Here is a 56,418-nt window from a genome sequence, read left to right on the forward strand (position 1 = left end):
CAGTAAACGCCCGGTAGGGTGGGCACCCCGTGCCCACGTGACGCCGGCAAAACGCAAACGTCACGCGTGGGCACGTTGTGCCCACCCTACATCGCGCGTTTCGGCTTTTGTACGGTGTAATTGCCCGCATCCTGCGGCGGCGGCACCAGCTTGACGATCGCCATCGTGCAGTTGCCGCCCTTGCCCTGAGAACGTTCGGCGGCCTTGTTGATGAGCATCTCGGAGGCCTGGCGCGGCGTCGCCCGCGCCGTGGCGGTGCCCAGTTCGGCGTCGGTGAAGAAGTGCCACAGCCCGTCCGAGGCGAGCAGGAACACGTCGCCCGCGGCCAGGCCCGTGTGGTGGCCGACGTTCACGTACGGGTCCTTGCGGCCGTTGCCCAGCACGTTGACCAGCAGCTTGGACTTGCGGTGATTCTTCGCCGCTTCAGGCGGCAGGCGGTCGCTCGACACCAGGTGCTCGACATAGCCGGCGTCGCTGGTGCGCGCCAGGCAGGCGCCGTCGCGGAAGTGGTAGAGGCGCGAGTCGCCCACGTGCGCCCACACCGCCTCGCCATGCGGCGACAGCAGCAGGCCGACGAAGCTGGCATACGCTTCGGACTGGGTGGTGACGGCGTTCATCTTGATCACCAGGTGGGTCTCGTGCACGATATCGCGCAGCAGCTGTTCCAGGCGTTCCACGCTAGGGGCGTCGGCGGGCTTGAACACGTCGAACACCTGCTTGGCCGTGTGCAGCACCTGCTCCGATGCCGCGGCGCCGGCGATGCCGTCGGACAGGATCGCCAGCACGTATCCGGGAGCGCGCGCGCCCGACATCAGGGCGACGCGATCGTTCTGTTGCGGGCGGTTGCCGATGTGCTGCGCGGTTCCCGCTTCTAACTTGTAAAGACTCATAAACGTGGCTTTCCGATGCCCGCGTGCCGAACTTTGTTGGCGGCAACCTCGGCGTAGATTAAACTATGCACTGGTTTGCACTGCAGTGGCAAGCCGTAACGATGAATCGCATCCTCCCACCCCAGCCTCAGCCTTAAAGTTCGGAAAAGCCCAACATGATCGACGTCCAGGAGATTCAGCGCCGTATTATTGAACTCGACGTGGAACACCGCGACCTCGACGCCGTCATCGACATGCTCACCCGTGACGGCCATTCCGACCAGTTACAATTACGCCGCCTGAAGAAGCGCAAGCTGCAGCTGAAGGACCACATCACTTTGTTGAAAATGCAGTTGGTGCCGGACGTACCGGCGTAAGCTATCAGCTTTCCACCCGGCCGGCGCGGGCGTGGCCGGCGTGACCGGTCCGTTCCCATGCCAGGGCGCCAGCCCTGCCTCCAAGAATTCCAGAAGCCACGACCTTGACCGATCACCTGCCCATGCCCGGCCCCGACGCCGAAGCCATCCCTTCCGACACCGGCGCGCCCGCGTCCGCCGAGCCTTCCGAGTCCGGCGCGTCCGCCGCACCCGGTAAATACGATGCCGAGGTCGACCGCATCTTCGGCGCCGGCGGCCCGCTCGCGCCGGCCGTCGGCAGCTTCAAGCCGCGCCAGTCGCAGACCGAGATGGCGAAGGCGATCGCCGACGCGATCGGCAAGCAGGGCACGCTCATCGCCGAGGCCGGCACGGGAACGGGCAAGACCTTCGCCTACCTGGTACCGGCGCTGCTGTGGGGCGGCAAGACCATCATCTCGACCGGCACCAAGAACCTGCAGGATCAGCTGTTCTCGCGCGACATCCCGAACGTGCGCGCGGCCCTGCGCGCGCCGGTCTCGGTGGCCCTGCTGAAAGGCCGCGCCAACTACGTCTGCCACTACAACCTCGAGCGCACGCTGCAGAACGGACGCCTGACCTCGCGCGACGACGTCGGCCACCTGCGCGAAATCTCGCGCTTCATCAAGATGAGCAGTTCGGGCGACAAGTCGGAACTCGCGAAAGTTCCCGAAACCGCATCGATCTGGAACCTCGTCACCTCGACGCGCGAAAACTGCGTCGGCCAGGAATGCCAGTACTACCAGGACTGCTTCGTGATGAAGGCGCGCCGCGAAGCCCAGCAGGCCGACGTGGTCGTGGTCAACCACCACCTGTTCTTCGCCGACGTCGCCCTGAAGGAGGGCGGCATGGCCGAGCTGCTGCCGTCCGCCAATACCATCGTGTTCGACGAGGCGCACCAGCTGCCGGAAGTCGCGACCTTGTTCTTCGGCACCACGGTCTCGACCTCGCAGGTGCTGGAACTGTGCCGCGACGTGCTGGCCGAGGGCCTGGCGCACGCGCGCGGCGGTCCGGACTGGGCCAAGGTGGTGATGGTGGTCGAGAAGGCGGCGCGCGACCTGCGCCTGACCTTCCCGGAAGGCGGCACCCGCCTGTCCTTGCCGCAGATCCCGCCGAGCTCGGAATTCTTCCCGGCCTTGGAAAAGCTGAAGGAAGAGCTGGAGGGCATGGTCGACGTGCTCGAGGAAAACGCCGAGCGTGCCGAGACCCTGGAGCAGTGCCGCGTGCGCGCGGTGGAACTGCTGGAAAACTTCAAGGACTGGAAGCCGGCCCCGGTCAAGAAAGATCCCAAGGAAAAGGATTACAGCGAATTCGGCGGCGCCGACGCCGTGCTGTGGGTCGAGGCCTTCTCCTCCTCGCTGCAGCTGCACAAGACGCCGCTGTCGATCGCGCCGATCTTCGCGGGCCAGCGCGCCGGCACGCCGCGCAGCTGGATCTTCACCTCGGCCACCTTGGCGGTGAAGAGCGACTTCAAGCACTTCACCTCGCAGATGGGCATGACCGGCGAGCCGGCGCGCACCTGGCCCAGCCCCTTCAATTACCAGGAGCAGGGCATCCTGTACGTGCCGACCGGCCTGCCGGAACCGAACACGATGGGCTATACCGACGCCGTGGTCGACATGGCGCTGCCCGTCATCGAAGCCGCCGGCGGCCGTTGCTTCTTCCTGTGCACGACGATCCGCGCCGTGAACCGCGTGGCCGAGCGCCTGCGCGAGGAGTTCGCCGCGCGCGGCCTGGAGTTCCCCCTGTTCGTGCAGGGCGAGCGCGGACGCACCGAGCTGCTGGATTCCTTCCGCAACGCCGGCAACGCGGTACTGGTCGGCAGCCAGAGCTTCTGGGAAGGCGTGGACGTGCGCGGCGAGGCGCTGTCATTGGTCATCATCGACAAGCTGCCGTTCGCCCCGCCGGACGATCCGGTGCTGGCGGCACGCATCGAGGTCATGGAAAAGAAGGGCATGAACGGCTTCGTGCACCATACCCTGCCGGAAGCGATCATCAACCTGAAGCAGGGCGCCGGACGCCTGATCCGCGACGTCGACGACCGCGGCGTGCTGATGCTGTGCGATCCGCGCGTGATCAGCAAGCCCTATGGCCGCCGCGTCTGGCAAAGCCTGCCGCCGTTCCGGCGCACGCGGGTGCAGGCCGAGGTGATCGACTTCTTCAAACAGCCGAAACCGGACGCGTAATGTGTAGGGTGGGGTTTTGAGGCCGGGGGCCTCAAAACGGACGTGCCCACGCGTGACGCGTGCGGGCCCGGATCAGAACAAAGAGCCCGTTTCCGGCACCACGACTTTCTTCGCTTTCGGCGCCGCCGGCGCCGCCCATGCCTTCATCCGCCCGGCCGGATAATGCCGCAGGAAGCTGCGCGCCAGCTCCGGATCGCGGCAGCTTAGCCAGGCGTCGACATCGCCAGGGGGCAGCACCACCAACGAGCGCTTCTCGTCGCCCGGCTTGTGGAAGCGCTTCATCAGCGGATGCTCGTCGGCGTTGATGGTGATCTGGGTAAACGAGGTCGCCACAGCACCGTCGGCTTCGCGCCACTCGCGCCACAATCCCGCCACGAAGAACGGTGCATCGTCGTCCATGCCGATGCCGAAGCGCTCGGCTTTCCCGCTTTCGTAATTCGGCTCGAAGAAGCAGTTCATCGGCACCGCGCACAGTTGCGTGCGGTGCCAGGCCGGGGCGAACGAGCGCCGCTCGCCGATCGATTCGGCGCGCGCGTTCATCGTATCGAAGACTTTCACGCCGGCCGGGATGTGGCGGCGCGGGACCATGCCATAGCTGGCCAGGCTCAGCATGCGCCGCTTGTGCGCGTCCGCCCGCACGATCGGCGCCAGGTAGTCCTTCCAGGTCTCGGTCGGCCAGTCCCAGTCGCGATAAAGGTCCACCAGGGTGCCGAGCACCATGTCCAGCTGTTCGGGAAGGGGAGGGCGGTAATTGACGCACATGGCGCCATCATAGCAGGCCGCGTGGGCAGCGGAAGTGCGTCACATGCGCGGGATGACGCGGCTGATGATGGAAGGGAAAAGCTCCGGCCAGGGCGTGTCCTCGTTCCAGGCGCCGGCGGCGTCGCCGCGATCACCGTCGGCGGCCCCGGCGCCGTGTTCTGGATGTGGGCGGCCGCCTTCCCGGGCGCCAGCTCTTCAGCTCGGCCTTCGGCGCGATGCTCGGCATGGCGCCGGCCGACTGAGCGGATTCAGGGCTTGAGGGAGCGGACCTGGGCCAGCACCTCGTCCGCGCGGCCTTCGCCCACCAGTTCCGCCGGCGTCCTGCCATCGAGCGCGGGAAGCGGGGCTTCCATCCAGGCGCCGGCCGCATCGTCGGAACCCAGCACCGCGCGCACCGCGTGCATGACGGTGTAATAGGCCTGGGCCTTGCGCGACTGCTGTTCGAAGCGGGCGCGCAGCGCGGCCAGGCCGTCCGGGTTCAGTTGTTCGTCCTGGCTCATGCCGCTTCTCCCGGTACGATCACGACCTTGCCGGTCACCTTGCGCTCGGCCATGTCATTCAGGGCCTGCGCCGTCTCGCTCAATGCATAGCGGCGCGACACCAGCGGGCGCAGTTTCCCCTCCGCCATCCAGCCCAGCATCTGGCGCATCGCCGCCAGGTTGGCCTGCGGCTCGCGGCGCACGAAGTCGCCCCAGAACACGCCGACCACCGAGGCGCCCTTCAGCAGCATGAGGTTCCACGGCAGCTTCGGGATCTCGCCGTTGGCGAAGCCCACCACCAGGTGGCGCCCGCGCCAGGCGATCGAGCGCAGTGCCGGTTCGCTGTAGGCGCCGCCCACCGGATCGTAGATCACGTCCGGGCCCTTGCCTCCGGTGGCCGCCTTGAGCGCCTCGCGCAGGTCTTCCTTCGTGTAGTCGATTAGAACGTCGGCGCCGTGCGCCTTGCACACGGCCAGTTTTTCGGGGCTGGAGGCGGCCGCGATCACGCGCGCGCCGAGCGCCTTGCCGATCTCGATCGCCGCCAGGCCGACCCCGCCCGCCGCACCCAGCACCAGCATGGTCTCGCCGGGCTGCAGGGCGCCGCGGTCGACGATCGCGTGGTGCGAGGTGCCGTAGGTCAGGGTGATGGCGGCCGCCACCCCGAAGTCCATCCCGGGCGGCATCGGCATCAGCATGTCGCTCGGCGCCAGGGCCTGCTCGGCGAAGGCGCCGGTGCGGATGAAGCCGATCACACGGTCGCCCGGCTTGTACGCGGAGACGCCATCGCCCACGGCACGCACGATGCCGGCGAATTCGTTACCCGGGGTGAAGGGCAGCTCGGGCCGCACCTGGTACTTGCCCTGGACGGTCAGCACGTCCGGGAAATTCACGCCGGCCGCCTTCACGTCGATCATCACCTGGCCCGCGCCGGGGACCGGGCTTGCCACGTCTTCCACCACCAGGCTGTCCGCTGGTCCCCATGCTTTGCATACGACGGCTTTCATGTTTTCTCCTGTTTTCGATGCTGGGTACAAAGTCTGGATTATGCCGCATGGCAGCTCGGCCGAGGCTGGCAAGGCGCTTGTGCTTCCACAACATGCGCCATGCATGGCTTGCTAGAGTCTGCAGGTCCGCTGCCGGTGGCAGTGATCCAACGTTGCCGGTCGCAACGACTGAGCGCTGCCGGTGGCAGCGGTGAAGGGGGGAGCAATGGCGATCCGTTACGGCTGTTTCTTCAGCTATGCCCATGGGCGGCATGAGCTCATGCAGCGCTTCAAGGCCACCCTGGCCGATGCCCTGCGCTGCTACCTGGAGCCGTACTTCGACAATGAAGACGAACTGTTCGTCGATACCGAACAGCTCGTCGGCGGTGACGACCTCGACCGCAAGATCGCGCGCGCGATGTGCGAGAGCGTCTGCATGATCCTGATCTACACGCCGAAGTACGAATCCCACGCCTACACGCGGCGCGAATACGCGGCCATGCGCCAGCTCGAGATCGAGCGCAGCCGGTGGTACGCGCTGCCCAGCCACCTGATCATCCCCGTGATCATGACCCAGCATCCGGAGCAGTTGCCGGAACAAATCACCGAATCCAGTTTCTACGTCGATTTCTCCCGCTTCACGATGGCGACCGGAGACCTGAAATCGAATCCCGATTTCCTGCCCGACATCGACAAGATGGTGCGACGCATCGTCACCCATTACCAGTGCCTGAAAAAATACACGCCGCCGGGGCATGACTGCAACCAATTCGTGCTCCCCGATGTCCCACCCCCGTGGCGCGAGATAACGGATACCACCTTCCCCAAAAAATGAGGAGCAATATGGATACCAACCGCATCACCGCTGCGCCGGCCCTTGCCGGCGAGGTGACGACGTTTTACGCGTACGATGGCGCGGGCGCGCGTAGTCGCGCGCTTGCTCATGCCGCATGGCTATTGTCTGGACGTACGCCAGGTAAAACCCCGGTGCTGATGATCGACTGGGACCTCGAAGGCCCCGGCCTGCACCATTATTTTTCCGGCGGCCAGCCGGATGGGGAGCGTCGGGGCGTGCTCGAACTGTTCGAAGACTGCCGCGAGCGCCTGCACGTGCTCGGACGCGCGCCGGCCGACGAAACCCGGGAACTGGCCGAGCGGGTGCTCGACGAGCTCGACTGGGAATGCTACATCGAGCGCGTCGACGACAGCCGCCCGCTGTACCTGATGCGCGCCGGCCGTTTCGACGACAGCTACGGCGAACGGGTCGACCGGCTCGACTGGGATGCGCTGTTCTGTGCCTGCCCGGCGCTGTTCCGCAGCTTCGCCGCGCACCTGACGCGGCGCTTCGCCCATGTGCTGGTCGACTGCCGCAGCGGCCGCTCGGCCGCCACCAGCGTCTGCACCGCGCTGCTGCCGGACAAGATGGTCGGCCTGTTCACGCCGGAACCGCGTAGCCTGGAAGGCTTGGACGGCGTCGTGCGGCGCGCGCTCGACTACCGCTGCAGCCACGAGGACGAGCAGCGGCCGCTGCTGGTCTATCCGCTGCCCAGCCCGCCGGACGGCGCGGCCGAGGCGCGCCTGGGCTGGCGCCGCGGCGATCCCCGCCACGGCCAGCCCGGTTACCAGGCGGCCCTTGAAAAGCTGCTGGGGGAGTGCTACGGCCTGGCCGGCGTGGCCCTCGACAGCTATCTCGACGAAGTCCAGTTGCCCCAGGCTGCCCTGGGCGAGGCGATGGCTCCCTGCACCCGCGGCGCCGAGCGCGACCGGCTGGGGCCGGTGCGCAGCGTCGAGACCCTGCTCGAGTGGATGGAACCGGGGCATTTCCCGTGGCGGCCGCTGGCCGAGGTGCGCCTGGTGCAGGCGGTCGCGGCGCTGCGCGAGCGCGCCGGCGATACCCAGGCGCCGCCGCTGGCGCGCGAGCTGGCGCGCCTGGGCCAGCTCTACCTGGGCCAGCAGGGCGACGAGCTGGAAGTCGCGCGCCGGCTGGAGCAGCACGTGATCGCCCTGGAAGAGGGATTGCATGCGATGGAGGAGGGCAGGCACACGGTTCGCAACTGAGGCAAGCGGGGCGGCCCCAGGGGGCGGGGTGTGGCGGATGCGCGACGGCAGCCCGCGCCGCCGCCGGTCGCGGACGGACACGGATCGTCCCGATGAGCAATAAATGTGCAGCCGAAGGCGTCGATCTGGCCGTTGCTTCAGGTAAAATCGCACGCATGCGAATCCTTATCAGTAACGACGACGGCTATCTCGCTCCTGGTATCCAGGCGCTGGCTGACGCGCTTGCCGCGGTCGCCGACATCGTGGTGGTCGCTCCCGACAGCAATCGCTCGGGCGCGTCCAACTCCTTGTCGCTGGACCGGCCGCTGTCGGTGTCGAAAGCTGCGAACGGTTTCTATTTCGTCAACGGCACCCCGACCGACTGCGTGCACATCGCCCTCACCGGGATGCTCGACACGCGTCCCGACCTGGTCGTGTCCGGAATCAACAATGGCCAGAACATGGGGGATGACACCCTGTACTCGGGCACCGTGGCGGCCGCGACCGAGGCTTACCTGTTCGGCATCCCGGCGATCGCCTTTTCCCAGGTCCGCTCCGGCTGGTCCGAGGTCGAGTCGGCCGCGCGCGTGGCCCGCGACATCGTGCTGCGCCGCTTCGAGGCGCTGGAGTCGCCGTTCCTGCTGAACGTGAATATCCCGAACCTGCCCTATGAACAGATGGGGCCGCTGACCGCGACCCGGCTGGGGCGCCGCCACCAGGCCGAGCCCGTGATCCGCGCCCAGGATCCGCGCGGCCGCGAGATCTTCTGGATCGGCGCGCCGGGCGCCTGCCGCGATGCCGGCGAGGGCACCGATTTCTACGCCACCAGCCAGGGGCGGGTGTCGATCACGCCGCTGCAGGTCGACCTGACCCACCGCGAACAGCTGGCCTCGCTGCGAGGGTGGCTGGAATGAGCGAAAAGCGCAGCAATTTCCCGTTGCCGCTGTCGTCCGTGACGGGCGGCAGCGTCCGAAAACCTGCTGCGCCGGCGCCGGTGGCGACCCCGCAGACCGCCACCCAAAACGCGCGCACCAGCCAGGCCCAGCAGCCTCCTGGCCCGCGTCCCGCCACCCCGGGCGCGCCCCAGCCGAGCCAGCCCCAGCAGACGCTGGCGCGCTCCGACCTGGCCGCCACCGAGGCGCCGCGGCGCGCGATGGCGGCCTACGTCGCCCGCCAAGGCGTCAAGGATCCGCAGGTGCTGGCCGCCCTGGAAACCGTGCCGCGCCATATGTTCATCGAGCCGGCCTTGTCGAGCCAGGCCTATGCCGACGTCTCCTTGCCGATCGGTCATAATCAAACGATTTCCCAGCCTTACATCGTGGCCCGCATGATCGAGCTGCTCAAGGGCAGCGGCCAGCCGCTGCGCCGCGTGCTCGAGATCGGCACCGGCTGCGGCTACCAGGCGACGGTGCTGTCCTGCATCGCCCAGGAAGTCTATTCGATCGAGCGCATCAAGCCGCTGCACGAGCTGGCCAAGGCCAATCTGCGGCCGTTGCGCATCCCTAATCTGCGCTTGCACTATGGAGATGGTATGCTAGGGCTGCCGCAGGTGGCTCCCTTCGATGGCATCGTCCTGGCGGCGGCCGGTCTCGAGGTGCCGCGCGCACTGCTCGAGCAGCTGGCCATTGGCGCCCGGCTGGTCGCGCCCGTCGGCGCCCAGGTCCAGCATCTGCAGCGCATCACCCGCACCGGCAAATCGGAATGGACCAGCGAGACGCTGGAAGCCTGCCATTTTGTCCCGCTGCGGCCAGGCATCGTCTGAGAATGCCAGAAAGTCGTAACAGAATTAGATGAGAATGAAACCAACACCCCGCTTAGCCCTGTTGACCTTCAGTATTGTGCTGAGCGCCTGCAGTACCGCAACCCGCCAGGCGCCCGTGATCGACCGTCCGGCCCCGGTGGCCGCCAACAAGATGCCGCGCCCCCAGCATCCCGCGACGCCGGCCCCGGCCTCCGAGGACAGCAAAGCCGACGCGCGCGGCACCTATACCGTGCGCAAGGGCGATACCCTGCTGCGGATCGCGCTGGACGTCGGCCAGAACTACCGCGACCTGGTGGCCTGGAACAACCTGGCCGATCCGGACGACATCAAGGTCGGCCAGGTACTGCGCGTGGCGCCGCCGGACCGTAACGGCAGCGCCGTTGCCGGCACCAATCCGATCGTCATGCCGGGCGCCGACAAGGCGGCTGCGCCGCCGAAGAAGACCATGCCGCGCGGCGACAAGAAGGCCTACACCGACGCGAACCTGGCCGATGCCCAGAAGGACGACAATCCGACCGTGAACCCGAAGGCGACCGAGCGCCCGGGCCTGGCCGCAGGCAGCACGGTCACCGCCAATGACGACGAGAAGCTGAGCTGGATGTGGCCGTCCGACGGCAGGATCATCGCCACCTTCGACGAAGGCAAGAACAAGGGCATCGATATCGCCGGCAAACTCGGCCAGCAAGTAATGGCCGCCGGTTCCGGTAAGGTAATGTACGCGGGCAGCGGCATCCGCGGATATGGTAATCTCGTGATTGTTAAGCACAGCAACAGCCTGCTGTCGGCATATGCGCACAACCGCGCGATCGTGGTCAAGGAAGGTCAGAGCGTGACCAAGGGCCAGGTGATCGCCGAGATGGGCGATTCCGATGCCGACACGGTCAAACTGCATTTCGAGATACGCCAGCAGGGCAAGCCGGTCGACCCGTCGAAGTTCCTGCCCAGTCGTTAGCGAGGACCAATGACGCTGCCGCCCGACCCGCTGGACCAGGAAACACCGGACGATGGGCCGGAAGAGGTGCCGGAGGAAGCGCTGGGCGACCGCGACTTCGGCACCGAGGGCGACGGGCGCGCGGAACTGCCGGTCGAAGGGCCGGCGCCGGCCGATACCGCGGACGAACTCAAGAGCGTCCTGCAGGCCGAGCTCTCCACCGACACCACCCAGCACTACCTGAACCGGATCGGCAGCAAGCCCCTGCTCGGCCACGAGCAGGAGGTGCATTACGCGACCTTGGCCAAGGCTGGAGATTTTGCCGCCCGGCAAAAAATGATCGAGCATAACCTGCGCCTGGTCGTCTCGATCGCCAAGCACTACATCAACCGCGGCGTGGTCCTGCTCGACCTGATCGAGGAGGGCAACATCGGCCTGATGCGGGCGATCGACAAGTTCGAGCCGGAGCGCGGTTTCCGCTTTTCCACCTACGCGACCTGGTGGATCCGCCAGAGCATCGAGCGCGCCATCATGAACCAGGCCCGCACGGTGCGCCTGCCGGTGCACATGGTGCGCGAGCTGAACCAGGTGCTGCGCGCCAAGTACCACCTCGAAGCCCAGCACCACGACGGCAAGGAAGCCACTGCCGAGGACATCGCCAGCCTGGTCGGGCGCCCGGTGGAAGAGGTGCAGGACATCCTGGCGCTGTCCGAGCACGCGACCTCGCTCGATGCCCCGCTCGACAACGACCCGCAGACCAGCCTGATGGACATGCTGCCGGACGAGGGCGACGTCAGCCCCGACATCCGCGCCGAGCACCACGAGATGACGCTGCTGGTGCGCGACTGGCTGCAGAAGCTGCCGGACAAGCAGCGCGTGGTCGTGATGCGCCGTTTCGGCCTCGACAACGACGACCCGGCGACCCTGGAGACCCTGGCAGAAGAGATGGGCGTGACGCGCGAGCGGGTGCGCCAGATCCAGCAGGAAGCCCTCGTCAAGCTGAAGCGGGCCATGGCTGCCCGTGGCGTCGTGCGCGATTCCTTGCTATGATGTTCGGCTGACCTGCCGTCGTTCCCGCGCAGGCGGGAACCCAAGTTTCCCGGAGCAGTACTAACTCTTCCCTCTGCTATGCGCCGAACTTGGGTCCCCGCCTTCGCGGGAACGACGTGTTTGCACACGTGTCCTAGTTCCCATCTTCCTTAGACCATGCAAGAAACCTTCATCAACATCAAATCCCTCGACATGGACGCGCGCGGCGTCGGCCACCTGGAAAACGAAGACGGCACGCCGGGCAAGGTGATCTTCGTCGAAGGCGCGCTGCCGGGAGAGCGGGTCAGCTTCGAAACCCTGCGCAAGAAGAAGAACTGGGAATCGGGCCGCATGCTCACCCTGCAGAAGGCCTCGTCGATGCGGGTCGAGCCGAAGTGCGAGCACTTCGGGCACTGCGGCGGCTGCTCGATGCAGCACCTGGAGCCGTCGGCCCAGGTCGCGATGAAGCAGCGCGTGCTGGAAGATAACCTCTGGCACATCGGCAAAACCAAGGCCGAGCACATCATGCGTCCGATGTACGGCCCGACCTGGGGCTACCGCTACCGCGCGCGCCTGTCGGTGCGCCATGTGCCCAAGAAGGGCGGCATGCTGGTCGGCTTCCACGAGCGCCATTCGTCCTACGTGGCCGACATGAGCAACTGTTATATCGTCCCGCCGCACGTGGCAAAGATGCTGGTGCCGCTGCGCGAGCTGGTCGCTGCGCTGTCGATCTACCAGCAGATGCCGCAGATCGAGCTGGCGGTGGGCGAGGAAAGCACCGTGCTGGTGCTGCGCATCATGGCGCCGCTGAGCGCCAACGACGAGAAGCTGGTCAAGGCCTTCGCCGACCAGTGGAATATCGAATGGTGGCTGCAGCCCAAGGGCCCGGACAGCGCCTATCCGTACTACCCGAATAAGAAAGAGCTGTACTACACGCTGCCGGAATTCGGCATCCGCATGCCGTTCAAGCCGACCGATTTCACCCAGGTGAACCACCAGATCAATCGCCTGCTGGTGCACAAGGCGCTCGGCCTGCTGCAGGTGGAACCGGGCGAGCGCGTGGCCGACCTGTTCTGCGGCCTCGGCAACTTCACGCTGCCGCTGGCGACCCAGGCGAGGGAGGTGGTCGGCATCGAGGGCAGCACCGCGCTGACCACCCGCGCGCTCGAAAACGCGCGCGCCAACGGCCTGGACGCCAAGACCAGCTTCTCGACGCGCAACCTGTTCGAAGTGAGCAAGGACGACCTGGTCGCGCTGGGCAAGTTCGACCGCATGCTGATCGACCCGCCGCGCGACGGCGCGGTGGCGCTGGCGGTCAGCCTGGCCGAGCTGCGCCTGACGCACCCGGAACTGATGCCGAAGCGGATCGTGTACGTGTCGTGCAGCCCGTCGACGCTGGCGCGCGACGCCGGCATCCTGACCCACCGCGCCGGCTACAAGATGAGCAAGGCGGGCGTGGCCAACATGTTCCCGCATACCTCGCACGTGGAATCGATCGGGGTGTTCGACCTGGTCGAGGATTTCGTGCCGCGCGAGTTCCAGGTGAGCGAGCAGCAGGCGCAGCCGCAGTCGCAGTCGCAGCAGGAAGCGTAACCGTAGGGTGGGGTGATTCAAGCCGGGGGCTTGATCACGTGCCCACCTCCCGGTCAATGCCTGGCGGTCACCGCCGCCAGAGCACTCGTAAGTTCCTCCGCATCCACCGGCTTGACGAAATAACGATCGAAGCCGGCCTCCTCGGCATCGATCCGGTCCGACTGCTGGCCGTAGCCGGAAATCGCCATCAGCACCGCGCCTCCGGTGCCCGGCAGCTTGCGCAGGCGGCGCGCCAGTTCCACGCCGCTCATGCCGGGCAGCCCGATGTCGAGCAAGAACACATCGAAGCGTTCGGAGGCGGCGCGCGCCAGCGCGTCGACCGGGTCGTGCACCACCGCCACCGCGTGGCCGCTGGCCTCGAGCAGCAGGCCCAGGGTCATGGCGGCATCCTCGTTGTCGTCCACCAGCAGCAGCTTCAGGCCCTGCGCAGCCTCGGCGACGGCGGCGGGTGGCGCCTCCGGTGCGCCGGCGGCCGGCGCCAGCGCCTGCAGGCGCGGCAGCCGCACCGTGAACTCGGTGCCCATGTTGCGTCCGTCGCTGGCGGCCGTCACCATCCCGCCGTGCAGTTCGACCAGGCTCTTCACCAGGGCCAGCCCCAGGCCCAGGCCGCCCTGCGATCGGTCCGGGGTGCGCTCGGCCTGCGAGAACAGGTCGAACACGGTCGGCAGCAGGTCGGCGGGAATGCCGATGCCGTCGTCCTTCACGCTGACCAGCAGGTGATCGGCGGTGGCGCCCATCCACACGGCCAGCTTGCCGCCTTCCGGGGTGTACTTGGCGGCGTTGTTGAGCAGGTTGGCCAGCACCTGCACCAGGCGCTTGTAGTCGCCTTCGACGATCGCCGGGCCGGTCTCCGGCGCCAGCTCGAGGGCCAGCTGGTGGCGGCGCGACTCGATCAGCGGGCGCACCTGCTCGACCGCGTCGTCGAGCACGCGCCGCAGGTCGACCTCGTCGCGCGCCAGCACCACCAGGCCGCGGGTCACGCGCGAGACGTCCAGCAGGTCGTCGATCAGGCCGGTCATGTGCGCCACCTGGCGCGCGATGATGGCGCTGGTGCGTTGCACGCGGCCGCTGTCGGGCGGACCCATGTTCAGCAGCTGGGCGGCGGCCGAGATCGGCGCCAGCGGATTGCGCAGCTCGTGCGCCAGCATTGCCAGGAACTCGTCCTTGCGGCGGTCGGCCAGGCGCAGCGCTTCCTCGGCGCGCACGCGCTCCAGCGCGCTCCAGGAGCGCTCGGCCACGTCCTCGATCAGGCGCACGATGTCGGCACTCCAGACCCGCGGCAGGTTGTCGTTGATGAACAGGCAGGTGGTCAGGGCGCCGTTGTGGTGCACCGGCACCACCACGCAGGAACGGACCTGCAGCGCGGCGAAGGTCGGCCAGGTGTCCGGGCCGCCGGTGCGCGGGTCGCGCTGGACGTCGCTCGCCACGCAGCTGGCGCCCTGGGCCAGCGCCACGAAGTTGGGGGCGCCGAACAGGGCGGCCGGGAAGGTGCCGTTCAACTCCGTCACCATGCCGTCGGTGTAGTTCGAATGGAAGGTGACCAGCTGGCGGTCGGCGTCGTAGTCGCCGTACAGCACCCGGCTGACTTGCAGGAAGCGGCCCAGCATGGCGCTGGTCTGGACGAAGATCTGGGCCGGGTCGTCGAGGCGGCGCAGCAGGTCGGCCAGCTCGAGGCGGAATTCGTTCATGTCGAGCAGCGTGGTCTGGCGCGCCACGGCGTTGCGCAGGGCCTGCTCGGCCGTGATGCGGTCCAGCGCCTCCCAGCTGCGCTCGGCGATGTCGGCGGCCAGCTTGCATTCTTCCTCGTCCCAGCCGCGCGGGCTGGCGGCGTAACCGACCAGGGCCGCCTGCAGCTGGCCGCGGCGCAGGCGCGGCAGCGCCAGGATCGCGCGCGCGCCGGCCGCCGCGTAGCGTTCGCCGCGCTCGGGCAGGCGCGCGTCGCTGGTGGTGTCGCGGATCGCCAGCGGTGCCCCGGTGCGCAGCAGGGACAGCGCCGCCGGACCGAAATCCTTGATGCGCGCGCGCCGCCCGGCCAGCGCGGAGCTGCCGTCGCGCGCCCAGTCGTGCACGACCTCGAAGCCGGCCCCGGTGCCGTCGCCCTCGACGTAGCAGGCGTGGTCGAGCTCGAGGTGCTTGCCGAGCATCGCGCAGGCGCACTCGACGATGTCGGCTGGGTGGTGCAGGCGGCGCAGGCTGTCGACCACCTGCAGCTGCACCGCGTGGCGGCGTTCCAGCTGCACGCGCGGGGTGGTCTCGCTGATCACGCACAGGAAGCCGCGCACCGCGCCGCTGCCGTCGCGCACGGGCGAGTAGGCGAGCGTGAACCAGCCATGGTAGGGCTTGCCGGCGCGCCGGATCGTGCGCGGAACGTCTTCGCCGTAGGTGGAGTGGCCGCCCAGGGCGCGCTCGGCCAGGGCCTTGGTGCCAGGCCACTGGTCAGGCCAGACCTCGGTCAGCGAGGAGCCGAGCGAGGACGGATGGCGGCCGTCGAGCAGGGAGATGTAGGCGGCGTTGTACAGCAGGATCAGCCGCGGCCCCCATGCGATGTACATCGGGAATTCCGACTCGAGGATCAGGCTGACGGCGTTGCGCAGCGCTGGATCCCATTGGTCGGGCGGGCCGAGCGGCGAGCCCGACCAGTCATGGAGGTGGTATCCGGCGCGCACGGCGCCGGAAGTGTCGAGGAGATGAAAGTCGCGCGTAGCCGCTTCCATGCTGATCGCCTTCGAGTCCGAAAGTGGTCATTCTATGCGCAAATACACAAGCTGGATCGCGGCTGAGAAAAAATAGATTTTCCGGCAAAAAAGCGACGATTCTTTTCCGAATTCCACAATTTCCGTGTGGAACTTCGCTTAAAACTTGGCGCGCACGCCGAACACCAGGTTGCGGCCCGGCAGCGGCGAAATGTCCTTCAGCAGCGAAGTCGACAGGCGGATGTCCTGGTTCAGCAGGTTCTTCGCCAGCAGGAACCAGGTCAGGTCGGTCTTCGCCAGCTTCTGGGTGTACGAGAAGTTGGCGTCGACCAGGTTGTAGGCCGGCGTCGGCGTGTTCTCGAAGGCGGCCAGGCGGTCCTGGCCGCGCGCATGGGTCCACGACAGCCCGGCGCGCCAGTCGGCCTGGCGGTAGCCGATGCTGGCGCCGATGCGGTCGGCCGGTTGCAGCGGCAGGTTGTCGCCGCTGTCGAGCTTGCCACGCGAACCGTCGGCGAACAGGCGGCCGTTCCAGCCCATGCCCGTCTGGTTCCAGGTCAGTTCGGCTTCCGCACCCTGGATGTGGGCCGGGGCCTGCTGGAACAGGCGCTGGCGGAACCCGCCACCGGCATTGCCTTCCTCGTCGAGGCTGAGGCCGGTGATGTGGCCGTAGATGAAGTCGGACACATTGTTGCGGAACAGGTTCGCCTTCCAGCGCAGCAGGCCGGTGTCCTTCTGCAGCGAGAGTTCGATGTTGCGCGAGACTTCTTTCTTGAGCCTGGCGTCGCCGACGTCGAAGGTCTGGGTGGCGTCGTGCGGGCCGCCCGAGTACAGCTCGTCGGTGGACGGCGCGCGCTGGGCGTACGACACCGTGGCGCCGGCGCTGTAGCCCTTCATGAACGGCCACAGCGCGCCGACCGAGCCGGAGCCCAGGTTGAAGCTGCGCTCGATATTGCCGACCGGTTCGCGGCGCACGTTCTCGTAGCGCGCGCCGGCGTTCAGGCGCACCGGGCCGATGCTGGTTTCCTCGACCAGGAAGGCCGCGCTCGAGGTCGAGTGCGTGACCGGGACCGTGTCCGGACCGCCCGCCGCCGAGAGCGCCGAGAAGTGCGTGTTCTCGGTCTGCACGCCGAAGGTGCCGTGCAGGTTATGCAGGCCGCTGAGGGGCTTGTGGGTCAGCTCCAGGCGCGATTCGAAGGAGCGGTTGGTGAAGATCACTTCGGGTGCCAGGTCTTCGCCCAGCTCGGCATGGCGGTAGTCGGTGAAGCCGGCCTTGAAACGCGCCGATTCGAAACCGGTGAAGGGTTCGTGCACCAGGCTGTCGAGGTCGTAGCGGTTCTGGTGCTGGTCGATGCGCGAGCCTTGCGCGCTCGGGATGCCGTAGTTGTTCGACAGGTGGTTCGCCGAGAGGCCCACGTAGCCCCAGTCGCGGATGTAGGAGGCGCCGGCGCCGATGCTGCGCTCGCGGGTGTCGCTGTCCGGCAGGCGGCCGCTCGCGCTGGACGGGTCGCCCAGCACGCGGTTGCCGGGAATCTTGTAGTCGTTGGTGTCGCGCCAGTTGCCGTCGATGTGCATGCCGACGTGGCCGACCGCGCCATCCATCGTGCCGGACAGGTTGCGGCCGTTGTCGACGCTGCTGTAGCGGGTTTCGACCTGGCCGGTGGGCTTGTCTTCGAGCGCGGTCGGGATGCGTTCGTTGACGACGTTGACCAGGCCGCCGATCGCGCCGGAGCCATAGAGCAGGGCGGCGGGGCCGCGCAGGATCTCGATCTGGCGCGCCACCGCGCCTTCGGAGGCGACCGCGTGGTCGTTCGACAAGCCGGACACGTCCGAGGTCGCCATGCCGTTTTCCAGCATCTTGACGCGTGAACCTTCCATGCCGCGGATGATCGGGCGCGAGGCGCCGGCGCCGAAGGCCGAGGCCGACACGCCGAGTTCGTTCTGCAGGGTCTCGCCGAGCGAGCTGCCGACCTTGTCGCGCAGTTCGTCGCCGGCCAGCACCTTGGCCGGGGTCAGGATCTGGTCGCCTTCGGCGTTGCGCAGCGGGTTGGCGGTCACGATGACCTGCTGGACCTTGCCTTCACTGACAACCTGGCCGCCGTCGGGGGTGCTTTGCGCCTGCGCAAAGGCTGGGGAATAGGCGAGCAGGATCGCGCTGGCGACCAGCGTCGGTTGAATCTTTTTCATTGTTGAAAACCTCGAGCAAATGGATAACGGTTCGCGCCGCCGCGGCGGATGCCGGGCAGGGCGGGTCAAGCGATGCGGCGTTATCAGGCTCGGGGCGGGCCGCGCTGCTGGAACGGGCAGGCCGTCAGCAGGCAGATGCCGGGTGTCGGTGCGAGGCTGGGAACTGCGTACGCGAGCTCGGCGGGAATGAATTGACGGAGCGTCGCCGGCAGCGCGAAGGCGACCTGGGCGCTGGCGGCGCACTGGCCGCACTGCTCGTGCAGGCCCGGCTTGGATTGCTTGCCGCCGGGGCTGTTTGCAGTCTGCCGGGTCAGCGATTCCCGGGCATCGGTCCAGTGCGAGTAGGCATGGCCGAGCGACAGCTGCTGGGAAACGAGCAGCAGCAGCGACAGTAAAACATGGACCAGGCTACGTGACATTTCGCTATTGTACAAAAAAAACCGGCCCGCAGGCCGGTTCTTGGACGACAGGAGCGCCTTGCTCAGTCGCGGTTGCCGAAGCCGATGCCCAGCAACTGCAGCAGGGCGGTGAAGATGTTGTACAGGTCCAGGTAGATCGACAGGGTGGCGCTGATGTAGTTGGTTTCGCCGCCGTTGATGACGCGCTGGACGTCATAGATCAGCCAGGCCGAGAAGATACCCATCGCCAGCACCAGCACGACCAGCTGCAGCGCCGCCAGGTGCAGGAAGATGTTGGCCACCGAGGCCAGGATCAGCACGATGGTGCCGGCGAACAGCCAGCTGCCCATGCCCGAGAAGTCGCGCTTGGACACGGTCGCCACGGTCGCCATTGCGGCGAACACGGCCGCCGTGCCGCCGAAGGCGCCCATGATCAGGGCGCCGCCGTTGGCGAAGCCCAGCGTGTAGCGCAGCAGCGGGGTCAGCATCAGGCCCATGAAGAAGGTGAAGCCGAGCAGCACCGGCACGCCGGCCGCCGAGTTCTTGGTCTTCTCGATCGCGAAGATGAAGCCGAAGGCGACCGCGAAGAACAGCAGGAAACCGAGGCCGCCACTCATGATCGGCAGGCGCGCCTGGATGCCGATGAAGGCGCCCAGCACGGTCGGGATCATCGACAGCGCGAGCAGCCAGTAGGTGTTGCGCAGCACGCGATGGCGCACGGCCCGGCTGGCCGAGACGTCATAAGTTTTCTGCAGGTTGGGAATCATATTGCCTCCGGTGATGAACTTCGAGTCGTATCCGATATGGGGACATTCCCCGTCCGTTAAAGGTCCGTTAAGACCCCGTTAAGGCTCCGTCAAGGCGCGGGAATGGACGAGTATTTATGTCCGACACTGTATCACCTGCGATGGCGGCCTCGCAATATCGGCCGGCCTGCGGATGTATGGTAAAATCGAAGGTTGATTGAGTTCTGAAGTTCTCGATTTAAACCTTTCTTTTTATTGGAGTTTTTACATGGCAATCGAACGCACCCTGTCGATCATCAAGCCCGATGCAGTTGCAAAAAACGTGATCGGCCAAATCTATAGCCGTTTCGAAGGCGCTGGCCTGAAGATCGTCGCTGCGCGCATGACCCAGCTGTCGCAAGCCGAAGCCGAAGGCTTCTACGCCGTGCACGCTGCACGTCCTTTCTTCAAGGACCTGGTCAACTTCATGATCTCGGGTCCGGTCATGATCCAGGTGCTGGAAGGCGAGAACGCGATTGCCAAACACCGTGACCTGATGGGCGCGACCGATCCGAAGAAGGCCGAGAAGGGCACCATCCGCGCCGACTTCGCCGATTCGATCGACGCCAACGCCGTGCACGGTTCGGACGCTGCCGAAACCGCTGCCGTCGAAATCGCCTACTTCTTCCCGGCGCTGAACGTCTACTCGCGTTGATCAAGGCCGCGAATCACGGCCGCGGCCCCCGCGCAGGCGGGGGTCCAAGTTGTAATGATGCGAAATTTTTTCTCGCTTAGCGGGTCTGCTGCGTTAAGCTGCAAACCTGCCGCAATACCCCGCTCGCCCATGCTCCCGGAGCCCGGCGGGCGGAACTTATTTTAAAGATACAGGATTCAACGATGGCAACTCTCACCAACCTGCTGGACTTCGATCCCGCGCAGCTCGTCGCCTACTGTGCCGAGTTGGGGGAGAAGCCGTTCCGCGCCAAGCAGCTGCAGCGCTGGATCCACCAGTTCGGCGTGTCGAATTTCGACGACATGACCGACCTTGCCAAGTCGCTGCGCGAAAAGCTCAGGACCCGGGCCGAAGTCCGCGCGCCCGCCATCATCAGCGACCATACGTCGAGCGACGGCACCCGCAAGTGGCTGGTCGACGTCGGCAACGGCAACGCGGTCGAGACCGTGTTCATCCCGGAAGAGACGCGCGGCACCCTGTGCATCAGCACCCAGGCCGGCTGCGCCGTCAACTGCCGCTTCTGCTCGACCGGCAAGCAGGGCTTCAACCGCAACCTGAGCGTGGCCGAGATCATCGGCCAGCTGTGGATGGCCGAGTTCGAGCTGCGCAAGACGAAAGGCATCGAAGGCGGCCCGAAGGGCGAGCGCCAGATCACCAACGTGGTGATGATGGGCATGGGCGAGCCGCTGCTGAACTTCGAGCCGACCGTCACCGCGCTCAAGCTGATGCTGGACGATAACGCCTACGGCCTGTCGCGCCGCCGCGTGACCGTCTCGACCTCGGGCGTGGTGCCGAACATGGACAAGCTGAGCCAGGAGTGCCCGGTGGCCCTGGCCGTCTCGCTGCACGGCTCGAACGACCCGCTGCGCGACATGCTGGTCCCGCTGAACAAGAAATACCCGCTGCGCGAGCTGATGGCCGCGTGCAGGCGCTACCTGGAGTTCGCGCCGCGCGACTTCATCACCTTCGAATACTGCATGCTCGACGGCGTCAACGACACCGACGAGCACGCGCGCGAACTGGTCGCCCTGGTCAACGACCCGGTCGTGGGCGTCTCGTGCAAGTTCAACCTGATTCCGTTCAACCCGTTCCCGGAATCCGGCCTGGTGCGCTCCAAGAACCCGCGCATCAAGGCCTTCGCCCAGGTCCTGATGGATGCCGGCCTCGTCACCACGATTCGCAAGACCCGCGGCGACGACATCGACGCCGCCTGCGGCCAGCTGGCCGGCGAGGTCAAGGACCGGACCCGCGTCAACGAGCGGATGAGCAAGATGGCCGAATACCAGCAGAAGTTCGGCCCGAATTTCGGCAAGATCGTGGAGATCCCTTCTTGAAGCCGGTCCTGGCCGGATTTGCCGGCGCTTGTGCCGCTGCGTGTGCATCGATCCTGCTGGCCGGCTGCGCCGGTGCGGGCCGGGATGCGCCGCGCGAACTCAAGACGGCTTCCGACCAGACCCCCACCGAAAAGCGCGCCCAGATCCGCCTGCAGCTGGCGGTCGGCTACTACCAGGACCGTAAGTACGAGATCGCGCTGGACGAGGTCAAGCAGGCGATCGCCGCCGCGCCCGACTATGCCGACGCCTACGGCTTCCGCGCCCTGATCTACAGCGCGATGGGCGAGAACGAACTGGCCGACGAGAACTACCGGCATGCGCTGCGCCTGGCGCCGCACAATCCCGACCTGGCCAACAACTACGGGATGTTCCTGTGCGATGCCGGCGGCAAGCCGGTCCAGGCGATGGGCTATTTCGAGGCGGCGCTGAAGAACCCGCAGTACGGTTCGCCGGCCAAGGCCCTCACGAATGCCGGCAACTGCAGCCTGAAACTGAAGAATGTCGACGCGGCCGAGCGCTACCTGCTCCAGGCCCTGCGTTACGAACCCGAGCTGCCGGCCATCCAGGCCGGTCTGGCGCGGGTCTATTTCGAGCGGCGCGACTACCCCCGCGCCGGGTTTTTCATCAACCGCCTGACGGAGGCAGCGAAACGCGATGCGCTGTCGGCCGACGTGCTGTGGCTGGCCATCCGGGTCAAGCACATGCTGAGCGACCGGACCACGGAAGCGACCCTCGCGGCACAGCTGCGCAAGCGCTTCCCCGGCTCGCCCGAATACGCGGCGTTCGAGCGCGGTGCATTTAACGAGTGAGATGACGACGATGAGTTCCGAGCGTGCAGAAGAGCCGATGACGCCGGCCAGCCAGCATGAGATCCCGGGCAAGGTGCTGGCCGCCCAGCGCGAAGTGATGGGCTGGACGGTGGAGCAGGTGGCCGACCAGCTGAAACTGGCGGTGCGCCAGGTGGTGGCGCTGGAGGCGGGCGACTATGCATCCCTGCCGAGTCCGGCCGTGACGCGTGGTTTCGTGCGCGCCTATGCCAAGCTGATGAAACTCGATCCGGCGCCGCTGGTGGCCCGGATCGCGATCGACACGCCGGGGGCGGCCGAAGCCGCGGCCACCACGGTGCGCCGCCCGAGCCCGGCCTCGTTCTCGCAGGCGAAATTCCCCTCGCACGGCAAGCGCTCCTCGCTGCCGCTGGGCTGGATCGCCGCCGCCGTGGTGGTCGTTGCCGCCGCCGGCGCGGCCTGGAAATTCGGCGTGCTGCCGGGCAGCCATGGCGAATCGACCGCGGCGGCCCCGGCCGCCTCGAACGGCGCCTCGCCCGAAGCCGCCCACGGCAGCTCGACCGAGACCCTGCAGAATCCGGCGGTGCCGCTGATTTCGGTACCGGGCGCGGCCAGCGCGCCGGCGCCCGGCCCGGTCGTGAACATGCCGGCCACCACCGCCACCGGCGCGCCGCCGACGGCGGTGCCGGCCGCACCGGCCAGCCCGGTGACCAGCCAGGGGCAGGCCGCCCAGCCGGCCGCCGCCGCCACGCAGCCCGCCGGCGCCGGGGCCAACGCGCTGGTGCTGAACGTGCGCGAGGATTCCTGGGTCGAAGTACGTCCGGCCAAGGGCGGCGCGCCGCTGATCTCGCGCCTGGTCAAGGCCGGCAGTACCGAGACTTTTGCCGTCGACCAGCCGGTGCGCCTCACCGTCGGCAATCCCGGCGGCGTGAGCGCGACCCTGCGCGGCGCCGCGGTGACGCTGCCGCAGGTGCCGGGCAAGACGATCGCGCGCGTGAATCTGCAATAAGCGTGCAATAACGACTCAAACGAACACACCATGACTCTTTCGAATATGTCCGCCGACCCGATCCCGTCCGGCCCGCTGGCGCGCCGCGCCAGCCGCGGCGTGCTGGTCCAGCACGGCCAGCGCAAGGTATGGGTGGGTGGCGACGCCCCCGTCGTCGTGCAGTCGATGACGAATACCGATACCGCCGACGTGATCGGCACCGCGATCCAGGTCAAGGAACTGGCCCGCGCCGGTTCCGAGATCGTCCGCATCACGGTCAACACGCCGGAAGCGGCGGCCGCCGTGCCGGCCATCCGCGAGCAGCTCGACAAGATGGAGGTCGACGTCCCGCTGGTCGGCGATTTCCACTATAACGGCCACCTGCTGCTGCGCGACTATCCGGAATGCGCGCAGGCGCTGTCGAAATACCGCATCAACCCGGGCAACGTCGGGCAGGGCGCCAAGCGCGACACCCAGTTCGCCCAGATGATCGAAACCGCCATCAGGTACGGCAAGCCGGTGCGCATCGGCGTCAACTGGGGCAGCCTGGACCAGTCGCTGCTGGCCCGCATCATGGACGAGAACGCGTCCCGCGCGCAGCCCTGGAGCGCCCAGGCCGTGATGTACGAAGCCCTGATCACCTCGGCGATCGAGAACGCCCAGCGCGCCGAGGAGATCGGCCTGGGACGCGACCAGATCGTCCTGTCGTGCAAGGTGTCCGGCGTGCAGGACCTGATCGCGGTCTACCGCGAGCTGGCCAAGCGCTGCGACTACGCGCTGCACCTGGGCCTGACCGAAGCCGGCATGGGCAGCAAGGGCATCGTCGCCTCGACCGCGGCCTTGTCCGTGCTGCTGCAGGAAGGCATCGGCGATACCATCCGCATCTCGCTGACCCCGGAACCGGGTGGCGACCGCACCAAGGAAGTCGTGGTGGGCCAGGAAATCCTGCAGACCATGGGCCTGCGCAAGTTCACGCCGATGGTGATCGCCTGCCCGGGCTGCGGCCGCACGACCTCGACCGTGTTCCAGGAACTGGCCGACAACATCCAGACCTTCCTGCGCGAGCAGATGCCGGAATGGAAGAAGACCTATCCGGGCGTGGAAGCCATGAACGTGGCCGTGATGGGCTGCATCGTCAACGGTCCGGGCGAATCGAAGCACGCGAACATCGGCATCTCGCTGCCCGGCACCGGGGAGTCCCCGGCCGCGCCGGTGTTCGTGGATGGCCAGAAGTTCGCTACACTGCGGGGCGAGCGGATCGTGGATGAGTTCAAGACGATCGTGCTGAATTACGTGCAGAAGAATTACGGTCGCGAACCTGCCGTATCGTGACGGGAATGGTGGGCACGTGGTGCCCACCCTACGCAATAACCCATAACGTAGGGTGGGCACCCCGTGCCCACGTTACGCAGCAAGAGCAAAGAAAATGTCCGACAAAAAAGAGAAATTCAGTGCCATCAAAGGCATGAACGACATCCTCCCGGCCGACGCGCCGCTGTGGGAGCTGTTCGAAAACACCGCCGAGTCCGTGCTGAAGAGCTACGGCTACCAGAAGATCGTCACCCCGATCGTCGAGGAAACCGGCCTGTTTGCGCGCGCCATCGGCGCCGTCACCGACATCGTCGAGAAGGAGATGTATTCCTTCACCGATTCGATGAACGGCGACCAGCTGACCCTGCGCCCGGAAGGCACGGCCGGCGTGGTGCGCGCCGTGGTCGAGCACAACCTGGCCTACGACGGCCCGAAGCGCCTGTGGTACAAGGGCCCGATGTTCCGCCACGAGCGTCCGCAGCGCGGCCGCTACCGCCAGTTCTTCCAGTTCGGCGCCGAAGCGATCGGCTTTGCCGGTCCGGACATCGACGCCGAGCTGATCATGCTGTGCCGCCGCCTGTGGGACGACCTGGGCCTGGACAACATCCGCCTCGAACTGAACTCGATCGGTAACGCGGAAGAGCGCCAGCGCCACCGCGCCGACCTGATCGCCTATTTCGAAGCCAACGCCGAGGTGCTCGACGCCGAAGCCAAGCGCCGCCTGCACGCCAATCCGCTGCGCATCCTGGACACCAAGAATCCGGCGATGCAGGACCTGGTCAACGCCGCGCCCAAGCTGCTGGATTACCTGGGCGGCGAGTCGCTGGCCCACTTCGAGGGCCTGAAGCAGATCCTCGACGCCAGCAACGTCCAGTACACCGTCAACCCGCGCCTGGTGCGCGGCCTGGATTACTACAACCGCACCGTGTTCGAGTGGGTCACCGACGAGCTGGGCGCGCAGGGCACCGTGTGCGCCGGTGGCCGCTACGACCCGCTGATCGAGACCTTCGGCGGCAAGCCGACCCCGGGCATCGGTTTCGCGATGGGTATCGAGCGCCTGATCGAGCTGATGAAGGGCCAGGGAGAACCGGCCGCGCCGAGCCAGTGCGACGTCTACATGGTGCACCAGGGCGAGGAAGCCCAGCTGAAAGCCTTCATCCTGGCCGAGCGCATCCGCGATGCCGGCCTGGACGTGGTCCTGCACTGCGCCACCCCGCAGGGTCCGGGCAGCTTCAAGAGCCAGATGAAGAAGGCCGACGGTTCCGGCGCTGCGTTCGCCGTGATCATCGGCGAGGACGAGGTCAAGAACGAGGTGGTGGCGGTGAAGTCGCTGCGCGAGGCCGAAGGCGGAGCCCAGCAGACCAGCGTCGCCTTCGACGAGGCGGTCGACTACATCGTCGACCAGGTCATCGGCGGCGGCGACTGCGGCCCCGACTGCGACGAGCACGGCCACCATCACCATCCATAATTCCCAACTAGAATAGAAAAGACGTCCATGGCATACGATCTCGAAGAACAGGAACAGATAGCCAATTTCAAGGCCTTCTGGAACCGCTTTGGCAACTTGATCAGCTGGGTGCTGATCATCGCGCTCGGCAGCTACGCCGGCTACAACTTCTGGAACTCGCACCAGCGCGGCAAGGCCGCCGAAGCCTCGGCCCTGTACGACAGCCTGACGAACGCCGCGCAGGCGAACGACAACGCGAAGGTCCAGCGCATGGCCGCCGACATCGAAAGCAAGTACGACAGCACCGCCTACGCGCAGATGGCCGCGCTGGCCGCCGCCAAGACCGCGTTCGACGCCAACGACCTGAAGGCCGCCCGCGCCCAGCTGCAGTGGGTGGTCGACCATGGCAACGACGAGTACAAGGCGATCGCGCGCCTGCGCCTGTCCGGCGTGCTGCTCGACGAAAAAGCCTACGACCAGGCGCTGGCGCTGCTGAACGGCGACTTCCTGCCGCAGTTCGCCGCCGAGGTGCAGGACCGCAAGGGCGACGTGCTGGTGGCGCAGAACAAGCTGCCGGAAGCCCGCACCGCCTACCAGGCCGCGCTCGACAAGATGGACAAGAAGCACCCGGGCCGCCAGATCGTGCAGATCAAGCTGGAAGCCATCGGTGGTACGGTGCCGGCTCAGAAAGCCGCTGCGTAATTCCCGTCGCTTGTAGACATTCGAAGAATAAGGCAAGAAGAATATGCGTATTACCCGCAAGCTCGTTGGTGTCGGTGTCCTCGCCCTGATGACGGGCTGCTCGACGATTAGTTCGCTGAACCCGTTCGCATCCAAGCCGAAGGGCAACCTGCCGGCGCCGCTGGTCGACCTGAAAGGGTCGATGGCGGTGCGCACCGCCTGGAAGCTGGAAGTCGGCAAGTCCCGCAACTACCAGTTCACCCCCGCGCTGGCCGGCAATACCGTGGTCGTGGCCGGCGGTGACGGCACCCTCGTGCGTGCGGAAGCCGCCAGCGGCCGCCAGCTGTGGCGCGTCAAGGCCGGCATGATTCTTACCGCCGGTGTCGGCACCGACGGCAACCTGATCGTGGTCGGCGCCGAGAAGGGCCAGCTGCTGGCCTTCGACATGGACGGCAAGCAGATCTGGAAGACCCAGCTGTCGAGCGAGATCTTGTCCTCGCCGGTGGTGGGGCAGGGCGTCGTGGTGGCGCGCAGCGTCGACAACCGCATCGTCGGCATCGACGCCGCGACCGGCCAGAAGAAATGGACCGTGCAGCGCGCCGCGCCGCCGCTGACCCTGCGCCTGGCGCCGGGCATGGTGGTGCACGACAGGGACGTGATCGTGGCCCAGCCGGGCGGCAAGCTGATGTCGCTGATCCTGGCGACCGGCGCGCCGCGCTGGGAGGTCGAAGTCGGCGTCGCGCGCGGTGCCACCGAACTGGAGCGCGTGACCGACATCGGCGGCTACCCGGCAGTGTTCGAGGACGAGGTCTGCGCCGTGTCCTACCAGGGCCGTGCCGGCTGCTGGGACCTGCTGAACGGCAGCCCGCGCTGGACCCGCGACATCTCGTCGGAAGGCGGCGTGGCGGTCGACCAGCGCTTCGTCTTCGTGGCCGACGACAAGGGCGCGGTCTACGCCTACAATCGCGACACCGGCACCAGCGCCTGGAAGAACGACAAGCTGGCCTTCCGCCGCCTCTCGACCCCGGTCTCCTACGGCCGCGCGGTCGCGGTCGGCGACTACCAGGGCTACGTGCACTTCCTGTCGCGCGAGGACGGGGCCTTCCTGGCCCGTGCCGCCACCGACGGCAGTGCGATCAGCTCGACCCCGCTGGTGGCGGGCTCGAACCTGATTTTTCAAACACAAAACGGAACCGTGACAGCGATCGCGGTGGAATAAGATACTTACATGAAGCCGGTAATTGCACTCGTAGGACGTCCCAACGTCGGGAAGTCCACCCTATTCAACCGCATGACCCGCTCGCGTGACGCGCTGGTGGCGGACCTGCCCGGCCTGACGCGTGACCGTCACTACGGCGAGGGCCGCATGGGCGAACGCCCCTTCCTGGTGATCGACACCGGCGGTTTCGAACCGGTCGCCAAGGAAGGCATCATGCACGAGATGGCGCTGCAGACGAAGCAGGCCGTGGCCGAAGCCGACGTCGTGATGTTCATCGTCGACGGCCGCCAGGGCCTGACTCCGCACGACAAGACCATCACCGACTTCCTGCGCAAGTCGGGCCGCAAGGTCATGCTGGTCGTAAACAAGAGCGAGGGCATGAAGTACACCAGCGTCACCGCCGAGTTCTACGAGCTCGGCATGGGCGACCCGTACGTGATCTCGGCCGCCCACGGCGACGGCGTGCTCGACCTCGTCAACGAGGCGGTCGACCAGGCCGCGACCCTGCGTCCGCAGGAAGAGGCGGAATTCGATCCGGCCGACTACGGGGTCAAGATCGCCCTGATCGGCCGCCCGAACGTCGGCAAGTCCACGCTGATCAACACCCTGGTCGGCGAGCAGCGCGTGATCGCCTTCGACATGCCCGGCACCACCCGCGATTCGATCGAGGTGCCGTTCGAGAAGGGCGGCAAGCACTACACCCTGATCGATACCGCCGGCATCCGCCGCCGCGGCAAGGTGTTCGAAGCGGTCGAGAAGTTCTCGGTCGTGAAGACCCTGCAGTCGATCTCGGAGGCCAACGTGGTCGTCCTGATGCTGGATGCCCAGGCGGACATTGCCGAGTCGGATGCCCACATTGCCGGCTTCATCCTGGAGTCCGGGCGTGCGCTGGTGGTCGCCGTCAACAAGTGGGACGGCCTGACCTCCGACCAGCGCGACCAGGTCAAGAACGACATCGACCGCAAGCTCGACTTCCTGTCCTTCGCCGAGACCAAGTTCATCTCGGCGCTGAAGGGCACCGGCATCAATCACCTGATGAAGGCGATCGACACGGCCTATGCCGCCGCCACCGCCAAGCTGTCGACCCCGCGCCTGACGCGCGCGCTGCAGGAGGCGGTCGAGAAGCAGGAACCGAAGCGCAAGGGCAGTACCCGTCCGAAGATGCGCTATGCCCACCAGGGCGGCCAGAACCCGCCCATCATCGTCATCCACGGCAATGCCCTGGATGGCATCACGGAGCCGTACAAGCGCTACCTGGAGAAGCATTTCCGCGAGACCTTCGACCTGATCGGCACGCCGCTGCGGATCGAACTGCGCAGCGGTAAAAACCCGTTTGCAAAAGACCAGTCTTAAGGCTGCTCTAACGGTAGCAGTACGACAAAAAACGCCAAAACAGGTTACAGTAGCCGCGGGACATCATTCACAAGCTGAGAATGTTGGCCCGAGCACTTGAAAACCGGCGTAGCGCCTCAATTTTTATACGACAACAACATTACGGAGCTGTTATGAGCAACAAAGGGCAACTGTTACAAGACCCATTCCTCAACGCCTTGCGCAAGGAACACGTCCCCGTCTCCATCTACCTGGTCAACGGGATCAAGCTCCAGGGGCACATCGAATCGTTCGACCAATACGTGGTTCTGCTCCGTAACACCGTCACCCAGATGGTCTACAAGCATGCTATTTCCACCGTCGTCCCGGCACGTGCCGTCAACCTCAACCTCGAACAAGAAGCCGAGTGAGGTCGATGGCTGACGTTTCCGGCAACACCATGCGCGCAGCATTGGTCGGTATCGACTTCGGCATTGGCGATTTCAAAGCCAGCCTGGAAGAACTGGCGCTGCTGGCGCGTTCCGCCGGAGCGGATCCGATCACCACGATCACCGCAAAACGCAATAGTCCCGATCCTGCACATTTCGTCGGCAGCGGCAAGGCCGACGAAATCGGCCAGGCCTGCCTGGCCGAGCGGATCGAGATCGTCATCTTCAACCACGCCTTGTCGCCCGCCCAGCAGCGTAACCTGGAGCGGAAGCTGAATGTGCGGGTGGTCGACCGCACCAGCCTGATCCTCGACATCTTCGCCCAGCGCGCCCAGAGCCACGAGGGCAAGCTGCAGGTCGAGCTGGCCCAGCTGCAGCACCTGGCCACGCGCCTGATCCGCGGCTGGACCCACCTGGAACGCCAGAAGGGCGGTATCGGCCTGCGCGGTCCCGGCGAAACCCAGCTCGAGACTGACCGCCGCCTGATCGGCGAGCGCGTCAAGATGCTGCGCGCCCGCCTGGCCAAGCTGCGCAAGCAGCATGAAACCCAGCGCCGCTCGCGCGGCCGCAACCAGACTTTCTCGGTGTCGCTGGTCGGCTATACCAACGCCGGCAAGTCGACCCTGTTCAACACCCTGACCAAGGCCGGGGTGTACGTCGCGAACCAGCTGTTCGCGACCCTGGACACCACCAGCCGCCGCCTTTACCTTGGCCAGGAAACCGGCAACGTGGTGGTCTCCGATACGGTTGGTTTCGTGCGCGAACTGCCGCACCAGCTGGTGGCGGCCTTTCGCGCCACGCTGGAAGAAACCATCCATGCCGACCTGCTGCTGCACGTGGTCGACGGTTCGTCGCCGGTGCGCATGGAGCAGATCGAGCAGGTCAACGAGGTGCTGCGCGAAATCGGCGCAGACCACATCCCGCAGATCCTGGTCTGGAACAAGATCGATGCGGCCGGGCTGGAGCCCGGGGTGGAACGTGATGAATATGATAAAATCAGCCGCGTTTTTATCAGCGCCCATAGTGGCGCAGGCCTGGACCTGCTGCGCGACGCGATCGTCGAGGCGGCTGGAACCGAGCCCGGTACGACGCATGCCTACGAGCAGGACGGTGAAGATCCCGGCTTTGCGCACGACGTGCAGGCCGGGACGGCTGAGAATATTCCGAATTCCACCCATGTGGGACCACACTAGCCTATGCTCGTTTCACTTTTCAGACGTCTCGGCATCACCCTGTCATTGAATGACCCCAACTGGGGCAACAGCCATCAACCCGGCGACAAGCCCAAGGCCCAGCAGGGCAAGGGCTCCGGCAACGACGGTCCGCCCGACCTCGACCAGCTCTGGCGCGACTTCAACCAGCGCCTGAACCGCCTGTTCGGCAAGCGCGGCGGCGATGGCGGCGGCTACCGTCCGGATGCGCGCGGCGTCGGCGTCACCGCATCCGTGGTCGGCGCGATCCTCCTCCTGATCTGGCTCGCCAGCGGCGCCTTCATCGTGCCGGAAGGGCAGGTCGGCCTGGTCACCACGTTCGGCGAGCTGTCGCACAAGACCGGCGCCGGGTTCAACTGGCGCTGGCCGGCGCCGTTCCAGGCCCACGAGACGGTCAACGTCGCCCAGGTCCAGACCGCCGAGATCGGCTACCGCGCCAATGTGCGCAACAAGCAGCCGAACGAAGCGCTGATGCTGACCAAGGACGAGAACATCGTCGACGTCCAGTTTTCCGTGCAGTACAAGGTCACCGATCCGGTCGCCTGGGTTTTCAATAACCGCGGCCAGGTCGAGACCGTGCGCGACGCCGCCGAGACCGCCGTGCGCGAACTGGTCGGCCGCGCCGGCATGGACGCGCTGCTGGCCGAAGGCCGCGACAAGCTCGCCGCCGAAGCCCAGCGCATGATCCAGCGGATGGTCGACGGCTACAAGCTGGGCGCCGCCGTCACCGGCGTGACCGTGCAGTCGCTGGCCGCCCCCGAGCAGGTCGCCGGCGCCTTCGAGGAAACCGTCAAGGCCCAGGAAGACCGGGCCCGCGCGCGCAGCGAAGCGCAAGCCTATGCGGACGACATCATCCCGCAGGCGAAAGGCAAGGCGGCGCGCCTGGTCCAGGACGCCGAGGCTTACCGCGCAAGCGCCGTGAACACCGCGGAAGGCAATGCCGCCCGTTTCAACCAGGTCGTGGCCGAGTACGCGAAAGCGCCGGGCGTCACCCGCGACCGCATGTACCTGGACACCATGCAGCAAATCTTCTCCAGCACCAGCAAGGTCATGGTCGACGCCAAGACCTCCAACCAGATCTATCTGCCGCTCGACCGCATGCTGAGCCAGTCGGTCGCCAACGAGGCGGCGATGGGCAGCCGTTCCGGCCCGGTCGTGCCGGCGCCGCAAGCCCCGCAGGCGGGCGCGCAGTCCGGCCAGCCGCAGCAAAGCCAGCCGCAGAACCAGCCGCAAGTCCAGGCCGCGCCGGTGCAGGATTCGCATCCGCCGCTCGAATCGGTCCGCAAGGTCGATCCGCGCAGCCGCGATTCCTCGCGTGAAAGGGAGACCCGCTGATGCGCCGCCTGATATCGATCGCGCTCGGGGCGGCCGTCGTCCTGTCATTGGTGGCCTCGAGCATGTTCGTGGTCGACCAGCACCGTTATGCCGCGGTCTATGCCCTCGGCGAACTGCGCGAAGTGATCAAGGAGCCGGGCCTGCACTTCAAGCTGCCGTCGCCGTTCCAGAACGTGGTCTACCTCGACAAGCGCCTGCAGACCCTCGATACCGCCGATGGCGATCGCTTCCTGACCGCCGAAAAGAAGGGCCTGCTGGTCGATGCCTTCGTTAAATGGCGCATCAATGATCCGCAGCAGTACCTGGTGGCGATCGGCGGCAGCAGTGCCGATCGCAGCGCCGATCGCGGCGCCGAGCGCCTGGCCCAGGTGGTGCAGGTCGCGCTGAACGCCGAGATCGGCGCGCGCAAGGTGAGCGATGTCCTGTCCGGCCAGCGCGAGCAACTGGCCGCCGCCCTGCGCGGGCGCGTCGCCGCCGGCACCCGCCAGCTGGGCGTCGAGATCGTCGACGTACGCATCAAGCGCGTCGACTTCACGGCCCAGGTCAGCAACGCGGTGTACGAACGCATGAAGGCGGAGCGCCTGCGCGTGGCCAACGAGACCCGCTCGAGCGGCATCGCCGAAGCCGACGGCATCCGCGCCGATGCCGAACGCCAGCGCAGCGTGATCCTGGCGGAAGGCTTCCGCGACGCCGAGACCATCAAGGGCGAGGGCGATGCGAAAGCGACCCAGATCTACGCCCAGTCGTTCGGCAAGAACCCCGAGTTCTACCGTTTCTACCGTTCGCTGGAAGCCTACCGCGCCACCTTCAAGAGCCGCAGCGACGTGCTGGTGCTGGATTCGAACTCGGAATTCTTCAAGTATTTCAAGAGTCCGGGAACCGGCAAGTAATCAACTTCTGCGCCAATCCCGACCGGTTTTCGGTTAAAATCGTCGATTCGGCGCAGAGTGCGCGTGCAAAGCTGCGCGCATTGTCTTCGTCCTGTTGTCCAATCTTTAATAACTCCCGAAGCTTTGCCCATGCCTACCTGGCTATTGCCCGAGAATATCGCCGACGTCTTGCCGTCCGAAGCCCGCAAGATCGAGGAACTGCGCCGCCTCATGCTCGACACCTTCCGCACCTACGGATATGAGCTGGTGATGCCGCCGATGCTCGAGTACGTCGAATCGCTGCTTGCCGGTGCAGGACAGGATACCGACTCCAAGACCTTCAAGCTGGTCGACTCGATGAGCGGCCGCCTGCTCGGCCTGCGCGCCGACATGACCACCCAGGTGGCCCGCATCGACGCGCACCTGCTGAACCGCGACAGCGTTACCCGCCTGTGCTACGCCGGCACCGTGCTGCACACCCGCCCGTCCGGCCTGCACGCCACCCGCGAGCAGCTGCAGATCGGCGCCGAGATCTACGGCCACGCCGGCCTCGAAGCCGACGCCGAGATCCAGGAACTGGCGCTGGCCTCGCTGGCGCTGGCCGGCTTCGAACAGCCGCGCCTGGACCTGTCGCACGCCGGCGTGCTGCGCGCGATCCTGGACGAAGACGCGGCCGCCAGACGCGACGAGCAGCTGCTGCACGGCCTGCTGAAGTCGAAGGACATCCCGGGCCTGGAAGAGGCCTCCGTACACTATGCCGCCGCGACCCGTGCCGCCCTGCTGGCGCTGCCGAACCTCTACGGCGACGTCGACGTGCTGGCCCGCGCCCGGGAAACGCTGCCGGCGCTGCCGGGCATCGCGCGCGCGCTGGCGGAACTGGCCGCGCTGGCCGGATCGGTCATGGGACGCGCCGAAGTCGCGATCGACCTGGCCGACCTGCGCGGCTACCAGTACGAGAGCGGCGCCATGTTCGCGCTCTACGTGCCGGGCCTGCCGAACGCGGTGGCGCGCGGCGGCCGCTACGACCACGTCGGCGAAGCCTTCGGACGCGCGCGTCCGGCCACCGGCTTCTCGCTCGACCTGCGCGAACTGGCGCGGCTGCTGCCGACCGCCAGCCGCAAGCACTCCATCCGTGCCCCGTGGGGCAACGCGCCGGAGCTGCGCGAAAAAATCGCTGACCTGCGCAAGGCAGGCGAAGTCGTGATCCAGTCCATGCCGGGTCACGAGAATGTACAGGACGAGTTCGAGTGCGACCGCGTGCTCGTCCTCGAACAAGGAAATTGGATTCTCAAAAACTTAGGTTAAGTGATGTCAAATACTGCTAAGAACGTCGTTGTCATCGGCACCCAGTGGGGCGATGAAGGCAAGGGTAAGATCGTCGACTGGCTGACCGACCATGCCGCCGGCGTGGTGCGTTTCCAGGGCGGCCACAACGCCGGCCACACGCTGGTGATCAATGGCCAGAAGACCGCCCTCCAGCTGATCCCGTCGGGCATCATGCGCGAAGGCGTGGCCTGCTACATCGGCAACGGCGTCGTGGTGTCGGTGCCGGACGTGATGCGCGAGATCGACAAGCTGCAAGCCGCCGGCATCGAAGTCGCGTCGCGCCTGAAGATCTCGGAAGCCTGCCCGGTCATCCTGCCGTACCACGTCGCCATCGACGTGGCCCGCGAGGCTGCGCGCGGCGTCAACAAGATCGGCACCACCGGCAAGGGCATCGGCCCGGCCTACGAAGACAAGGTGGCACGCCGCGCGATCCGCATCGCCGACATGCTCAACGAGACCCGCTTCGCCGAAAAGCTGCGTGAGAACCTGGACTACCACAACTTCGTGCTGACCGGTTACCTGAAAGCCCAGGCAATCGACTTCCAGAAGACCTTCGACGACGCGATGGCGCTGGTCCCGCGCCTGCGCCCGATGGTCGGCGACGTTTCGTCAAGCCTGTACGCGGCGCATAAAGCCGGCGGCAGCCTGCTGTTCGAAGGCGCGCAGGGCTCGCTGCTGGACGTCGACCACGGCACCTATCCGTTCGTGACCTCGTCGAACTGCGTGGCCGGCAACGCCGCCGCCGGTTCGGGCGTCGGCCCGGGCATGCTGCACTACATCATGGGCATCACCAAGGCCTACACGACCCGCGTGGGTTCGGGCCCGTTCCCGTCCGAACTGCCGACCGACGCCGGCGTCGGTGAGCACCTGTCGCGCGTGGGCCACGAGTTCGGCACCGTGACCGGCCGTGCGCGCCGCTGCGGCTGGTTCGACGCCGCGCTGCTGCGCCGCTCGGTCCAGATCAACGGCGTGACCGGCATGTGCCTGACCAAGCTGGACGTGCTGGACGGCATCGAGTCCCTGAAGCTGTGCACCGGCTACAAGATCGACGGCCGTGACGTCGACATCTTCCCGGTCGGCGCGGAAGAGGCGGCTGCCTGCGTGCCGGTCTACGAAGAAATGCCGGGCTGGAAGGAAAGCACCGTCGGCGCCAAGTCCATGGACGAACTGCCGGCCAATGCCCGCGCTTACATCAAGCGCATCGAAGAACTGGTCGGTGTCCCGATCGACATGGTGTCGACCGGTCCGGACCGCGTAGAAACCATCGTGCTGCGTCACCCGTTTGCCGCATAAGAAAAACAAGGAAGTCCGAACTATGAATACCCCTGCATCGACCGACAAGGACCTGTGGGTCTCCTGGGACGAGTACAACCGCCTGGTCGAGCGCCTCGCGCTGCAAGTCTACGAATCGAACTGGAAGTTCGACATGGTGCTGTGCCTGGCGCGCGGCGGCGTGCGCCCGGGCGACGTGATCTCGCGCATCTTCGACGTGCCGCTGGCGATCCTGTCGACCAGCTCCTACCGCGAAGAAGCCGGCACCAAGCAGGGCAACCTGGACATCGCCAAGTACATGACGATGACCAAGGGCCCGCTGGCCGGCCGCATCCTGCTGGTCGACGACCTAGCCGACTCCGGCGTGACCCTGATGAAAGTGCGCGAGCACCTGAAGGAGAACTACGCCGACGTCACCGAAGTGCGCTCGGCCGTCATCTGGGTCAAGGGCACCTCAAGCTTCAAGCCGGACTACCACCTGGAAGACCTGCCGCACAACCCGTGGATCCACCAGCCGTTCGAGGATTACGACGGCCTGCGCCCGCACCAGCTGTCGGCCTGGCTGAAGAAGTTCGAGCAAAACTGATTTGTCAGTCGTCGTTCCCGACACTGTCGGAAACGACTCCCGCGCAGGCGGGGACCCAAGTAAAAATCGGGGCTTGCCCCGATTTTTTTTCGCCTCAGTTCTTGTGCCGGCTGAACCGATATCCCTGGTCGCACATCGACGCCAGGGCGAGGATCAGGCCGGAGCCGGCAAGGATCAGCACGACACCGCCCGTGGAATGCGTCGCCGACTGTGCCACCATCGACAGGGCCCACAGCGGGGCCAGGCCGCCGGCGATCGCGGTCCCGATCTCGCGCGCGGTGCCGACCCCGGTGGAGCGGCTCTGCACCGAAAACTGCCGGCTCAGGTAGGAACCCTGCGGCGCGAACATCATCGGCGCCAGCACGCCGGTGCCGAGGATGAGGGCCAGGTAGATCAGCGAATGCTGGCCGCTGTCCAGCAGTGCCATGAACGGGTAAGCGAACAATGCCGACAGGATGCCGCCGACGATCAGCAGATTCTTGCTGCTGTATTTGTCGCACAGCCATCCGAACGTGGGCACGGCGACGATCGCCACCAGGCTCGCCAGCGTGACCGACAGCGAGGTGACGTTCGCGGACACTCCCTTGAACTGGGTGAGGTAGGCCAGCGAGAAGGTCTTGAAAATATAGCTGAGGGCGTTGTAGCCGATCGCCACGAAGAACACCACGCCCAGGCCCTTCAGGTTCGTGCTGAACAATTCCTTGAATGGGGCCTTGGGGGCATGGCTCTCTTTCGCCTGATGGAATTCCGGCGTCTCGGGCAGCTGCTTGCGGACCCACAGGCCGACCATGACCAGCACCGCGCTGAACAGGAAGGGAATGCGCCAGCCGCCGGCCAGCAGGAACTTGTCGCCGCCGAGCGTCAGCAGGTACACCGTCATCGAGGACAGCAGCAGGCCGAGGTTCAGGCCGAGCGCCGGCCAGGCGCCCTGGCGGCCGCGTTTCTGCTCCGTCGCGTGTTCATAGGACGTGACGGCGGCCCCGGCCAGTTCCGCGCCGGCGCCCAGGCCCTGCACGATACGGATGGCGACCAGCAGGAACGGCGCCCAGAAGCCGATCACGGCATACGAAGGAATCAGGCCGATGGCGGTGGTGCACAGCCCCATCAACAAGAAAGTCACGTACAGCATCTTCTTGCGGCCGAAGCGGTCGCCGAAATAGCCGAACAACATGCCGCCGATGGGACGTGCGACGAAGCCGATGGCAAAGGTGGAAAACGCTTTCATCGAGGCGCTCGACGGGTCCGAGGAATCGAAGAACACCTTGCTGAACACGATCGAGGCCATCGTCGCGTACAGGTAAAAGTCATACCACTCCAGCATGGAGCCGACGATGGTCGCGGCCGCCACTTTCTTCAGCCGCCTGGCCATCTGTTCCGGTGTTTCCCAATCGGGTTTGCGGATATCCATGAAGTCTCCTGATCTTGGTTTGTTTTTGAATGGTTGTCGAGCGCAGGTTCGGCAGGCGCCCGGGTCTGCCCGGGTTTGCCCGCTTATTGGCGCGGAAGGACCTCGCGCACGATGTATTCGGCAATCGCCATCGAGGATGTCGCGCCCGGCGACGGGGCGTTGCGGATGTGCGTGATGTTGCCCTGGCGGCGGATGACGAAATCGTCCACCAGCGCGCCGTCGTTCTGCATGGCCTGCGCCCGGATGCCGCGTACCGCCGGGGTGACACCCACATCGGCCAGCGAGGGCACGTACTTGGCCGCCTCGCGCACGAATACCGACTCGCTCAGCACCGTCTTCAGTTCGCGCAGCGTGGCCGGCACGTTGCGCGACGCAAATTTCCAGAAGCCGGGATAGGTCAAGAAATCGGCGACGTCGCGCAGGCTGAAGCGGCTGCCATCGTAGTTCTCCCGGCCCATGGAAATGAAGGCGTTCGGCCCGATGGTCATCTGGCCGTCGATGCGCTTGGTGAAATGCACGCCCAGGAAGGGGAAGCGCGGGTCGGGTACGGGATAGATCAGTCCCTTGACGTGCGATTTGAACGCCTCGTCGATGACGTAATACTGGCCGAAGAAGGGCACGATCCTGGGCGTGGCCTCGTCGCCGGAGCGCATCGCAAGACGATCGGACTGCAGGCCGGAGCAGGCGACGGCATAGTCGAAATGCTCGGGATGCACTTCTCCGCCCTCGAGTTCCACATGGATCAGGTTGCCGCGTTCGATCAGCCGGGACACCGGTGCGTTCAGACGGACCGCCCCGCCTTTCTCTTCGATCTCGCGGGCGATGCGCCGGGCGATCTCCCCATAACTGACGATCGCGGTATGCGGCGAATGCAGCGCGCGGATGCCGATGCAATTCGGCTCGATCTCGCGCAATTCGTCCTGGTCGACCAGGCGGATGCCCGGGACCCCATTGGCGAGCGATTTCTTGTAGATGGCGTCCAGGCGCGGCAATTCATCCTTCTCCAGCGCCACCACCACCTTGCCGCACTCGTCGTAGGGAATGGCGTGTTCAGTACAGTAGTCCTTGACCAGTTCCACGCCGCGCCGGCACAGGCGCGCCTTCAGGCCTCCCGGCTCGTAATACAGGCCGGCATGCACGACACCCGAGTTGTGGCTCGACTGGTGCTGCGCAACCGCGGCTTCCTTTTCAAATACGGTAACCGCCGCGTCCGGATTGTCCAGCAACAGTTGCCGGGCAACGGACAGTCCGTTGATCCCGCCGCCGATGACGGCATAGCGTTTCCTGCTCATTTCCGTGCTCATGCACACCCCTTTACTCGCCCCAGTCGGGGTAACAGGGCACATCTTAATGATCGGAATATCAAATAAAAGCGAAAAATTTAAGATAAACTTGTTTCGATAAAGGAAACAAGAAAGACACATGACGCTCAAGCAACTGGAAGCCTTCTATTGGGCCGCGACCTGCGCCAATTTCGCCATTGCCGCGGAGCGCCTGCATCTGTCGGTGTCCTCGCTGTCGAAGCGGATCGCCGAACTCGAAGAATCGCTGGGGCAGCCGCTGTTCAACCGCAGCGGGCACCGCGCAGTGCTGACCGAGGCCGGACAAGGTCTGCTGCCGCGGGCGCTGGAGCTGCTCGATGGCGCGGCCGCCATCCGCAATGCCTTCGCACCGGGCGCGGGCCTGGTCGGGCGCTGCGTGTTCGGCGTGGGGGAGCTGAGCGCAATGACCTGGCTGCCGCGCTTCATTGCGCAGGTACGCGCCCAGTACCCGAAGCTGGTGCTGGAACCCTATGTCGACGTCGGGGCGGTGCTGGAAACGCGGGTCGACAACGGCGAACTGGATTTTGCGATCGTCGCCGGCCGCTCGTCACGGCAGACCGTCCTGTCGCAGCCGATCACGCAGGCACAGTTCGTATGGATGGCGGCGCCGGCGCTGGCGGAGCGCTACCCCGACCTGCGCGGCATGCTGCGCGACCGGCAGCCGATCATTGCGCTTCCGCCGGGGGCCGGGACCACGCGCCTGATCGACGATTGGCTGCTGGCGCACGGGATCGCCTCGGTCGAGCGCATCGGCTGCAACAACTGGGGCGCCATCGCCGGCATGCTGATCGCTTCGGTCGGCGTCGGCATCCTGCCCGAGGGGTGGGCCAGGAAACTGGTGCGCGAGAAGCTCTTGTGCATCCTGGCGGACGAGCACGCGCTGACCCCGCTCACGTACTCCTTCCAGTGGCGCCGTGGCGATTCGCGCCCGCTCGTCAGCCAGATGCTGGGCCAGGCAGCCAGCGTGGCCGACTTCTACGCGGATGCGCGCTTGCCCCTGCTCGTCTGAGCCCCAGGCCCATGCCGATCGGTTAAGATTGCCATATACAACTCAACCGACCCATGACCCAAAGCTTCTTCCAGACCTTCATCCTGCTCCTGCTCGTCACCGACCCCTTCGGCAACGTGCCGCTGTTCGTCACCGCCCTGAAAGACGTCGACCCGCTCCGCCGGCCGCGTATCGTGCTGCGCGAGTGCGCGATCGCGTTCCTGCTGCTGCTGGTCTTCATGTTCTTCGGCCGCCACTTCCTGGCGGCGCTGCAGCTGACCGACATCTCGCTGCGCATTGGCGGCAGCGTGATCCTCCTGATCATCGCGATCCGCATGATCTTCCCGCATCCGGACGGCGTGCTCGGCCGCAGCGAAGGCGGCGAGCCCTTCATCGTGCCACTGGCGATTCCCGCGCTGGCGGGGCCGTCGGCGCTGGCGACCGTGCTGCTGTTCACCTCGAACAACCTGGAAGACGTGATGATCCACGTGGCCGCGCTGGCCGCCGTCGGCCTGGTCTGGCTGGCCGTGTTCCTGGCGGCCGAGCGGCTGCAGAAGGCCCTCGGCGCCCAGGTCATGACGGCCTTCGAGCGCCTGATGGGCCTGATCCTGACCGCGATGTCGATCGAGATGCTGCTCGGCGGCGTGCGCTCCTTCGTCAAGACCCTTTAATCCAATCACGAAAGACACCATCATGAAACGACTGCTCACGGCCTCCATCCTCGGCCTGGCCCTCGCATCGAGCCTGGCCCTCAGCGGCTGCAAACGCGCCAAGACCCCGCAGCCGGCCGCCGCGCCCGCGATCGCCCTGCAGAAGGTCGATACCGTGCAGGGTAGCGGCAAGGAAGCGGTGGCGGGCGCCACCGTCGTCGTCAACTACACGGGCTGGCTGTATGCGCCGGACGCGCCGCAGCAGCATGGCGCCCAGTTCGACTCCTCGATCGGGCGCGAACCGTTCAGCTTCAAGCTGGGTGGCGGCCAGGTGATCCCCGGCTGGGACCAGGGCGTGCAGGGCATGAAAGTGGGCGGCAAGCGCACCCTGATCATTCCCGCAGCGCTGGGCTACGGCGAGCAGGGCGCCGGCCCGATTCCGCCGAACAGCAACCTGATCTTCGACGTCGAGCTGCTCGATGTGAAGTAAACCGGCAGCGGGCCGGCGCTACAGCGTCGGCTCGTAGTTGCTGTGCCAGCGGTGGCCGTTCTGGCGGCGCCCGCACGGCGTCATCTTCAGCCCGGTCTGGACCGCTTCGAGGCAGCGCGTGGCCCCGGTCTCGCGGTTGGTCAGGCGCATCAGGCGCGGCACGTCGCTCAGGCGTTCGCTCAGGAAATCGATGCGCCACTCCTGCTTGTCGGCCCGGCCGCAGGGCTCCATCGCCAGCACGTTCTTGCGGTCCTCCGGATGCACCGCCAGGCAGACGCTCTCGCCGTCCGCTACCGTATGGAATTTGTCGAAGCCGGGCAGGTCGCCGCGGGTGACGAACCATTGCTGGGTCGGCGACTTGTCGCACGCCAGCATGGCGACGCCGGGACCGGCCGTGCCGAGGCAGCGCCCGCGGCCGTCGAGTTCGTTCTGCAGGTAGTTGATGTCCGGGGCGGCGGCGAAGGCCGGGATGGAAGCCAGGTTGAGGAGGGTAAGCGCCGCGGCGGCGATGAGGCGACCTTTCATGGCGGGTCCTTTTCTTTTACGATGATGTTGCTTCGACATTAGCATGCGGTGTTCGCTGTGTGCGGACGGCAATGTAACCGAATGTCGCAGCGATAAAAAAAGCAGCCCGGAGGCTGCTTTTCTATTCGTAATTAGACGTCACAAATGAACTTGGGCTCCCGCCTTCGCGGGAGCGACGTTCCAGTTACTTGCCCAGCATCGACACCACATTATCCGCCCCGGGCGCCCCGAACGCCTGCTGCTTCAGCACATGCAGCTGGTCGCGCACCTGCGCCGCCTTCTCGAACTCGAGGTTCTTGGCGTGGTCGACCATGAGCTTCTCCAGGCGCTTGATCTCTTTCGAAATCTGCTTCTCGCTCATCCCTTCGATCTTCGCGGTTTCTTCCGCCTGTTCCATGGTCTTGGCCGCGGCGGCGCTGTAGACGCCGTCGATCATGTCCTTGATCTTCTTGTTCACACCCTTCGGAGTGATGCCGTTGGCTTCGTTGAAGGCGATCTGCTTGGCGCGGCGGCGTTCGGTTTCGTCGATCGCGCGCTTCATCGAATCGGTCATCTGGTCGGCGTACAGGATTGCCACGCCGTTCAGGTTACGCGCCGCGCGGCCGATGGTCTGGATCAGCGAACGCTCGGAACGCAGGAAGCCTTCCTTGTCGGCGTCCAGCACGGCCACCAGTGAGACTTCCGGCAAGTCCAGGCCCTCGCGCAGCAGGTTGATGCCGACCACGACGTCGAAGGTGCCCAGGCGCAGGTCGCGCAGGATCTCGACGCGCTCGACGGTGTCGATGTCGCTGTGCAGGTAGCGCACCTTGATGCCGTGGTCGCTCAGGTATTCGGTCAGCTGCTCGGCCATGCGCTTGGTCAGCGTGGTCACCAGCACGCGCTCGTCCTTGGCGATACGGTCGGTGATTTCGCCCATCAGGTCGTCGACCTGGGTGCGCGCCGGCTTGACGATGACCTGCGGGTCGACCAGGCCGGTCGGGCGCACCACCTGCTCGACCACGTTGTCGGCCTTTTCCTTTTCGTAGTCGGCCGGCGTGGCCGAGACGAAAATGCACTGGCGCATCTTGCTTTCGAATTCCTGGAACTTCAGCGGCCGGTTGTCCAGCGCCGACGGCAGGCGGAAGCCGTAGTCGACCAGGTTCGTCTTGCGCGAGCGGTCGCCGTTGTACATCGCGTTGAGCTGGCCGACCATCACGTGCGACTCGTCCATGAACATCAGCGCGTCCTTCGGCAGGTAGTCGATCAGCGTCGGCGGCGGCTCGCCCGGCATCGCACCGGACAGGTGGCGCGAGTAGTTCTCGATGCCTTTCGTGAAGCCGACTTCGGCCAGCATCTCGAGGTCGAAGCGGGTGCGCTGCTCCAGGCGTTGCTCTTCCAGCAGCTTGCCCTGTTCGCGGAAATATTCGAGGCGGTCGCGCAGCTCGGCCTTGATCGAGTCGACGGCGCGCAGCACGGTGCTGCGCCCGGTCACGTAGTGCGAACCCGGATACACGGTAAAGCGCGGGATCTTCTGACGTACCTTGCCGGTGAGCGGATCAAATAACTGCAGCGATTCGATCTCGTCGTCGAACATCTCGACGCGGATCGCGAGCTCGGCGTGCTCGGCCGGGAAGATGTCGATGGTGTCGCCGCGCACGCGGAAGGTGCCGCGCGCGAAGTCCATCTCGTTGCGCGTGTACTGCATCTGGATCAGGCGTGCGATCACGTCGCGCTGCGCGACCTTGTCCTTGGCGCGCAGCGTCAGCACCATCTTGTGGTACTCGTCCGGATTACCGATACCGTAGATGGCCGACACGGTGGCGACGATGATGACGTCGCGCCGCTCCATCAGCGACTTGGTGCACGACAGGCGCATCTGCTCGATGTGCTCGTTGATCGACGAGTCCTTTTCGATGAACAGGTCGCGCTGCGGCACGTAGGCTTCCGGCTGGTAGTAATCGTAGTACGAGACGAAGTACTCGACCGCGTTCTGCGGGAAAAACTCACGAAACTCGGCGTACAGCTGGGCTGCCAGGGTCTTGTTCGGCGCGAACACGATCGCCGGACGGCCCGCACGGGCGATCACGTTGGCCATCGTATAGGTCTTGCCGGAACCAGTCACGCCGAGCAGCGTCTGGTACATCAGGCCGTCGTCGATGCCATCGACCAATCCTTCGATCGCAGTCGGCTGGTCGCCGGCGGGCGGGAAGGGCTGGTGCAGCTTGAACGGGGAATTCGGGAATGTAATGACGGTGGGCGCGGGAGTATTTGCGACCGATAGTTCTGCCATGAGATCAGACCTTTGCTAGAATGGGAATCCGCCTGCGGCACTGCAACATTTATGCCGCTGTCTATACAACCGCTGCGAACCCAGCCGACAAACCTGAGTCTATCACGATGAATTCCACAGCTCCTGCCAGCATCTTCGGCGCCATCGCCATGGCCCCGCGCGACCCCATCCTGGGCATTACCGAAGCTTTCAATGCAGATACCAATCCGGCCAAAATCAATTTGGGCGTCGGTGTCTACTACGATGACAACGGAAAGGTACCCTTGCTGGAATGCGTGCGCAAGGCGGAAGCGATGTTGATGGAACAACCCGCGCCGCGCACCTATCTGCCGATCGAAGGCCTGGGTGCGTATGACAAGGCTGTGCAGGAACTCGTATTTGGGGCCGGCAGCGCCGTAATTCAAGAGAAGCGCGCGGTCACCGTGCAGGCCCTGGGCGGCACCGGCGCGCTGAAGATCGGCGCCGATTTCCTGAAGCGTTTCGCGCCGGGTTCGAGCGTCTACATCAGCGACCCGAGCTGGGAAAACCACCGCGCGCTGTTCGAGAGCGCCGGCTTCGAGGTCAACAACTACACCTACTACGATCCGGCCACCCACGGCGTCAACTTCGAGGGCATGCTGGCCGACCTGCGCAACATGCCGGAAGGCGCGATCGTCCTGCTGCACGCCTGCTGCCATAACCCGACCGGCGCCGACCTCACGGCCGACCAGTGGGGCCAGGTAATCCAGACCGTGCGTGAAAACGGCCTGATCCCGTTCCTGGACATGGCTTACCAGGGCTTCGGCTCGGGCATCGCCGAAGATGGCGCCGTGGTGCGCCGCTTCGTCGACGCCGGCGGCCCGCTGCTGGTCTCGAACTCGTTCTCGAAGTCGTTCTCGCTGTACGGCGAGCGCGTCGGCGCGCTGTCGGTGGTGGGCTCGTCCGCGGAAGAGGCGGCACGCATCATGTCGCAGCTGAAGCGCGTGGTGCGCACCAACTACTCGAGCCCGCCGACCCATAGCGGCAAGGTCGTGGCAAGCGTGCTCTCCACGCCAGAACTGCGCCAGCTGTGGGAAGACGAACTGGCCGCCATGCGCGTGCGCATCAAGGAAATGCGCGAAGAGCTCGTGAAAAAGCTGGGCGAGAAGGTGCCGGGCACCGACTTCGACTTCGTGCGCAAGCAGGTCGGCATGTTCTCGTACTCGGGCCTGACCAAGGAGCAGGTCGGCAAGCTGCGCGAGGAATCGATCTACGCCGTCGACACCGGCCGCATCTGTGTTGCCGCAATGAATTCGAAGAACATCGATCGCGTCGTTGACGCCATCGCAAAAGTTCTCTAAACTCTTGGCTCTTCCGATTCGGCGCGAGCCGAGTCGGAAGAGCATGAAGACTAATCCCTGATAGCTCAGTCGGTAGAGCGACGGACTGTTAATCCGCAGGTCCCTGGTTCGAGTCCAGGTCGGGGAGCCAGATTTCAAAGCCTCAGCGAGGCGTGCACGGTTGGGAAGTTACTCTGTGCAAGTCGCGATGGGCAAGCTATAATAGCAACATCAATTCCCTGATAGCTCAGTCGGTAGAGCGACGGACTGTTAATCCGCAGGTCCCTGGTTCGAGTCCAGGTCGGGGAGCCAGAACATGGAAGCAAGAAAAGGCAGCATGCGCAAGCTGCGGCCTTTTTCCATATGCGCCGCCGCTTGTGCAGACTGCTCATTTGATCTAAGATTTCTGCTCAAAGGAGCAAATCCATGACGGCGATAGCGAAGCGAATCCCAGAGATGTCCAAGCTTGCCGATGTCCCCGACGCGGGTGACAAGATTCGATGGCTGGATTTCCGTGAGTTGTATCAAACCACCCCGGTCGACCGGATCGACCTGATCCGCAACGGCGTGAGCGCGGCCGACTTCAAGACCTTCGTCAGCGGCCTCGATGTGCAGCAGGAAAAAGTCTTCAGTATGCTGGACATCGCCACGGCCACCGTCAACCGCAAGGCCAGCCGCAACGAAGCCCTGTCGCGCGAAGACAGCGAAAAAGTGGTCGGCATGGCAAAACTGATCGGCCAGGTCGAAACGATGCTCGACGAATCCGGCGATCCTGAACTGATGAAGGATTTCGACGCCGCCCGCTGGCTGACGCACTGGATGGAAGAACCGATCCCGGCGCTTGGCGGCGCCTCTCCCTCCGAGTACATGGACACCATCGAAGGTCAGGAGATGATCTCCAAGCTGCTCGCGACGATGCAGACCGGAGCCTACGCTTGACGGCCGTCTGGCGCATCGCGACCTATGCGCCCGGCTACACCGCGGACGACCTGACGGGGGCGGGCGCCAAGCTGTCCGGCGGGCGCTGGAACCGGCCCGGCAGCGCCATGCTCTACTGCGCCAGCAATATCTCGCTGGCCGTGCTCGAAACCTTCGTTCATCTGAAAGCGGGCGGGCTGCCGCTGAACCGCTATCTGGTGGAACTCACGATTCCCGATGCGGTATGGCAGCGCGCGAGCTCGCTGGCGCCGCCGCCGGTCGGCTGGGATGCGATCCCGACCGGCAAGGTCAGCCTCGACGAAGGCGAGCGCTGGCTCAAGTCCGGCCGCAGCGCGGTGTTGATCGTCCCGTCCGCGATCGTCGGCGAGGAATACAACGTCTTGATCAATCCGCTGCACCCCGACGCCCGCCAGATCGCGGCCCGCAAGCTCAGGAAGTGGACTTACGACCCACGGCTGATGCGCTCACCGGCTTGACCTTGCCGGCCGCCTCCAGCGCCCGCTTGCGTGCCGTGTCGATATCCGGCGCGGTCGCCAGCGCCACGCCCATGCGGCGGCGGCCGAAGGATTCCGGCTTGCCGAACAGGCGGATGTCCGAGCCCGGCACGCGCAGCGCCTCGGCCACGCCCTCGAAGGCGATCCCGGCTTCCTCCAGCTGGCCGTAGATGACGGCCGAGGCCCCCGGCGAACGCAGGTCCGGATTCACCGGCAGGCCGAGGATGGCCTTCGCGTGCAGCTCGAATTCGCTCTGCACCTGGGTCGCCATGGTCACCATGCCGGTATCGTGCGGGCGCGGGCTGACTTCCGAGAACCACACCATGTCGCCCTTCACGAACAGCTCGACGCCGAACACGCCGCGCCCGCCCAGGCTGGCGGTGACCTTGCTCGCGATCTCGCGCGCGCTCTCCAGCGCCCGCGGGCTCATCGGCTGCGGCTGCCAGGATTCGACGTAGTCGCCGTGCACTTGCTTGTGGCCGATCGGCTCGCAGAACTGGGTGCTAATGTCACCGTTGCCATTCGAGGCACGCACGGTCAGCAGCGTGATCTCGTAATCGAAATCGATGAAGCCTTCGACGATCACGCGGCCGGCATCCACGCGCCCGCCGGCGGCCGCGTAGTTCCAGGCGTTCTCGACATCGTCCGCGCTGTCGAGCTTGGACTGGCCCTTGCCCGAGGACGACATCACCGGCTTCACCACGTTCGGAAAGCCGATCTCGGCGCAGGCCGCCTTCAGCTCGTCGAGGCTGCTGGCGAAGCGGTAGGGCGAGGTCGCCAGGCCCAGCTCTTCGGCCGCCAGGCGGCGGATGCCTTCGCGGTTCATGGTCAGCTGGGCCGCGCGCGCGGTCGGGATGCAGGTGATCGTGCCCGCGGCTTCCAGTTCGGCCAGCTTGTCGGTGGCGATCGCCTCGATCTCGGGCACGACCAGGTCGGGCCGCTCCTGCGCGATCAGCGCGGCCAGCGCCTCGCCGTCCGTCATGTCGATCACGTGGGCGCGGTGGGCGACTTGGTGGCCGGGCGCATTCGCGTAGCGGTCGACGGCGATCACCTCGATGCCGAGGCGTTGCAGGGAAATGATCACTTCCTTGCCGAGCTCGCCGGAGCCGAGCAGCATGACGCGGGTAGAAGAAGGGGAGAGGGGCGTGCCGAGGATGGGTGCGTTGGTCATGAAAGGTCTGGTGGACGTGCTGGAGAGCTTTCGACTATAGCAAACCGCCGACGAACGCGCTCGGCGAAGCATAGTCGCAAAAAAAATCTTGCCGGATTCCTTTCAGCGGTTATAATGCCAGCCTCAATTCCCTGATAGCTCAGTTGGTAGAGCGACGGACTGTTAATCCGCAGGTCCCTGGTTCGAGTCCAGGTCGGGGAGCCAGAATTCAAGTAGTAAGGTAAAGGGCCGCTTCATCGAAGCGGCCTTTTTCATTTCCGGACCCGACGAGCGCACCATGACCATCTCTTCCACATTGTCCGACCATGACGCTGCCCGCATTGCCGAACACGCCGCCCAGGCGGGCCTGGACGGCTGGCTGCGCCCGGAGCAGCAGGCCCTGATCCACGAGCGCGGCTGGCTGCGCATGCTGGCCCCGCGCGCGGTCGGCGGCGAAGAGCTGGCGCTGCCGGAGGTGGTGCGGCTGGAAGAAGCCATCGCCCGCGTCGACGGCAGCATGGGCTGGACCGTGACCCTGTGCGCCGGCGCCGGCTGGTTCGCCGGTTTCCTGGCGCCGCGCCTGGCGCGCGAGATCCTGGCGGCGCCGAAGGTCTGCCTGGCCGGCAGCGGCGCCCCGACCGGCTACGCCGACCGCGAAGATGGAGAACAAGCGGGCTGGCGCATCACCGGGCTGTGGGACTACGCCAGCGGCGCGCCGATGGCCACCCACTTCACCTTCAACGCGATCCTGCGCGAGGGCGGCCAGCCGCTGCTCGACGATGCCGGCGCCCCGCGCATCCAGGCCTTCGTGGTGCCGGCCGCGCTGGTGGAGATCGTGCCGAACTGGCGCAGCATCGGCCTGCGCGCCACCGCCTCGCACGCCTACCGCGTGCAAGACCGGTGGGTGCATGCGGAGCACGGCTTCGCCATCGATCCCGCGCGCGCGACGGAGCAGGGACCGCTGTACCGCTTCCCCTTCCTGCCGTTTGCGTTCGTGACCCTGTCGGCCAACGTGGCCGGCATGGCCTTTCACTTCGTCGAACTGGCGGCCGAGTGCATCGCGCGGCGCCGCAACCGTTTCGGCGGGCAGGGCGAGGCGCTGATCGAGGTGCCGGCCGTACGCGCGCTGCTGGACGGCACGCGCGCGCACCTGGACGAAGTGCGCGGACGCTTCTACGCACTGCTGGAGGCGACCTGGGCCCAGGTGGCGGCCGGCGCGCCGGTCAGTGCAGGGGAGGCGGCGCAGATGGAGGCCTTGTCGATGGAGTGGGTGGCGGCATCGCGCCGTGCGGTCGATGCGCTGTACCCGTACTGCGGCCTGTACGCGGCGCGCGAGGACAGTCCCATCAACCGGGTCTGGCGCGACTTCCATACGGCGTCCCAGCATGCCTTGCTGATGCCGCGCGCTGACACGCCGTGCGCTGAGACTGGTCAAACGGCAACTATGCAGCTATAATACGGCCTCGATTCCCTGATAGCTCAGTTGGTAGAGCGACGGACTGTTAATCCGCAGGTCCCTGGTTCGAGTCCAGGTCGGGGAGCCAGAATACGAAGAAGGGCCGCGTGCGAACGCGGCCCTTTGTCATTTCCAGCCGCGCTGCGCGGGCGCCTGCCCTCCCTGGTCTTATACGTTTACAACATTTTTACGCGCCCCGCCCATTTCTCTACGCAGTTTTTTGCCGCCGTCCGGTAATCTCCCCGGCATGTACTCGAGATGCCGCCCATGAGAATTCCTCCGTCCAGGAAGCGTGTTGCCGCCTACGGACTGTCCGTCCTTGCCTGCATTGCCACGACTGTGCTGGTGACGCTGGTGCATGGCTTCCTCGATGCCGCCAACACGGTGATGATTTTTCTGCTTGCGGTGTTTCTGGTCGCACGCTTCCTTGGCCGGGGTCCCGCCGTCGTCGCCGCCTTCCTCAGCGTGGCCTTGTTCGACGTGATCATCGTGCCCCCACGTTTTTCGTTTGCGGTCAGCGACGTCCAGTACCTGGTGACGTTTGCGGTCATGCTGGCCGTCGGCCTGGTCACGGCCAGTCTTACCGCGGGCTTGCAGCGGCAGGCGGAAGCGGCGCGCGAACGGGAGCGGCAGGCCCAGGGGCTGTACGAGCTGGCCCGCGAGCTGGCGGGCGTGATCGAGATCGGGCAAGTGGCCGGACCGCTGGAACGCTATATGACCGGCCAGGGATACCGGGCCGGGTTGCATCTTCTCGACGATGCCGGCAGCCTGCCCACCCTGGCGCCGCATCTGGTGGAGGCCCGCTTCGCCACCGTCGCGTTGCAGAAGGACCGGCCGGTGGACGTCGACGTCGACGCCGGCGCCGGCCAGGCCTGCCGTGTCGTCCCCTTGCGCGGCGCGACCCGCAAGCGCGGAGTGCTGGTCGTGTCGGCCGCCCACGCGACCAGCATCGACCAGAACCTGCAGATGATCGACGCGGTCGCCTCGGTGGTTGCCTTGACCGTCGAACGCCTGCACTACGTCGAGGTGGCCCACGCAAGCCAGCTGGAAGCGGACGCCGAGCGCCTGCGCAATTCGGTGCTGTCGGCCTTGTCGCATGACCTGCGCACGCCCCTGACCGCGCTGGTCGGCACGGCCGACGCGCTTGCCGCCAACCATGCCGAGGTGGGAGAGAAGGCACGCGGCATGGCCGCTGCGATCCGCGAGCAGGCGAGGGCCATGACGCGCCTGCTGAACAACCTGCTCGACATGGCCAGGCTGCAGGCGGGCAAGGTAAGGCTGAACCGGGAGTGGCAATTGCTGGAGGACGTGATCAGCAGCAGCCTGCAGTTGATGCGGTCGACACTCGAGGGGCGTGCCTTGCGGGTCGAGCTGCCGCCGCACATGCCATTGGTCGAGTTCGACGCGGTACTGATCGAACGCGTCCTCTGCAACCTGCTCGAAAACGCAACCAAGTATTCGGCGCCCGGCACCCCGGTGGAGATACGCGCCTTCGCCGAGTCCGGCTTCGCGGGTGTCGCGGTATGCGACCGGGGGCAGGGATTCGTTGTGGACGATATCGACCGCGTATTCGGCATGTTCGAGCGCGGCAAGGCCGAGTCCCCGACCTCGGGCGTGGGGCTGGGACTGGCGATCTGCCGGTCGATCATGGACGCGCACGGCGGTGGCATCAAGGCGGCGAACCGGGATGGCGGCGGGGCCTGCGTCACCATTCGCCTGCCGCTCGGCAATCCACCGGCCGTCGAGGAAGAACCATGAGCGTAGAACCGCATGTCCTGCTGATCGAGGACGAGCCGCAGATCCGGCGCTTCGTCCGCGCCAGCCTGGAGTCGGAAGGCTGCCGGGTGCATGAGGCGGAGTCGGGAGGCGCCGGGCTGACCGAAGCCGGAACGAGAAGGCCGGACCTGCTGATCGTCGACCTCGGCCTGCCGGACATGGACGGCGTCGAGGTCATCCGGGAGTTCCGCGGCTGGTCGCAGGCGCCCGTCCTGATCCTGTCCGCCCGCACCGAGGAGCGCGAAAAGGTGGAGGCCCTCGATGCAGGCGCGGACGACTACCTGACCAAACCCTTCGGCGTGGCCGAACTGGCCGCCCGGGTCCGCGCCCTGTTGCGGCGCCGCTTCCAGGGCCAGGAGGCGATGCCGACGATCCATTTCGGGCAGGTCACGTTCGACCGCCCGAAGCGCACCGTCGAACGCAATGGCGAGCACATCCACCTGACGCAGATCGAATACCGCCTCCTGAGTGTGCTCGTCGCGAATGCCGGAAAAGTCCTGACCCAGCGGCACCTCATGCAGGAGGTGTGGGGGCCGAACCATGGAGAGCGCGGCCACTACCTGCGGGTCTACATGAGCCGCCTGCGCCAGAAACTGGAAGCCGATCCGGCACAGCCGGTCCACTTTCTCACCGAAACCGGGGTCGGCTACCGCTTCCAGCTGTAGCCGCCCACCACTTCTCGTACAGCGAGGATAGCTTGAGCATCGAACAGAAAAAAACCGGCACGGCGGCGCTGACGCTCGCCGCCATCGGCATCGTCTACGGCGATATCGGCACCAGCCCGCTCTACACGCTGAAGGAAGTGTTTTCGCCGGAGCACGGGCTGCCGCTCGACGAGGGCAAGCTGCTGGGCGTGATCTCCCTCATCCTGTGGGGCCTGACTATCGTGGTGTCGATCAAGTACGTCGCACTCATCCTGCGTGCGGACAACCGCGGCGAAGGCGGCATCATGGCGCTGGTGGCCCTGGCCCTCAAGTCCGTGGGCGTCCGCTCGCGCTGGCAGGGGCCGCTCGCCATCATCGGCCTGATCGGGGCGGCGCTGTTCTTCGGCGACGGGATCATCACCCCCGCGATCTCGGTGCTGTCGGCTATCGAGGGACTGGAAGTGGCGACGCCGGCGTTGAAGCCCTATGTCGTGCCGCTCACCGTGGCCGTGCTGTTCGCCCTGTACGCCGTCCAGCACAAGGGTACCGCGGGAATCGGCCGCTGGTTCGGCCCGGTCATGCTGGTCTGGTTCGCCGTGCTGGGTGCGATGGGCGCGGTGAATATCGCCGACAACCCGCGCATCCTGGCGGCCATCAACCCGTGGCATGCTCTGCGCTTCCTGCTTGACAACGGCTGGCTCGCCTTCCTCGCGCTCGGCGCGGTGGTGCTGGCGTTCACGGGGGCCGAAGCACTGTATGCGGACATGGGACATTTCGGCAAAAAGCCGATCCGCATCGCCTGGTTCACCATCGTCTTCCCCGGCCTGGCCCTGAACTACCTCGGCCAGGGCGCCTTGCTGCTGTCGCGGCCGGACGCGGTGTCGAATCCCTTCTACCAGCAGCTAGGGGCCTGGAGCGTCTATCCCCTGGTGGCACTGTCGACCGTGGCGACGGTGATCGCCTCGCAGGCGACGATCTCCGGCACCTTTTCGATCGCGCAGCAGGCGGTCGCCCTCGGCTATCTGCCGCGCCTGCGCATCGTGTACACCTCCGAGCGCCAGATGGGGCAGATCTACGTGCCTTTCGTGAACTGGCTCCAGCTGTGCGCCGTGGTGCTGGCCGTCGTCGGTTTCGGATCGTCGTCCAACCTGGCGTCGGCCTACGGGATTGCGGTGACCGCGACCATGCTGATGACGACGATCCTGACCTTCTTCGTCGTCCGCCATGGCTGGAAGTACAACGCGCTGCTGGCCTGGTCCGCCACCGGATTCTTCCTCGTGATCGACGTCGCGCTGTTTTCCGCGAATACCCTCAAGATCCTGCATGGCGGCTGGTTTCCGCTGGTGCTGGGCGCGGTCGCCGTCGTGGTGATGCTGACCTGGCAGCAGGGGCGGGCGCTGGTGCACGAGAACCTGCGCCAGCACCTGGTGCCGCTGGACGACTTCCTCACCTCCCTGTTCACCGGGGCGCCGACACGGGTCGAAGGGACTGCGGTGTTCTTCCGGGCCGAAGGCGACGGCGTCCCGCATGCCATGCTGCACAACCTCATGCATAACCGCATCCTGCACGGGCGCACGATTTTCCTGACCATCCATAACGAAGATATTCCCCGCGTGCGGCCCGAGCAGCGCGTGTCGGTCACGGATCTGGGTCACGACTGCTACCAGGTCGATCTGCGCTACGGATTCGTGGAAGACCGCGACATCCCGGCTGCGCTGGACGCCTGTGCGGCCAGCGGCCTGCGCTTCGAGCCGATGCAGACTTCCTATTTCATCGCCCGGCAGAACGTCATTCCCACGGTCGGCAGCGGGATGGCCATGTGGCGCGAAGCCCTGTTCGCGACCATGTCCCGCAATGCCCGCGACGCGGCCGACTATTATCGGATACCGGCCAACCGGGTGGTCGAACTGGGGACGCAGGTCGAGATCTAGCACGCCGGTTTTTCCCCTCTCCAGCAGACCTCGCCCGCGCCCCCTATAATCATCGTTTTTGTAGCGGACCGAGCATGAAAAACCCAGTCAATACAAGTGCTTACAAGCACAACGAGGTGCCGGCCGACGGCCTGGAAAAAGGACAGCTGGGCTGGGCCATCGTTGCCTTGTCGCTGGGCGTAGGCATGTCCGCGCTCGATACCGCGATCGCCAATACGGCGCTGCCGGCCATGGCCGACCAGCTGCACGCCACGCCCGCGGATTCCGTCTGGATCGTCAACGCCTACCAGCTGGCGATGGTCGCGACGCTGCTTCCCATCGCGGCGCTGGGCGAGACCATCGGCTACAAGCGCGTCTACATGGCCGGCATGGCCCTGTTCACGGTGGCCTCGCTCGGCTGCGCGCTGGCGTGGTCGCTGCCGGCGCTGATCGTGGCGCGCCTGTTCCAGGGGCTCGGCGCGGCGGCCCTGATGGGCGTCAACTCGGCCCTGATCCGCGCCGTCTATCCGTCCAGGCTGCACGGGCGCGGCTTCGGCAACAATGCGCTGGTGGTGGCGATCGGTTTCGCCATCGGCCCCAGCCTGGCCTCGGTCATCCTCGCCACTTCGTCGTGGGAGTGGCTGTTCGGCATCAACGTCATTCCCGGCATCCTCGGCTGGTTCATGGCGCGCAAGGCGTTGCCGCAGACGAGCCGCGCCAGCCACAAGGTCGACGGCGTGGCCGGGCTGTACAACGTGGCCGCCTTCGGCATCGCCATCCTGGCGCTGGGCGACGCCGCCCACCGCGTCGGCATGCGCACCCTGCTGCCGGAAATGCTGCTGGCGCTGTTTTTCTTCGTCATGCTGCTGCGCCGCCAGAAGGATCACCCGGCGCCGCTGCTGCCGGTCGACCTGTTCCGCCTGCCGCTGTTCACGCTGTCGACGCTGACCGCGGTCTGCACCTTCGCGGCCCAGGCGCTGGCCTTCGTCGCGCTGCCCTTCTATTTCGAAAGCGAGCTGGGCCGCACCGCGGTGGAGACCGGCTTCCTGCTGACGCCATGGCCGGTCATGGTCGGCATCATGGCGACGGTGGCGGGACGCCTGAGCGACCGCTATTCGCCGGGCCTGCTGGGTGGCGTCGGGCTGATGATCCTGGCGGCCGGACTGGGCCTGCTGCTGGGCATGCCGGCGGCGCCGTCGGCCGTGGACATCGGCTGGCGCATGGCCGTGTGCGGCATCGGCTTCGGCTTCTTCCAGGCGCCCAACGTGAAGGCGATCATGTCCAGCGCACCGGCCTCGCGCAGCGGCAGCGCCAGCGGCATGGTCGCGACCGCGCGCCTGATCGGACAGTCGACCGGGGCGGCGCTGGTGGCGTTCTGCCTGACCATGTTCCACCTGCGCGGCACCTGGTACGCGATCGCGATCGCCGCCGCCTTTTCCGCGGTGGCCAGCATCGCCAGCTTCTCGCGGCTGGTGGTGGGCGCGCCTGCGCGTAGCTGAGCCAGGTCTTTAAACGGCGGCGCGCACCTCGATATACCGAGGATGGCACGCCGCTCCCGCATTCCCGAGTTCTCCGAGGCTTCCGACGCTCCCGCCGGCGAAGCCCTGTGCCCCTTGTGCGGCCGGCCGCTGGGCACCGTCAACATCGATCGCCACCATCTCGTTCCGAAATCCCTGAAGGGCAAGGAACAGTTTCCGATCCATAAGATCTGCCACCGGAAGATCCATGCCACGCTGTCGGAGCGGGAACTGCTGCGCGCCTATCACACCTGGGAGGCGCTGAAAGGGCACGAGGACATTCGCTCCTTCATTGGCTGGGTGGCGAAGAAGCCGCCTGGCTTCTATACCCGCACATTCACGTCGCACGCCAAGAAGGCGCGTTGAGTGTTCAGGCGGTCGGCATAATTTTCTTGAGGAAACTTCTGCCATATACCGGAGCATGAAGCAAAAACGTCGTAATTCTCTTGGTTAAGGTAAAATAAAAGCTTACGATTTTGCAATTCGCGTTCCCTTCCACCGACCTTTCCGCAGTTGCAATGACCCAAGACGAAGCCAGCGCCTGTTCCGTTCTCCTCATCGACGACGAACCCTTTGCCGAAGACATCATCTCGCATGGCCTGAAGGGATGTGCCCCGCACACGCTGAAGTTCGCGAGCCGGCCCGGGATGGCGGTGGAGCTGGCCAAGGAGCTCGGCGCCACGGTCGTGCTGGTCGACCTGCGCATGCCGGAGATCGACGGCCTGGACGTCACGCGGCGCCTGCGCGCCGACAAGGACACCGAACACATCCCGGTGATCGTGCTGTCGTCCGAGGACGATCCGGACATCAAGGCCAAGGCCTTCGCGGTCGGCGCCAACGACTACCTGGTGAAATGGCCGGATCCGCGCGAGCTGGTGGCGCGCGTGCGCTACCACAGCGACGCCTTCATTGCGCGGCGCCAGCGCGACGCCGCCTTCGTCTCGCTGCGCCACAGCCAGGCCCAGCTGGAGGCCAGCCAGTCGGCCCTGTTCCAGGCCCAGAAGATGGAAGCGATCGGCCAGCTCACCGGCGGCGTGGCGCACGACTTCAACAACGTGCTGCAGATCATCGGCGGCAACCTGCAGCTCCTGAAACTGGTCGGCAACCTGAACGAGGCCGGCAAGGCACGCGTCGACATGGCGCTGGCCGGGGTCGAGCGCGGCGCCAAGCTGTCCTCGCACCTGCTGGCCTTCGCCCGCCGCCAGCCGCTGCAGGCGGTGGTCATCAATCCCGGCCACCTGCTGCGCGAGATGGAGGACATGATGCGGCGCGTGCTCGGGCCGCGCGCGCGCGTCGTCACCGAGATCGAACACCGCCTGGGCAGCACCCTGGTCGATCCGAACCAGCTCAACAACGTGCTGCTGAACCTGGCCATCAACGCGCGCGACGCGATGGCCGGCAGCGGCACGCTCACCATCCGCGCCGCCAACGTGGGGCCGGGCGGCACGCTGCCGCCGTCGCTGGAGGCGGGCCATTACGTGCTGATCGAGATCCTTGACACCGGCAAGGGCATGGCGACGGAGGTGCTGGAGCGCGCCTTCGAACCCTTCTTCACCACCAAGCCGACCGGGCAGGGCACGGGCCTGGGCCTGTCGATGGCCTACGGTTTCGTGAAGCAGTCGGGCGGCGAGATCGTGCTGCAGAGTGAACCGGGCAAGGGCACCAGCGTGCGCATCTGGCTGCCGCGCAGCGAGGCCGAGCC

The 56,418-nt window shown here is 66.1% G+C and carries 51 protein-coding genes and 4 tRNA genes (1 of these 55 only partly in view); 42 read left to right on the top strand and 13 right to left on the bottom strand.

Annotated features, from left to right (window positions below; genetic code table 11):
- Positions 1–86: 86 nt before the first annotated feature.
- Positions 87–890, bottom strand: a complete 804-nt coding sequence (locus tag ACI48D_RS01575; protein ID WP_435569458.1) for a PP2C family protein-serine/threonine phosphatase — start codon at positions 888–890, stop codon at positions 87–89.
- Positions 891–1,045: 155 nt separating this feature from the next.
- On the opposite strand from ACI48D_RS01575, the gene ACI48D_RS01580 reads away from it, so the two are divergent.
- Together ACI48D_RS01580 and ACI48D_RS01585 are read left to right on the top strand one after the other, a co-directional pair.
- Entirely contained in the window at positions 1,046–1,246 is a 201-nt protein-coding gene (locus ACI48D_RS01580; RefSeq protein ID WP_258847070.1) for a YdcH family protein, read from the top strand.
- 122 nt (positions 1,247–1,368) lie between these two features.
- Entirely contained in the window at positions 1,369–3,447 is a 2,079-nt protein-coding gene (locus ACI48D_RS01585) for an ATP-dependent DNA helicase (RefSeq protein ID WP_435569628.1), read from the top strand.
- 72 nt (positions 3,448–3,519) lie between these two features.
- Here ACI48D_RS01585 and ACI48D_RS01590 read toward each other — a convergent pair whose 3' ends face one another.
- The 3 genes from ACI48D_RS01590 to ACI48D_RS01600 form a co-directional block, all read right to left on the bottom strand.
- Complete coding sequence (locus tag ACI48D_RS01590; protein WP_435569459.1) at positions 3,520–4,209, bottom strand: SOS response-associated peptidase; 690 nt, start codon at positions 4,207–4,209, stop codon at positions 3,520–3,522.
- Between the two features lie 248 nt (positions 4,210–4,457).
- Positions 4,458–4,709, bottom strand: coding sequence for an MbcA/ParS/Xre antitoxin family protein (locus ACI48D_RS01595; RefSeq protein ID WP_435569460.1), 252 nt, complete (start codon positions 4,707–4,709; stop codon positions 4,458–4,460).
- Positions 4,706–5,692 (bottom strand): NADPH:quinone oxidoreductase family protein, encoded by a 987-nt coding sequence (locus tag ACI48D_RS01600; RefSeq protein WP_435569461.1) that lies wholly within the window; start codon positions 5,690–5,692, stop codon positions 4,706–4,708. Before ACI48D_RS01600 ends, ACI48D_RS01595 begins: the two co-directional genes overlap by 4 nt.
- Before the next feature lie 205 nt (positions 5,693–5,897).
- Here ACI48D_RS01600 and ACI48D_RS01605 point away from each other — a divergent pair, with 205 nt between their 5' ends.
- The 7 genes from ACI48D_RS01605 (at position 5,898) to rlmD (ending at position 13,023) form a co-directional block, all read left to right on the top strand.
- Positions 5,898–6,506, top strand: a complete 609-nt coding sequence (locus ACI48D_RS01605; protein WP_435569462.1) for a toll/interleukin-1 receptor domain-containing protein — start codon at positions 5,898–5,900, stop codon at positions 6,504–6,506.
- A gap of 8 nt (positions 6,507–6,514) precedes the next feature.
- The gene (locus ACI48D_RS01610; RefSeq protein ID WP_435569463.1) at positions 6,515–7,729 is read left to right on the top strand and encodes a hypothetical protein; all 1,215 of its coding nucleotides are present in this window, start codon (positions 6,515–6,517) and stop codon (positions 7,727–7,729) included.
- 155 nt (positions 7,730–7,884) lie between these two features.
- Positions 7,885–8,622 carry a 5'/3'-nucleotidase SurE gene (gene surE / locus ACI48D_RS01615; protein WP_435569464.1) on the top strand — a complete coding sequence of 246 codons (738 nt, stop codon included), beginning with the start codon at positions 7,885–7,887 and terminating at the stop codon, positions 8,620–8,622.
- Entirely contained in the window at positions 8,619–9,470 is an 852-nt protein-coding gene (locus ACI48D_RS01620; RefSeq protein ID WP_435569465.1) for a protein-L-isoaspartate(D-aspartate) O-methyltransferase, read from the top strand. The genes surE and ACI48D_RS01620 overlap by 4 nt, the downstream gene beginning before the upstream one ends.
- Before the next feature lie 34 nt (positions 9,471–9,504).
- The gene (locus ACI48D_RS01625; RefSeq protein WP_435569466.1) at positions 9,505–10,422 is read left to right on the top strand and encodes a peptidoglycan DD-metalloendopeptidase family protein; all 918 of its coding nucleotides are present in this window, start codon (positions 9,505–9,507) and stop codon (positions 10,420–10,422) included.
- Positions 10,423–10,431: 9 nt separating this feature from the next.
- Complete coding sequence (gene rpoS / locus ACI48D_RS01630) at positions 10,432–11,451, top strand: RNA polymerase sigma factor RpoS (protein ID WP_435569467.1); 1,020 nt, start codon at positions 10,432–10,434, stop codon at positions 11,449–11,451.
- A gap of 156 nt (positions 11,452–11,607) precedes the next feature.
- Complete coding sequence (gene rlmD, locus ACI48D_RS01635) at positions 11,608–13,023, top strand: 23S rRNA (uracil(1939)-C(5))-methyltransferase RlmD (RefSeq protein ID WP_435569468.1); 1,416 nt, start codon at positions 11,608–11,610, stop codon at positions 13,021–13,023.
- Between the two features lie 53 nt (positions 13,024–13,076).
- Here rlmD and ACI48D_RS01640 read toward each other — a convergent pair whose 3' ends face one another.
- The 4 genes from ACI48D_RS01640 to ACI48D_RS01655 all read right to left on the bottom strand — a co-directional run bounded on the left by ACI48D_RS01640 (position 13,077) and on the right by ACI48D_RS01655 (position 19,065).
- Entirely contained in the window at positions 13,077–15,737 is a 2,661-nt protein-coding gene (locus tag ACI48D_RS01640; RefSeq protein ID WP_435569469.1) for an ATP-binding protein, read from the bottom strand.
- Between the two features lie 138 nt (positions 15,738–15,875).
- A complete protein-coding gene (locus ACI48D_RS01645) occupies positions 15,876–17,900 on the bottom strand; it encodes a TonB-dependent receptor (RefSeq protein ID WP_435569470.1) in 2,025 nt (674 codons plus the stop codon).
- Between the two features lie 83 nt (positions 17,901–17,983).
- Positions 17,984–18,319 (bottom strand): hypothetical protein, encoded by a 336-nt coding sequence (locus ACI48D_RS01650; RefSeq protein ID WP_435569471.1) that lies wholly within the window; start codon positions 18,317–18,319, stop codon positions 17,984–17,986.
- A gap of 62 nt (positions 18,320–18,381) precedes the next feature.
- Positions 18,382–19,065 (bottom strand): Bax inhibitor-1/YccA family protein, encoded by a 684-nt coding sequence (locus ACI48D_RS01655; RefSeq protein WP_435569472.1) that lies wholly within the window; start codon positions 19,063–19,065, stop codon positions 18,382–18,384.
- Between the two features lie 247 nt (positions 19,066–19,312).
- Between ACI48D_RS01655 and ndk the strand changes: the two genes are divergently transcribed.
- From ndk to ACI48D_RS01735, 16 genes are all read left to right on the top strand, one after another.
- Complete coding sequence (gene ndk, locus ACI48D_RS01660; protein WP_435569473.1) at positions 19,313–19,738, top strand: nucleoside-diphosphate kinase; 426 nt, start codon at positions 19,313–19,315, stop codon at positions 19,736–19,738.
- A 182-nt stretch (positions 19,739–19,920) separates the two neighbouring features.
- Positions 19,921–21,090, top strand: coding sequence for a 23S rRNA (adenine(2503)-C(2))-methyltransferase RlmN (gene rlmN, locus ACI48D_RS01665; protein WP_435569474.1), 1,170 nt, complete (start codon positions 19,921–19,923; stop codon positions 21,088–21,090).
- On the top strand, positions 21,087–21,899 hold the full coding sequence (gene pilW, locus ACI48D_RS01670; RefSeq protein ID WP_435569475.1) for a type IV pilus biogenesis/stability protein PilW: 813 nt from the start codon (positions 21,087–21,089) through the stop codon (positions 21,897–21,899). The genes rlmN and pilW overlap by 4 nt, the downstream gene beginning before the upstream one ends.
- 1 nt (position 21,900) lies before the next feature.
- Positions 21,901–22,884 carry a helix-turn-helix domain-containing protein gene (locus ACI48D_RS01675; RefSeq protein WP_435569476.1) on the top strand — a complete coding sequence of 328 codons (984 nt, stop codon included), beginning with the start codon at positions 21,901–21,903 and terminating at the stop codon, positions 22,882–22,884.
- A gap of 45 nt (positions 22,885–22,929) precedes the next feature.
- Positions 22,930–24,195: a flavodoxin-dependent (E)-4-hydroxy-3-methylbut-2-enyl-diphosphate synthase gene (gene ispG, locus ACI48D_RS01680; RefSeq protein ID WP_435569629.1), complete on the top strand. Its 1,266-nt coding sequence runs from the start codon at positions 22,930–22,932 to the stop codon at positions 24,193–24,195.
- 94 nt (positions 24,196–24,289) lie between these two features.
- Positions 24,290–25,642 (top strand): histidine--tRNA ligase, encoded by a 1,353-nt coding sequence (hisS, locus tag ACI48D_RS01685; RefSeq protein WP_435569477.1) that lies wholly within the window; start codon positions 24,290–24,292, stop codon positions 25,640–25,642.
- 27 nt (positions 25,643–25,669) lie between these two features.
- The gene (locus ACI48D_RS01690; protein ID WP_435569478.1) at positions 25,670–26,323 is read left to right on the top strand and encodes a YfgM family protein; all 654 of its coding nucleotides are present in this window, start codon (positions 25,670–25,672) and stop codon (positions 26,321–26,323) included.
- A 43-nt stretch (positions 26,324–26,366) separates the two neighbouring features.
- Positions 26,367–27,521: an outer membrane protein assembly factor BamB gene (bamB, locus tag ACI48D_RS01695; protein WP_435569479.1), complete on the top strand. Its 1,155-nt coding sequence runs from the start codon at positions 26,367–26,369 to the stop codon at positions 27,519–27,521.
- A gap of 9 nt (positions 27,522–27,530) precedes the next feature.
- Positions 27,531–28,874, top strand: coding sequence for a ribosome biogenesis GTPase Der (der, locus tag ACI48D_RS01700; RefSeq protein WP_435569480.1), 1,344 nt, complete (start codon positions 27,531–27,533; stop codon positions 28,872–28,874).
- Positions 28,875–29,026: 152 nt separating this feature from the next.
- Complete coding sequence (gene hfq, locus ACI48D_RS01705; protein WP_258809657.1) at positions 29,027–29,263, top strand: RNA chaperone Hfq; 237 nt, start codon at positions 29,027–29,029, stop codon at positions 29,261–29,263.
- Positions 29,264–29,292: 29 nt separating this feature from the next.
- Positions 29,293–30,474 carry a GTPase HflX gene (gene hflX / locus ACI48D_RS01710; RefSeq protein WP_435569630.1) on the top strand — a complete coding sequence of 394 codons (1,182 nt, stop codon included), beginning with the start codon at positions 29,293–29,295 and terminating at the stop codon, positions 30,472–30,474.
- Between the two features lie 45 nt (positions 30,475–30,519).
- Positions 30,520–31,827 carry an FtsH protease activity modulator HflK gene (gene hflK, locus ACI48D_RS01715; RefSeq protein ID WP_435569481.1) on the top strand — a complete coding sequence of 436 codons (1,308 nt, stop codon included), beginning with the start codon at positions 30,520–30,522 and terminating at the stop codon, positions 31,825–31,827.
- Entirely contained in the window at positions 31,827–32,717 is an 891-nt protein-coding gene (hflC, locus tag ACI48D_RS01720) for a protease modulator HflC (RefSeq protein WP_435569482.1), read from the top strand. The genes hflK and hflC overlap by 1 nt, the downstream gene beginning before the upstream one ends.
- A gap of 129 nt (positions 32,718–32,846) precedes the next feature.
- Positions 32,847–34,001: an ATP phosphoribosyltransferase regulatory subunit gene (locus ACI48D_RS01725; protein WP_435569483.1), complete on the top strand. Its 1,155-nt coding sequence runs from the start codon at positions 32,847–32,849 to the stop codon at positions 33,999–34,001.
- Between the two features lie 3 nt (positions 34,002–34,004).
- Positions 34,005–35,315, top strand: a complete 1,311-nt coding sequence (locus ACI48D_RS01730) for an adenylosuccinate synthase (protein WP_435569484.1) — start codon at positions 34,005–34,007, stop codon at positions 35,313–35,315.
- A 22-nt stretch (positions 35,316–35,337) separates the two neighbouring features.
- Entirely contained in the window at positions 35,338–35,880 is a 543-nt protein-coding gene (locus tag ACI48D_RS01735; RefSeq protein WP_435569485.1) for a phosphoribosyltransferase, read from the top strand.
- Between the two features lie 94 nt (positions 35,881–35,974).
- On the opposite strand, the gene ACI48D_RS01740 is transcribed toward ACI48D_RS01735, so the two are convergent.
- Both ACI48D_RS01740 and lhgO read right to left on the bottom strand, forming a co-directional pair.
- Positions 35,975–37,288, bottom strand: a complete 1,314-nt coding sequence (locus tag ACI48D_RS01740; RefSeq protein ID WP_435569486.1) for an MFS transporter — start codon at positions 37,286–37,288, stop codon at positions 35,975–35,977.
- A gap of 83 nt (positions 37,289–37,371) precedes the next feature.
- Positions 37,372–38,580 carry an L-2-hydroxyglutarate oxidase gene (lhgO, locus tag ACI48D_RS01745; RefSeq protein WP_435569487.1) on the bottom strand — a complete coding sequence of 403 codons (1,209 nt, stop codon included), beginning with the start codon at positions 38,578–38,580 and terminating at the stop codon, positions 37,372–37,374.
- Between the two features lie 130 nt (positions 38,581–38,710).
- Here lhgO and ACI48D_RS01750 point away from each other — a divergent pair, with 130 nt between their 5' ends.
- Genes ACI48D_RS01750 through ACI48D_RS01760 form a run of 3 tightly spaced genes read left to right on the top strand, consistent with a single transcriptional unit; the run spans position 38,711 to position 40,738 of the window.
- A complete protein-coding gene (locus ACI48D_RS01750; protein ID WP_435569488.1) occupies positions 38,711–39,619 on the top strand; it encodes a LysR family transcriptional regulator in 909 nt (302 codons plus the stop codon).
- A gap of 53 nt (positions 39,620–39,672) precedes the next feature.
- Entirely contained in the window at positions 39,673–40,269 is a 597-nt protein-coding gene (locus tag ACI48D_RS01755; protein ID WP_435569489.1) for a MarC family protein, read from the top strand.
- 22 nt (positions 40,270–40,291) lie between these two features.
- On the top strand, positions 40,292–40,738 hold the full coding sequence (locus ACI48D_RS01760) for an FKBP-type peptidyl-prolyl cis-trans isomerase (protein WP_435569490.1): 447 nt from the start codon (positions 40,292–40,294) through the stop codon (positions 40,736–40,738).
- 18 nt (positions 40,739–40,756) lie between these two features.
- On the opposite strand, the gene ACI48D_RS01765 is transcribed toward ACI48D_RS01760, so the two are convergent.
- Entirely contained in the window at positions 40,757–41,263 is a 507-nt protein-coding gene (locus tag ACI48D_RS01765) for a hypothetical protein (protein ID WP_435569491.1), read from the bottom strand.
- Positions 41,264–41,447: 184 nt separating this feature from the next.
- Positions 41,448–43,532, bottom strand: a complete 2,085-nt coding sequence (gene uvrB / locus ACI48D_RS01770) for an excinuclease ABC subunit UvrB (RefSeq protein WP_435569492.1) — start codon at positions 43,530–43,532, stop codon at positions 41,448–41,450.
- A gap of 107 nt (positions 43,533–43,639) precedes the next feature.
- Here uvrB and ACI48D_RS01775 point away from each other — a divergent pair, with 107 nt between their 5' ends.
- The 5 genes from ACI48D_RS01775 to ACI48D_RS01795 all read left to right on the top strand — a co-directional run bounded on the left by ACI48D_RS01775 (position 43,640) and on the right by ACI48D_RS01795 (position 46,245).
- The gene (locus tag ACI48D_RS01775) at positions 43,640–44,851 is read left to right on the top strand and encodes an aromatic amino acid transaminase (protein ID WP_435569493.1); all 1,212 of its coding nucleotides are present in this window, start codon (positions 43,640–43,642) and stop codon (positions 44,849–44,851) included.
- Positions 44,852–44,905: 54 nt separating this feature from the next.
- A tRNA-Asn gene (locus ACI48D_RS01780) sits at positions 44,906–44,981 on the top strand.
- 85 nt (positions 44,982–45,066) lie between these two features.
- Positions 45,067–45,142, top strand: a tRNA-Asn gene (locus ACI48D_RS01785).
- 114 nt (positions 45,143–45,256) lie between these two features.
- Positions 45,257–45,769, top strand: a complete 513-nt coding sequence (locus ACI48D_RS01790) for an antitoxin Xre/MbcA/ParS toxin-binding domain-containing protein (protein WP_435569494.1) — start codon at positions 45,257–45,259, stop codon at positions 45,767–45,769.
- Positions 45,766–46,245, top strand: a complete 480-nt coding sequence (locus ACI48D_RS01795; protein WP_435569495.1) for an RES family NAD+ phosphorylase — start codon at positions 45,766–45,768, stop codon at positions 46,243–46,245. The genes ACI48D_RS01790 and ACI48D_RS01795 overlap by 4 nt, the downstream gene beginning before the upstream one ends.
- Here ACI48D_RS01795 and purT read toward each other — a convergent pair.
- Positions 46,199–47,434 carry a formate-dependent phosphoribosylglycinamide formyltransferase gene (gene purT, locus ACI48D_RS01800; protein ID WP_435569496.1) on the bottom strand — a complete coding sequence of 412 codons (1,236 nt, stop codon included), beginning with the start codon at positions 47,432–47,434 and terminating at the stop codon, positions 46,199–46,201. The two genes, ACI48D_RS01795 and purT, sit on opposite strands and share 47 nt — an antisense overlap.
- 128 nt (positions 47,435–47,562) lie before the next feature.
- Between purT and ACI48D_RS01805 the strand changes: the two genes are divergently transcribed.
- The 9 genes from ACI48D_RS01805 to ACI48D_RS01845 form a co-directional block, all read left to right on the top strand.
- A tRNA-Asn gene (locus ACI48D_RS01805) sits at positions 47,563–47,638 on the top strand.
- 73 nt (positions 47,639–47,711) lie between these two features.
- On the top strand, positions 47,712–48,869 hold the full coding sequence (locus ACI48D_RS01810) for an acyl-CoA dehydrogenase (RefSeq protein ID WP_435569497.1): 1,158 nt from the start codon (positions 47,712–47,714) through the stop codon (positions 48,867–48,869).
- 12 nt (positions 48,870–48,881) lie between these two features.
- Positions 48,882–48,957, top strand: a tRNA-Asn gene (locus tag ACI48D_RS01815).
- Between the two features lie 179 nt (positions 48,958–49,136).
- Positions 49,137–50,627, top strand: a complete 1,491-nt coding sequence (locus tag ACI48D_RS01820) for a DUF4118 domain-containing protein (RefSeq protein WP_435569498.1) — start codon at positions 49,137–49,139, stop codon at positions 50,625–50,627.
- On the top strand, positions 50,624–51,310 hold the full coding sequence (kdpE, locus tag ACI48D_RS01825) for a two-component system response regulator KdpE (RefSeq protein ID WP_435569499.1): 687 nt from the start codon (positions 50,624–50,626) through the stop codon (positions 51,308–51,310). Before ACI48D_RS01820 ends, kdpE begins: the two co-directional genes overlap by 4 nt.
- A 32-nt stretch (positions 51,311–51,342) precedes the next feature.
- Positions 51,343–53,220, top strand: coding sequence for a potassium transporter Kup (locus ACI48D_RS01830; protein WP_435569500.1), 1,878 nt, complete (start codon positions 51,343–51,345; stop codon positions 53,218–53,220).
- 74 nt (positions 53,221–53,294) lie between these two features.
- Positions 53,295–54,698: an MFS transporter gene (locus ACI48D_RS01835; protein ID WP_435569501.1), complete on the top strand. Its 1,404-nt coding sequence runs from the start codon at positions 53,295–53,297 to the stop codon at positions 54,696–54,698.
- Positions 54,699–54,740: 42 nt separating this feature from the next.
- On the top strand, positions 54,741–55,082 hold the full coding sequence (locus tag ACI48D_RS01840; RefSeq protein WP_435569502.1) for an HNH endonuclease: 342 nt from the start codon (positions 54,741–54,743) through the stop codon (positions 55,080–55,082).
- Between the two features lie 152 nt (positions 55,083–55,234).
- Positions 55,235–56,418 carry the 5' portion of a response regulator gene (locus ACI48D_RS01845; protein ID WP_435569503.1) on the top strand. 418 nt of this gene lie beyond the right edge of the window, so 1,184 of the gene's 1,602 nt are visible here — the first part of the coding sequence; the start codon lies at positions 55,235–55,237; its stop codon lies off the right edge, out of view.

The organism is Massilia sp. LXY-6 (assembly GCF_051233485.1).
GTDB lineage: Bacteria > Pseudomonadota > Gammaproteobacteria > Burkholderiales > Burkholderiaceae_D > Telluria.

Excerpts from the sequence above, each read along its gene's own strand:
- ACI48D_RS01755 (WP_435569489.1), top strand. The coding sequence starts at position 39,673 with ATGACCCAAAGCTTCTTCCAGACCTTCATCCTGCTCCTGCTCGTCACC.
- ACI48D_RS01640 (WP_435569469.1), bottom strand. The coding sequence starts at position 15,737 with ATGGAAGCGGCTACGCGCGACTTTCATCTCCTCGACACTTCCGGCGCC.
- rpoS (WP_435569467.1), top strand. The coding sequence starts at position 10,432 with ATGACGCTGCCGCCCGACCCGCTGGACCAGGAAACACCGGACGATGGG.
- ACI48D_RS01600 (WP_435569461.1), bottom strand. The coding sequence starts at position 5,692 with ATGAAAGCCGTCGTATGCAAAGCATGGGGACCAGCGGACAGCCTGGTG.
- ACI48D_RS01675 (WP_435569476.1), top strand. The coding sequence starts at position 21,901 with ATGACGACGATGAGTTCCGAGCGTGCAGAAGAGCCGATGACGCCGGCC.
- ACI48D_RS01655 (WP_435569472.1), bottom strand. The coding sequence starts at position 19,065 with ATGATTCCCAACCTGCAGAAAACTTATGACGTCTCGGCCAGCCGGGCC.
- ACI48D_RS01835 (WP_435569501.1), top strand. The coding sequence starts at position 53,295 with ATGAAAAACCCAGTCAATACAAGTGCTTACAAGCACAACGAGGTGCCG.
- ACI48D_RS01690 (WP_435569478.1), top strand. The coding sequence starts at position 25,670 with ATGGCATACGATCTCGAAGAACAGGAACAGATAGCCAATTTCAAGGCC.
- ACI48D_RS01790 (WP_435569494.1), top strand. The coding sequence starts at position 45,257 with ATGACGGCGATAGCGAAGCGAATCCCAGAGATGTCCAAGCTTGCCGAT.
- rlmN (WP_435569474.1), top strand. The coding sequence starts at position 19,921 with ATGGCAACTCTCACCAACCTGCTGGACTTCGATCCCGCGCAGCTCGTC.
- hflC (WP_435569482.1), top strand. The coding sequence starts at position 31,827 with ATGCGCCGCCTGATATCGATCGCGCTCGGGGCGGCCGTCGTCCTGTCA.
- surE (WP_435569464.1), top strand. The coding sequence starts at position 7,885 with ATGCGAATCCTTATCAGTAACGACGACGGCTATCTCGCTCCTGGTATC.
- ACI48D_RS01740 (WP_435569486.1), bottom strand. The coding sequence starts at position 37,288 with ATGGATATCCGCAAACCCGATTGGGAAACACCGGAACAGATGGCCAGG.
- rlmD (WP_435569468.1), top strand. The coding sequence starts at position 11,608 with ATGCAAGAAACCTTCATCAACATCAAATCCCTCGACATGGACGCGCGC.
- ACI48D_RS01760 (WP_435569490.1), top strand. The coding sequence starts at position 40,292 with ATGAAACGACTGCTCACGGCCTCCATCCTCGGCCTGGCCCTCGCATCG.
- ACI48D_RS01580 (WP_258847070.1), top strand. The coding sequence starts at position 1,046 with ATGATCGACGTCCAGGAGATTCAGCGCCGTATTATTGAACTCGACGTG.
- der (WP_435569480.1), top strand. The coding sequence starts at position 27,531 with ATGAAGCCGGTAATTGCACTCGTAGGACGTCCCAACGTCGGGAAGTCC.
- ACI48D_RS01605 (WP_435569462.1), top strand. The coding sequence starts at position 5,898 with ATGGCGATCCGTTACGGCTGTTTCTTCAGCTATGCCCATGGGCGGCAT.
- hisS (WP_435569477.1), top strand. The coding sequence starts at position 24,290 with ATGTCCGACAAAAAAGAGAAATTCAGTGCCATCAAAGGCATGAACGAC.
- ACI48D_RS01595 (WP_435569460.1), bottom strand. The coding sequence starts at position 4,709 with ATGAGCCAGGACGAACAACTGAACCCGGACGGCCTGGCCGCGCTGCGC.
- ACI48D_RS01650 (WP_435569471.1), bottom strand. The coding sequence starts at position 18,319 with ATGTCACGTAGCCTGGTCCATGTTTTACTGTCGCTGCTGCTGCTCGTT.
- ACI48D_RS01575 (WP_435569458.1), bottom strand. The coding sequence starts at position 890 with ATGAGTCTTTACAAGTTAGAAGCGGGAACCGCGCAGCACATCGGCAAC.
- ACI48D_RS01730 (WP_435569484.1), top strand. The coding sequence starts at position 34,005 with ATGTCAAATACTGCTAAGAACGTCGTTGTCATCGGCACCCAGTGGGGC.
- ispG (WP_435569629.1), top strand. The coding sequence starts at position 22,930 with ATGTCCGCCGACCCGATCCCGTCCGGCCCGCTGGCGCGCCGCGCCAGC.
- lhgO (WP_435569487.1), bottom strand. The coding sequence starts at position 38,580 with ATGAGCAGGAAACGCTATGCCGTCATCGGCGGCGGGATCAACGGACTG.
- ACI48D_RS01725 (WP_435569483.1), top strand. The coding sequence starts at position 32,847 with ATGCCTACCTGGCTATTGCCCGAGAATATCGCCGACGTCTTGCCGTCC.
- kdpE (WP_435569499.1), top strand. The coding sequence starts at position 50,624 with ATGAGCGTAGAACCGCATGTCCTGCTGATCGAGGACGAGCCGCAGATC.
- ACI48D_RS01585 (WP_435569628.1), top strand. The coding sequence starts at position 1,369 with ATGCCCGGCCCCGACGCCGAAGCCATCCCTTCCGACACCGGCGCGCCC.
- ACI48D_RS01735 (WP_435569485.1), top strand. The coding sequence starts at position 35,338 with ATGAATACCCCTGCATCGACCGACAAGGACCTGTGGGTCTCCTGGGAC.
- ACI48D_RS01840 (WP_435569502.1), top strand. The coding sequence starts at position 54,741 with ATGGCACGCCGCTCCCGCATTCCCGAGTTCTCCGAGGCTTCCGACGCT.
- hfq (WP_258809657.1), top strand. The coding sequence starts at position 29,027 with ATGAGCAACAAAGGGCAACTGTTACAAGACCCATTCCTCAACGCCTTG.
- ACI48D_RS01765 (WP_435569491.1), bottom strand. The coding sequence starts at position 41,263 with ATGAAAGGTCGCCTCATCGCCGCCGCGGCGCTTACCCTCCTCAACCTG.
- ACI48D_RS01625 (WP_435569466.1), top strand. The coding sequence starts at position 9,505 with ATGAAACCAACACCCCGCTTAGCCCTGTTGACCTTCAGTATTGTGCTG.
- hflX (WP_435569630.1), top strand. The coding sequence starts at position 29,293 with ATGCGCGCAGCATTGGTCGGTATCGACTTCGGCATTGGCGATTTCAAA.
- purT (WP_435569496.1), bottom strand. The coding sequence starts at position 47,434 with ATGACCAACGCACCCATCCTCGGCACGCCCCTCTCCCCTTCTTCTACC.
- uvrB (WP_435569492.1), bottom strand. The coding sequence starts at position 43,532 with ATGGCAGAACTATCGGTCGCAAATACTCCCGCGCCCACCGTCATTACA.
- ACI48D_RS01820 (WP_435569498.1), top strand. The coding sequence starts at position 49,137 with ATGAGAATTCCTCCGTCCAGGAAGCGTGTTGCCGCCTACGGACTGTCC.
- ACI48D_RS01645 (WP_435569470.1), bottom strand. The coding sequence starts at position 17,900 with ATGAAAAAGATTCAACCGACGCTGGTCGCCAGCGCGATCCTGCTCGCC.
- ACI48D_RS01610 (WP_435569463.1), top strand. The coding sequence starts at position 6,515 with ATGGATACCAACCGCATCACCGCTGCGCCGGCCCTTGCCGGCGAGGTG.
- ACI48D_RS01620 (WP_435569465.1), top strand. The coding sequence starts at position 8,619 with ATGAGCGAAAAGCGCAGCAATTTCCCGTTGCCGCTGTCGTCCGTGACG.
- ACI48D_RS01750 (WP_435569488.1), top strand. The coding sequence starts at position 38,711 with ATGACGCTCAAGCAACTGGAAGCCTTCTATTGGGCCGCGACCTGCGCC.
- ndk (WP_435569473.1), top strand. The coding sequence starts at position 19,313 with ATGGCAATCGAACGCACCCTGTCGATCATCAAGCCCGATGCAGTTGCA.
- bamB (WP_435569479.1), top strand. The coding sequence starts at position 26,367 with ATGCGTATTACCCGCAAGCTCGTTGGTGTCGGTGTCCTCGCCCTGATG.
- ACI48D_RS01810 (WP_435569497.1), top strand. The coding sequence starts at position 47,712 with ATGACCATCTCTTCCACATTGTCCGACCATGACGCTGCCCGCATTGCC.
- ACI48D_RS01590 (WP_435569459.1), bottom strand. The coding sequence starts at position 4,209 with ATGTGCGTCAATTACCGCCCTCCCCTTCCCGAACAGCTGGACATGGTG.
- ACI48D_RS01775 (WP_435569493.1), top strand. The coding sequence starts at position 43,640 with ATGAATTCCACAGCTCCTGCCAGCATCTTCGGCGCCATCGCCATGGCC.